The 57,671-nt window shown below is 37.0% G+C and carries 62 protein-coding genes, 1 pseudogene and 2 other annotated features (1 of these 65 cut by a window edge); of the genes and pseudogenes, 44 read left to right on the top strand and 19 right to left on the bottom strand.

Annotated elements, in window-relative coordinates:
- Positions 1-503 (top strand): annotated as a pseudogene (locus tag PLX19_RS00360) (peptidase M28); the annotation flags it as partial.
- 38 nt (positions 504-541) lie between these two features.
- Here PLX19_RS00360 and PLX19_RS00365 read toward each other — a convergent pair.
- On the bottom strand, positions 542-1,162 hold the full coding sequence (locus tag PLX19_RS00365) for a TetR/AcrR family transcriptional regulator (protein ID WP_272186542.1): 621 nt from the start codon (positions 1,160-1,162) through the stop codon (positions 542-544).
- A 297-nt stretch (positions 1,163-1,459) separates the two neighbouring features.
- Between PLX19_RS00365 and PLX19_RS00370 the strand changes: the two genes are divergently transcribed.
- Positions 1,460-2,113 (top strand): HlyD family secretion protein, encoded by a 654-nt coding sequence (locus PLX19_RS00370; protein WP_272186543.1) that lies wholly within the window; start codon positions 1,460-1,462, stop codon positions 2,111-2,113.
- Positions 2,114-2,127: 14 nt separating this feature from the next.
- Entirely contained in the window at positions 2,128-3,915 is a 1,788-nt protein-coding gene (locus PLX19_RS00375; RefSeq protein ID WP_272186544.1) for a DHA2 family efflux MFS transporter permease subunit, read from the top strand.
- 227 nt (positions 3,916-4,142) lie between these two features.
- Here PLX19_RS00375 and PLX19_RS00380 read toward each other — a convergent pair whose 3' ends face one another.
- The 3 genes from PLX19_RS00380 to PLX19_RS00390 all read right to left on the bottom strand — a co-directional run bounded on the left by PLX19_RS00380 (position 4,143) and on the right by PLX19_RS00390 (position 6,283).
- Positions 4,143-4,511 carry an ammonia permease gene (locus PLX19_RS00380; RefSeq protein ID WP_272186545.1) on the bottom strand — a complete coding sequence of 123 codons (369 nt, stop codon included), beginning with the start codon at positions 4,509-4,511 and terminating at the stop codon, positions 4,143-4,145.
- Positions 4,512-4,843: 332 nt separating this feature from the next.
- Positions 4,844-5,560, bottom strand: a complete 717-nt coding sequence (locus tag PLX19_RS00385; RefSeq protein ID WP_272186546.1) for a CPBP family intramembrane glutamic endopeptidase — start codon at positions 5,558-5,560, stop codon at positions 4,844-4,846.
- Between the two features lie 150 nt (positions 5,561-5,710).
- Positions 5,711-6,283 (bottom strand): HD domain-containing protein, encoded by a 573-nt coding sequence (locus PLX19_RS00390; protein WP_272186988.1) that lies wholly within the window; start codon positions 6,281-6,283, stop codon positions 5,711-5,713.
- Positions 6,284-6,474: 191 nt separating this feature from the next.
- On the opposite strand from PLX19_RS00390, the gene PLX19_RS00395 reads away from it, so the two are divergent.
- On the top strand, positions 6,475-6,717 hold the full coding sequence (locus tag PLX19_RS00395; RefSeq protein WP_272186547.1) for a hypothetical protein: 243 nt from the start codon (positions 6,475-6,477) through the stop codon (positions 6,715-6,717).
- 110 nt (positions 6,718-6,827) lie between these two features.
- Here the strand turns inward: PLX19_RS00395 and sspI are convergent, their stop codons facing one another.
- Positions 6,828-7,037, bottom strand: a complete 210-nt coding sequence (gene sspI, locus PLX19_RS00400) for a small acid-soluble spore protein SspI (RefSeq protein WP_272186548.1) — start codon at positions 7,035-7,037, stop codon at positions 6,828-6,830.
- An 82-nt stretch (positions 7,038-7,119) separates the two neighbouring features.
- Here sspI and PLX19_RS00405 point away from each other — a divergent pair, with 82 nt between their 5' ends.
- The 3 genes from PLX19_RS00405 to pheT all read left to right on the top strand — a co-directional run bounded on the left by PLX19_RS00405 (position 7,120) and on the right by pheT (position 11,697).
- The gene (locus PLX19_RS00405; protein WP_272186989.1) at positions 7,120-7,917 is read left to right on the top strand and encodes a TrmH family RNA methyltransferase; all 798 of its coding nucleotides are present in this window, start codon (positions 7,120-7,122) and stop codon (positions 7,915-7,917) included.
- 32 nt (positions 7,918-7,949) lie between these two features.
- Positions 7,950-8,178 (top strand) — a binding site (T-box leader).
- Positions 8,179-8,223: 45 nt separating this feature from the next.
- Positions 8,224-9,258: a phenylalanine--tRNA ligase subunit alpha gene (gene pheS, locus PLX19_RS00410; protein WP_272186549.1), complete on the top strand. Its 1,035-nt coding sequence runs from the start codon at positions 8,224-8,226 to the stop codon at positions 9,256-9,258.
- An 18-nt stretch (positions 9,259-9,276) separates the two neighbouring features.
- The gene (pheT, locus tag PLX19_RS00415; RefSeq protein WP_272186550.1) at positions 9,277-11,697 is read left to right on the top strand and encodes a phenylalanine--tRNA ligase subunit beta; all 2,421 of its coding nucleotides are present in this window, start codon (positions 9,277-9,279) and stop codon (positions 11,695-11,697) included.
- Between the two features lie 67 nt (positions 11,698-11,764).
- Here the strand turns inward: pheT and PLX19_RS00420 are convergent, their stop codons facing one another.
- Both PLX19_RS00420 and PLX19_RS00425 read right to left on the bottom strand, forming a co-directional pair.
- Entirely contained in the window at positions 11,765-12,478 is a 714-nt protein-coding gene (locus PLX19_RS00420; protein ID WP_272186551.1) for a hypothetical protein, read from the bottom strand.
- A gap of 401 nt (positions 12,479-12,879) precedes the next feature.
- A complete protein-coding gene (locus PLX19_RS00425) occupies positions 12,880-13,437 on the bottom strand; it encodes a hypothetical protein (protein WP_272186552.1) in 558 nt (185 codons plus the stop codon).
- 280 nt (positions 13,438-13,717) lie between these two features.
- Here PLX19_RS00425 and PLX19_RS00430 point away from each other — a divergent pair, with 280 nt between their 5' ends.
- The 4 genes from PLX19_RS00430 (at position 13,718) to PLX19_RS00445 (ending at position 17,744) form a co-directional block, all read left to right on the top strand.
- Positions 13,718-13,933 carry a hypothetical protein gene (locus tag PLX19_RS00430; RefSeq protein WP_272186553.1) on the top strand — a complete coding sequence of 72 codons (216 nt, stop codon included), beginning with the start codon at positions 13,718-13,720 and terminating at the stop codon, positions 13,931-13,933.
- Between the two features lie 93 nt (positions 13,934-14,026).
- On the top strand, positions 14,027-15,394 hold the full coding sequence (locus PLX19_RS00435; RefSeq protein ID WP_272186554.1) for a YcdB/YcdC domain-containing protein: 1,368 nt from the start codon (positions 14,027-14,029) through the stop codon (positions 15,392-15,394).
- A 63-nt stretch (positions 15,395-15,457) separates the two neighbouring features.
- Positions 15,458-15,710 (top strand) — a binding site (T-box leader).
- 50 nt (positions 15,711-15,760) lie between these two features.
- Complete coding sequence (gene asnS, locus PLX19_RS00440) at positions 15,761-17,152, top strand: asparagine--tRNA ligase (protein ID WP_272186555.1); 1,392 nt, start codon at positions 15,761-15,763, stop codon at positions 17,150-17,152.
- A gap of 121 nt (positions 17,153-17,273) precedes the next feature.
- On the top strand, positions 17,274-17,744 hold the full coding sequence (locus tag PLX19_RS00445; RefSeq protein WP_272186556.1) for a hypothetical protein: 471 nt from the start codon (positions 17,274-17,276) through the stop codon (positions 17,742-17,744).
- Between the two features lie 212 nt (positions 17,745-17,956).
- On the opposite strand, the gene rnhC is transcribed toward PLX19_RS00445, so the two are convergent.
- Complete coding sequence (gene rnhC, locus PLX19_RS00450) at positions 17,957-18,895, bottom strand: ribonuclease HIII (protein ID WP_272186990.1); 939 nt, start codon at positions 18,893-18,895, stop codon at positions 17,957-17,959.
- Between the two features lie 124 nt (positions 18,896-19,019).
- Here rnhC and zapA point away from each other — a divergent pair, with 124 nt between their 5' ends.
- The 8 genes from zapA (at position 19,020) to PLX19_RS00490 (ending at position 27,708) form a co-directional block, all read left to right on the top strand.
- Positions 19,020-19,289: a cell division protein ZapA gene (zapA, locus tag PLX19_RS00455; protein WP_154713278.1), complete on the top strand. Its 270-nt coding sequence runs from the start codon at positions 19,020-19,022 to the stop codon at positions 19,287-19,289.
- 1 nt (position 19,290) lies between these two features.
- Positions 19,291-19,830, top strand: coding sequence for a CvpA family protein (locus tag PLX19_RS00460; protein WP_272186557.1), 540 nt, complete (start codon positions 19,291-19,293; stop codon positions 19,828-19,830).
- Positions 19,831-19,884: 54 nt separating this feature from the next.
- On the top strand, positions 19,885-21,603 hold the full coding sequence (gene polX / locus PLX19_RS00465; protein WP_272186558.1) for a DNA polymerase/3'-5' exonuclease PolX: 1,719 nt from the start codon (positions 19,885-19,887) through the stop codon (positions 21,601-21,603).
- Positions 21,604-21,621: 18 nt separating this feature from the next.
- Positions 21,622-23,982: an endonuclease MutS2 gene (locus PLX19_RS00470; RefSeq protein ID WP_272186559.1), complete on the top strand. Its 2,361-nt coding sequence runs from the start codon at positions 21,622-21,624 to the stop codon at positions 23,980-23,982.
- A gap of 226 nt (positions 23,983-24,208) precedes the next feature.
- Entirely contained in the window at positions 24,209-25,285 is a 1,077-nt protein-coding gene (locus PLX19_RS00475) for a nitric oxide synthase oxygenase (protein WP_272186560.1), read from the top strand.
- A 261-nt stretch (positions 25,286-25,546) separates the two neighbouring features.
- Complete coding sequence (locus PLX19_RS00480; RefSeq protein WP_272186561.1) at positions 25,547-26,743, top strand: class I SAM-dependent rRNA methyltransferase; 1,197 nt, start codon at positions 25,547-25,549, stop codon at positions 26,741-26,743.
- A 250-nt stretch (positions 26,744-26,993) separates the two neighbouring features.
- Complete coding sequence (locus PLX19_RS00485; protein WP_272186562.1) at positions 26,994-27,479, top strand: DUF2975 domain-containing protein; 486 nt, start codon at positions 26,994-26,996, stop codon at positions 27,477-27,479.
- A gap of 10 nt (positions 27,480-27,489) precedes the next feature.
- Positions 27,490-27,708, top strand: coding sequence for a helix-turn-helix domain-containing protein (locus tag PLX19_RS00490; RefSeq protein WP_091175162.1), 219 nt, complete (start codon positions 27,490-27,492; stop codon positions 27,706-27,708).
- A 144-nt stretch (positions 27,709-27,852) separates the two neighbouring features.
- Here PLX19_RS00490 and PLX19_RS00495 read toward each other — a convergent pair whose 3' ends face one another.
- The 3 genes from PLX19_RS00495 to PLX19_RS00505 all read right to left on the bottom strand — a co-directional run bounded on the left by PLX19_RS00495 (position 27,853) and on the right by PLX19_RS00505 (position 29,340).
- Entirely contained in the window at positions 27,853-28,047 is a 195-nt protein-coding gene (locus tag PLX19_RS00495) for a YwbE family protein (protein WP_035431676.1), read from the bottom strand.
- Positions 28,048-28,221, bottom strand: coding sequence for a hypothetical protein (locus PLX19_RS00500; protein ID WP_090996626.1), 174 nt, complete (start codon positions 28,219-28,221; stop codon positions 28,048-28,050).
- 519 nt (positions 28,222-28,740) lie between these two features.
- Positions 28,741-29,340, bottom strand: a complete 600-nt coding sequence (locus PLX19_RS00505; RefSeq protein ID WP_272186563.1) for a hypothetical protein — start codon at positions 29,338-29,340, stop codon at positions 28,741-28,743.
- Positions 29,341-29,650: 310 nt separating this feature from the next.
- Here PLX19_RS00505 and PLX19_RS00510 point away from each other — a divergent pair, with 310 nt between their 5' ends.
- The 6 genes from PLX19_RS00510 (at position 29,651) to PLX19_RS00535 (ending at position 34,074) form a co-directional block, all read left to right on the top strand.
- Complete coding sequence (locus tag PLX19_RS00510; protein ID WP_272186564.1) at positions 29,651-30,346, top strand: response regulator transcription factor; 696 nt, start codon at positions 29,651-29,653, stop codon at positions 30,344-30,346.
- A gap of 1 nt (position 30,347) precedes the next feature.
- Complete coding sequence (locus PLX19_RS00515; protein WP_272186565.1) at positions 30,348-31,283, top strand: HAMP domain-containing histidine kinase; 936 nt, start codon at positions 30,348-30,350, stop codon at positions 31,281-31,283.
- Between the two features lie 124 nt (positions 31,284-31,407).
- Positions 31,408-32,331, top strand: a complete 924-nt coding sequence (locus PLX19_RS00520) for an ABC transporter ATP-binding protein (RefSeq protein WP_272186566.1) — start codon at positions 31,408-31,410, stop codon at positions 32,329-32,331.
- Positions 32,324-33,004 (top strand): ABC transporter permease, encoded by a 681-nt coding sequence (locus PLX19_RS00525; protein ID WP_272186567.1) that lies wholly within the window; start codon positions 32,324-32,326, stop codon positions 33,002-33,004. Before PLX19_RS00520 ends, PLX19_RS00525 begins: the two co-directional genes overlap by 8 nt.
- Positions 33,005-33,032: 28 nt before the next feature.
- Positions 33,033-33,725, top strand: coding sequence for an ABC transporter permease (locus PLX19_RS00530; RefSeq protein WP_272186568.1), 693 nt, complete (start codon positions 33,033-33,035; stop codon positions 33,723-33,725).
- Between the two features lie 190 nt (positions 33,726-33,915).
- Positions 33,916-34,074: a hypothetical protein gene (locus PLX19_RS00535; RefSeq protein WP_272186569.1), complete on the top strand. Its 159-nt coding sequence runs from the start codon at positions 33,916-33,918 to the stop codon at positions 34,072-34,074.
- 110 nt (positions 34,075-34,184) lie between these two features.
- On the opposite strand, the gene PLX19_RS00540 is transcribed toward PLX19_RS00535, so the two are convergent.
- Together PLX19_RS00540 and PLX19_RS00545 are read right to left on the bottom strand one after the other, a co-directional pair.
- On the bottom strand, positions 34,185-34,643 hold the full coding sequence (locus tag PLX19_RS00540; protein WP_272186570.1) for an NUDIX hydrolase: 459 nt from the start codon (positions 34,641-34,643) through the stop codon (positions 34,185-34,187).
- 127 nt (positions 34,644-34,770) lie between these two features.
- On the bottom strand, positions 34,771-35,274 hold the full coding sequence (locus tag PLX19_RS00545) for a DinB family protein (protein WP_272186571.1): 504 nt from the start codon (positions 35,272-35,274) through the stop codon (positions 34,771-34,773).
- A gap of 343 nt (positions 35,275-35,617) precedes the next feature.
- Between PLX19_RS00545 and PLX19_RS00550 the strand changes: the two genes are divergently transcribed.
- From PLX19_RS00550 to uvrC, 7 genes are all read left to right on the top strand, one after another.
- Positions 35,618-37,303, top strand: a complete 1,686-nt coding sequence (locus tag PLX19_RS00550) for a long-chain-fatty-acid--CoA ligase (RefSeq protein WP_272186572.1) — start codon at positions 35,618-35,620, stop codon at positions 37,301-37,303.
- Between the two features lie 108 nt (positions 37,304-37,411).
- Positions 37,412-37,999: a TetR/AcrR family transcriptional regulator gene (locus tag PLX19_RS00555; RefSeq protein WP_429757153.1), complete on the top strand. Its 588-nt coding sequence runs from the start codon at positions 37,412-37,414 to the stop codon at positions 37,997-37,999.
- A gap of 16 nt (positions 38,000-38,015) precedes the next feature.
- On the top strand, positions 38,016-38,789 hold the full coding sequence (locus PLX19_RS00560) for an enoyl-CoA hydratase (RefSeq protein ID WP_272186574.1): 774 nt from the start codon (positions 38,016-38,018) through the stop codon (positions 38,787-38,789).
- Between the two features lie 79 nt (positions 38,790-38,868).
- Positions 38,869-39,642 carry an electron transfer flavoprotein subunit beta gene (gene etfB / locus PLX19_RS00565; RefSeq protein WP_272186575.1) on the top strand — a complete coding sequence of 258 codons (774 nt, stop codon included), beginning with the start codon at positions 38,869-38,871 and terminating at the stop codon, positions 39,640-39,642.
- 31 nt (positions 39,643-39,673) lie between these two features.
- Positions 39,674-40,651, top strand: a complete 978-nt coding sequence (locus tag PLX19_RS00570) for an electron transfer flavoprotein subunit alpha/FixB family protein (protein ID WP_272186576.1) — start codon at positions 39,674-39,676, stop codon at positions 40,649-40,651.
- Between the two features lie 209 nt (positions 40,652-40,860).
- Complete coding sequence (gene trxA, locus PLX19_RS00575) at positions 40,861-41,175, top strand: thioredoxin (protein ID WP_098914164.1); 315 nt, start codon at positions 40,861-40,863, stop codon at positions 41,173-41,175.
- Positions 41,176-41,356: 181 nt separating this feature from the next.
- Positions 41,357-43,138 (top strand): excinuclease ABC subunit UvrC, encoded by a 1,782-nt coding sequence (gene uvrC, locus PLX19_RS00580; RefSeq protein ID WP_272186577.1) that lies wholly within the window; start codon positions 41,357-41,359, stop codon positions 43,136-43,138.
- 153 nt (positions 43,139-43,291) lie between these two features.
- Here uvrC and PLX19_RS00585 read toward each other — a convergent pair whose 3' ends face one another.
- Positions 43,292-43,741, bottom strand: a complete 450-nt coding sequence (locus PLX19_RS00585; RefSeq protein WP_272186578.1) for a YslB family protein — start codon at positions 43,739-43,741, stop codon at positions 43,292-43,294.
- Positions 43,742-44,043: 302 nt separating this feature from the next.
- Between PLX19_RS00585 and PLX19_RS00590 the strand changes: the two genes are divergently transcribed.
- From PLX19_RS00590 to PLX19_RS00605, 4 genes are all read left to right on the top strand, one after another.
- A complete protein-coding gene (locus tag PLX19_RS00590) occupies positions 44,044-44,670 on the top strand; it encodes a succinate dehydrogenase cytochrome b558 subunit (RefSeq protein WP_272186579.1) in 627 nt (208 codons plus the stop codon).
- A gap of 13 nt (positions 44,671-44,683) precedes the next feature.
- A complete protein-coding gene (sdhA, locus tag PLX19_RS00595; protein ID WP_272186580.1) occupies positions 44,684-46,477 on the top strand; it encodes a succinate dehydrogenase flavoprotein subunit in 1,794 nt (597 codons plus the stop codon).
- A complete protein-coding gene (gene sdhB / locus PLX19_RS00600) occupies positions 46,470-47,231 on the top strand; it encodes a succinate dehydrogenase iron-sulfur subunit (RefSeq protein ID WP_272186581.1) in 762 nt (253 codons plus the stop codon). Before sdhA ends, sdhB begins: the two co-directional genes overlap by 8 nt.
- Positions 47,232-47,637: 406 nt before the next feature.
- Positions 47,638-48,084, top strand: coding sequence for an acyl-CoA thioesterase (locus PLX19_RS00605; protein ID WP_272186582.1), 447 nt, complete (start codon positions 47,638-47,640; stop codon positions 48,082-48,084).
- Between the two features lie 25 nt (positions 48,085-48,109).
- On the opposite strand, the gene PLX19_RS00610 is transcribed toward PLX19_RS00605, so the two are convergent.
- A complete protein-coding gene (locus tag PLX19_RS00610) occupies positions 48,110-48,904 on the bottom strand; it encodes a M15 family metallopeptidase (protein ID WP_442869011.1) in 795 nt (264 codons plus the stop codon).
- A gap of 276 nt (positions 48,905-49,180) precedes the next feature.
- Between PLX19_RS00610 and motA the strand changes: the two genes are divergently transcribed.
- Both motA and motB read left to right on the top strand, forming a co-directional pair.
- The gene (gene motA, locus PLX19_RS00615) at positions 49,181-49,972 is read left to right on the top strand and encodes a flagellar motor stator protein MotA (protein ID WP_272186583.1); all 792 of its coding nucleotides are present in this window, start codon (positions 49,181-49,183) and stop codon (positions 49,970-49,972) included.
- On the top strand, positions 49,965-50,741 hold the full coding sequence (gene motB, locus PLX19_RS00620; protein ID WP_272186584.1) for a flagellar motor protein MotB: 777 nt from the start codon (positions 49,965-49,967) through the stop codon (positions 50,739-50,741). The genes motA and motB overlap by 8 nt, the downstream gene beginning before the upstream one ends.
- A gap of 21 nt (positions 50,742-50,762) precedes the next feature.
- Here the strand turns inward: motB and PLX19_RS00625 are convergent, their stop codons facing one another.
- Positions 50,763-51,596 (bottom strand): 5'-nucleotidase, lipoprotein e(P4) family, encoded by an 834-nt coding sequence (locus PLX19_RS00625; protein ID WP_272186585.1) that lies wholly within the window; start codon positions 51,594-51,596, stop codon positions 50,763-50,765.
- A gap of 190 nt (positions 51,597-51,786) precedes the next feature.
- Here PLX19_RS00625 and PLX19_RS00630 point away from each other — a divergent pair, with 190 nt between their 5' ends.
- The 3 genes from PLX19_RS00630 to PLX19_RS00640 all read left to right on the top strand — a co-directional run bounded on the left by PLX19_RS00630 (position 51,787) and on the right by PLX19_RS00640 (position 54,507).
- Positions 51,787-52,671, top strand: a complete 885-nt coding sequence (locus tag PLX19_RS00630; protein WP_272186586.1) for an ABC transporter ATP-binding protein — start codon at positions 51,787-51,789, stop codon at positions 52,669-52,671.
- A gap of 2 nt (positions 52,672-52,673) precedes the next feature.
- A complete protein-coding gene (locus PLX19_RS00635; RefSeq protein WP_272186587.1) occupies positions 52,674-53,900 on the top strand; it encodes an ABC transporter permease in 1,227 nt (408 codons plus the stop codon).
- Positions 53,901-54,075: 175 nt separating this feature from the next.
- Entirely contained in the window at positions 54,076-54,507 is a 432-nt protein-coding gene (locus tag PLX19_RS00640) for an Rrf2 family transcriptional regulator (protein WP_272186588.1), read from the top strand.
- Positions 54,508-54,549: 42 nt separating this feature from the next.
- On the opposite strand, the gene PLX19_RS00645 is transcribed toward PLX19_RS00640, so the two are convergent.
- Both PLX19_RS00645 and PLX19_RS00650 read right to left on the bottom strand, forming a co-directional pair.
- Entirely contained in the window at positions 54,550-55,185 is a 636-nt protein-coding gene (locus PLX19_RS00645) for an NAD(P)-dependent oxidoreductase (RefSeq protein WP_272186589.1), read from the bottom strand.
- Positions 55,186-55,400: 215 nt separating this feature from the next.
- Positions 55,401-55,592: a PspC domain-containing protein gene (locus tag PLX19_RS00650; RefSeq protein ID WP_272186590.1), complete on the bottom strand. Its 192-nt coding sequence runs from the start codon at positions 55,590-55,592 to the stop codon at positions 55,401-55,403.
- Positions 55,593-55,863: 271 nt separating this feature from the next.
- Here PLX19_RS00650 and PLX19_RS00655 point away from each other — a divergent pair, with 271 nt between their 5' ends.
- Positions 55,864-56,100 carry a helix-turn-helix domain-containing protein gene (locus PLX19_RS00655; protein ID WP_272186591.1) on the top strand — a complete coding sequence of 79 codons (237 nt, stop codon included), beginning with the start codon at positions 55,864-55,866 and terminating at the stop codon, positions 56,098-56,100.
- On the opposite strand, the gene PLX19_RS00660 is transcribed toward PLX19_RS00655, so the two are convergent.
- Positions 56,062-56,400 (bottom strand): MerR family transcriptional regulator, encoded by a 339-nt coding sequence (locus PLX19_RS00660; RefSeq protein ID WP_272186592.1) that lies wholly within the window; start codon positions 56,398-56,400, stop codon positions 56,062-56,064. The two genes, PLX19_RS00655 and PLX19_RS00660, sit on opposite strands and share 39 nt — an antisense overlap.
- 148 nt (positions 56,401-56,548) lie before the next feature.
- On the opposite strand from PLX19_RS00660, the gene PLX19_RS00665 reads away from it, so the two are divergent.
- A complete protein-coding gene (locus PLX19_RS00665; protein ID WP_272186593.1) occupies positions 56,549-56,881 on the top strand; it encodes a carboxymuconolactone decarboxylase family protein in 333 nt (110 codons plus the stop codon).
- A protein-coding gene (locus PLX19_RS00670) for an MFS transporter (protein WP_272186594.1) crosses the window boundary here: on the top strand, positions 56,874-57,671 show its 5' portion. It continues 390 nt past the right edge of the window; 798 of the gene's 1,188 nt are visible here — the first part of the coding sequence; its start codon is at positions 56,874-56,876; its stop codon lies beyond the right edge, outside the window. Before PLX19_RS00665 ends, PLX19_RS00670 begins: the two co-directional genes overlap by 8 nt.

Below are 57,671 nucleotides of genomic sequence, written 5' to 3' on the forward strand. Positions count from 1 at the left end.
AACAATTAAAAGATGAAAAACATCCAAACATTGTATACGGTGTTGGAACTGTACAAGAAGAGGTAGGTCTTCGCGGAGCGAAAACATCTGCACATTATATTCAACCTGATATCGCATTTGCAGTAGATGTTGGAATCGCTGGTGATACACCAGGAGTAAGCGAAAAAGAAGCGCAAGGAAAAATGGGTGATGGCCCGCAAATTATTTTATATGATGCATCTATCGTTGGACATAAAGGTCTTCGTGACTTCGTTGTTAACGTAGCAGATGAATTAAATATTCCGTATCAATACGATGCACTTCCTGGCGGCGGAACAGATGCAGGAGCAATTCATATTTCCGTGGACGGTATTCCAGCGATGGCAATTACAATTGCAACTCGCTATATTCATTCTCATGCGGCAATGTTGCATCGTGACGACTATGAAAACACAGTGAAGTTAATTGGAGAAGTTGTGAAACGTCTTGATAATGAGGCTGTACATAACATTACATTTGATTAATAGAAAAAAGAGCGAGAGGATATGCCTTTCGCTCTTTTTTATTTAAGTGGCTCCTCTAATCCAGCTGCTGTATAGGGACCTAAAATGATTAAACGAGCTAGCTGTAAGGCCATATAATGAGGTGTATATGGCATATTTTGTTTAAGCCATGAAATGATCATTCCTAAATGTGCACCTGATACATAACTAATGAGGATATCACGTGGTACAACTAATTTATCATCATTAGGTTGTGAAACCGAAAGGCTAAGAAGTAAGTTCGTTTGAATTGCTTTCATCATTCGAGAGGAAAACTTCGGAATTCCATTTTCCCCAAGCATCACTTGATAAAAGAAAGCATTCTCAGCAATATGACTAAACAAAGATAGAAAGACAGGATGAGGAGTATCAAGGGTAAGTTTAAACTCACTCTTATCTAATTTTTTCGGCTTGAGAATGTCTGATAATGTTGTTAACTTTTCTTCAATGCTTTTGTCTAGTAGATCATATTTGTCATAATAATGACTATAAAAGGTTGCACGGTTAACAGTTGCCTTTTCAGCAATATCCTGAACGGTAATGCTATTGAAACTTTTTTCATGTATTAAAGATATAAGGGCATCACGTATTGCTTGTCTCGTTCGTTTTACGCGTGGATCGTTTGAGTTTTTAATAGACATTTTCGTTCTCCTTGCTGAATTTTATTCACTTAACCAACATATGTTTAGTAAAGTGTTGGTTAAACAACATACATAATCAAATTGTCGGTTGTAGATTCAAAATAATTATTTATAATTATAAACGATATTCCTTTAGAAAACAGCACCACTTGCATGCAGACGAAAAACTGTTTTGTCATGCAAAAGGTGTGATTTTTTTGGTTAATTGTTAATATAATTAACAATTAAAGAGTATAAACAAAAAGGGGTATTAATAGTTTAGAAAAAAATTATATGCGATATAAGGAGAGGAAAGCAATGAATCAGTTTCGAAGAATGATAATTATCAATATTATCACATTGATTGTATTAGTTGGCGGCGGAATTGGCGGTTATTACTACTACAATCAATCTCAAAATTATTTAAAAACGGATAATGCAAAAATCGATGGGAAAATAATTCCAATCGCATCACCAGTAGCAGGGAAGTTAACTGAATGGAAAGCTGAAGCAGGTAAGAATTACAATGAAAACGATAAATTAGGTACTGTTTCTACAGTAGGACCAAATGGTGAGCAAACGGTGGATGTAACAATTCCGAAAAGTGCAACAGTTGTTCAATCAAATGCAACAACAAATGCTTTTGTTGGAGCAGGTAGTCCAATTGCGTATGCATATGATATGAATGATTTATGGGTAACAGCAAATATTGAAGAAACAGATATTGATAGTGTACACAAAAGTCAAGAAGTAGACGTGTATGTAGATGCATATCCTGATACAACGTTAACAGGCAAAGTAGAACAAGTTGGTTTAACAACAGCAAACACGTTCTCTATGCTACCATCAAGCAATGCAACAGCAAACTATACAAAAGTAACACAAGTTGTACCAGTTAAAGTTTCTTTAGATCATAGCAAATCAGTAAATATTGTTCCTGGAATGAATGTGACAGTTCGTATTCATAAGTAAGGGGGGAAGATAAAATGTCCTCAGGTTTAATTGTAGGATATGCATTATTTTGTATTATCGTCTTCTTCCTTGTAAATCGTCTTTTAAGAAAGAAAAAAACGAACGTGGGAGAAGAACAAGTCCCAGCCGTAAGTAAGATAGAAGCAAAGCAACCAAGGCAAGAAGCTTCAAATGTCGTGGAATTAGAAACACCAAAAAAAGAAGTAGCAGAACAAGAAATACCGAAAATTACAAAAGAAGAACAAAAAAAAGAATCAAAAAAGCAATTGCCAGTAGAAAATGTAAATGTAAAGGCAGTTGTAGCAGTATTAATTCTCGGTATGTTCGTGTCGATTTTAAACCAAACAGTCATTAATGTTGCTTTGCCGGCATTAATGAATGAATTTAACGTATCTACTTCAACGGCACAATGGTTAACAACAGGATTTATGCTTGTAAATGGCATTTTAGTGCCAATTAGTGCGTTTTTAGTTTCTCGGTTTACGTATCGTAAACTATTTGTAGCAGCGATGTTGTTCTTCACAGTAGGTTCTATTATTTGTGCTGTATCTGGAAGCTTCACGATGATGATGACAGGACGAGTGACTCAAGCAGTTGGTGCAGGGATTCTAATGCCAGTTGGTATGAATATTTTCATGACTTTATTCCCGCCTCATAAGCGCGGAGCCGCGATGGGGTTACTTGGGGTAGCAATGATTTTAGCGCCAGCTATTGGACCAACTATAACAGGTTGGGTTATTCAAAATTACAATTGGAACTTAATTTTCTATGCGATGTTTTTCATTGGTTTATTTGTCACATTGCTATCTGTAAAATTCTTTACACTTGCTCAGCCAGTTTCTAACACAAATTTAGATATATTTGGCGTTATTAGTTCAAGTATTGGGCTTGGTAGCTTACTGTATGGATTTAGTGAAGCGGGAAATAAGGGCTGGAGCAGTGCAGAAGTTGTGATTTCACTTATTATTGGTGTAATTGGTATAGCGTTATTTATTTGGAGAGAGATGACGACGGATAATAAGATGCTTGATTTACAAGTATTTAAATATCCAACGTTTACTTTCACATTATTAATTAACGCAATTGTAACGATGGCACTCTTTGGAGGTATGTTATTACTTCCTGTCTATCTGCAAAATATTCGCGGCTTTACGCCAATTGAATCTGGTTTGTTGCTTCTTCCAGGATCATTAATTATGGGGATCATGGGACCAATTGCAGGTAAGCTATTTGATAAACATGGTATTCGTCCATTAGCGATATTTGGATTAGCTATTACGACATTTGCAACATATGAATTTACTAAGTTAACAATGGATACACCATATAGCGTCATTATGACGGATTATATTATACGTTCATTTGGTATGGCATTCATTATGATGCCAATTATGACAGCGGGTATGAACGCATTGCCGATGAAATTAATTTCTCACGGTACAGCAACGCAAAATACATCAAGACAAGTAGCAGGTTCAATTGGTACAGCGATCTTAATTACAATTATGACGCAGCAAACAACAGCACACGTAGCAGATTACGGAAATATGCTAACAAAAACAAACCCAATTTTAGTTGATAAAGTACATGGAATGGGGCAAAACTTAGCAGCGATTGCCGGATCAGCACAAGCTGGAGATGTGATGAGCTCGCAATTATTATTCGGACAAATTTCGAAACTGTCTGCGATTAACGGTATTAATGATGCTTTCTTAATTGCAACAATATTAGCGGGCATTGCCTGGGTATTATCATTCTTCTTACCATCAGGCAATAAGCCAAATCGAAAAGCAGAGAATTGATTTCTCTGTTTTTTTATGTTTTGATATCAAATTAGAGGTTTAATCATAGGGATTATTATTGGTTCGCTTCTCGGAAAGCTGTTAACGGGAATTATTTATTTCATAGTATTTGGCATTTGTTTTTATGAAATATTTAGAAGAAAAAAGATGAATTAAGGCTAATGCAAAATAAAAAGTCACGTATGATAAGATGGCATACATGACTTTTTTCTTATTTGAGATTCAGCTTAATGAGGATTAGACATGATTTGGTAGAAAGTTACCCCAAGGACACCAACAGAAATCATGATAATCCCCATAAGAAGGATACTCATAATTTTATTGCGTATGCCACTTATGCTAGCTAACGCGCCAGCTAAAGGAAAGATGCTCCAGTACATAGTAGTTGGGATAGGAATAAGTCGTTCCATATCAATCCCTATTCCCCAGAGAATAAAAGGTGTAGTTACAAGTGAGAAACAAACCAGTCCTGCGATAATAACAATTACTTTGCGATGCTTCACTCCTGCGGTTATTAAAAATATGCCTCCAATAATTCCCGATAATACTAGGACTGGCATGAATAAAATCCAAAGAAAGACTCCCGCATTTTCCATATAAACATATCTCCTATATTTAGTGTTTTTTTATAATAATAGTTACATTTTACACCAAATATCTTATTGTGGATATGTTTTGTGTAAAAAAATCCATTTATAGAGGTTTTCAACTAGAACATGTTCTAAAAGTTAAAACGCCATTATGCAATCATAATGGCGTTTTATTCAGTACAAGAAGGAACATGTATTAATTGTGATGTGAAGTAGGGTAGCTGGAATAATAGAATTCGTTTGTTGTTCTATATGTATATGTGTTTGCAAAGTTATACTCCTTTTTAATAATAGTTAGTTGATTTAGTGTACTCGGTATATACTCCCTACTCCCTTGTTTATGATAAAAACGCGAGCGTATTATTCATCATATGAAATAACATAGCAGGAATAATAGAGTTCGTTTTTTTATATAATACAGCCATAAACATGCCCATCATAAAAGCACTAACCATAACACCTAGAGAATATGTATGGGCAATTCCGAAGATGAAGCTTGAGCTAAGTGCGGCTATCCAAAATGGAAAACGTTGCTGGAAAAATTGAAGAATGATTCCGCGGAAAATAAGTTCTTCAAAAATAGGGACGAAAATCGCACTTCCTAAAATTAGTAGAATTTTATATTGATTTAAAGTTTCTAAGTTTAAAGCTAAATCTTGTTCTTGCGTTGCATGGGGAAATATCTTAGAAATTACAAATACATTTATAGCAATGCTAAGCGCGAAGAAAAGAAATAAGTATACATATGTACAAACTTTTTGGAGCGCTTGAAAATTGAAAACAGGTAATAATAGTTTTTTTAAGGGTTCGTATTTAAAAATAAACAATAATAAAATGAGCAGTTGTAATAAAGCACTTCCGGTTGTTCCAAGTGAGCTATAAAGGGCACTCGTTTTTTTGTTCGAAATACTTTCGCTGTAAATCATAAACGGAAGAGCTATAAATAAGCCGCTTATGATATTCGTCCCCAAAAAAGCAAATAAAACAGAACCAATAAATTTTCCCCATGATAAAGAATGTTTTTGATCGTATGTGAGTTGTACAGAATGCTGCATATATCGAATCCTTTCTATTGTTTATATATAAAATTATACATATTTGGATAAAATGTTCCAGGAGATAATGTTACATAATAGTTCGAAATTTCGCAATCAAAGTAAAAATCACCTTAGCCTTTACTAAGGTGATCTGTGTATAGTTATTGATTAACAGATTTGCTCTGCTTTTTTATTGGTAGAAATATGAGCATGGGACACTGATTGTTGAACTTGTAATTCACGATCTACCATCTCATCTAATCGCTGGATTGCTTGCAATGCTTTTTCATAAGAAATTGTTCGATAGTGATGTGCCCCGCCCGGTTCTTCATCGGCTTCATCTGCCCATTTAATAATATTTTGGAGAGGTGTTCTCTCAAGAGTTTGTTCTAGTAGAAAAGAATCAGTGTGCAGGAGAATGGCAACGGAAATTTCCTTTGCTTGTTTTGGGTGTTCTCCTAATCGAATTAGCAATTTATGAGCTCTTTCCGCTCCTTTAATCGCATGTATATCATTTTTCTTGTACAATTCATAGTCCCATTGTCCGTTTTGATACCATGTGTGGTGTCCTATATCATGAAGAAAACCAGCCTTTGTTGCCGCATCGACTGAGGCGTGATGCTTTTTGGCTAAGTGAAACGCATGGTAAGCGACGGCAATCGCGTGAACCATTCCAGCACGGTTTACATACTTTTGTGTAATATGATGTTTGAAAATTTGTTCAAGTGTAACACGGCGCATAAAGTATCCACTCCTTTTATTCATTGCTGTATATGGTAGAAAAAATAATAGCTATAAAGATATTTTGAATATTTTACTCTATCATATTGTGTTAGTAAAGAAATTTATGAAAGGTTGTTCAATTGTCTATTTCAAAGAGAGTTACTCTATCATATAAATATAGTAACTCTATAAAGAAAGGAGTTAAATGTATGGCCCTTCTAACTAACTGTACTACATGTACGCCTCCTGCGGGTTCAACACCTATTCTCACTGTAGATATTCCTGGTGGACTTGCTATTAATCTATTGGGTATTCATATTGAAGCTTGCCCAATCTGTCTTACAGTATTCACTGGTGGCGGAACATTAACTGCTGAACAGCAAGCTATTGCAAACAACCTTGTGCAAGCTGTTAATAATTTGATTCCGAATATCCCGAATGTTCAAAAGTGAATAGGTGTATAATTATTTTGAAAAACCTTCCATTTTTCTCCAGAAGGCTTTTTTGGTGAATAGCATTAGAGACGAGGCAGTATGTATTGCCCCGTCTCTAAGGAAATTCCCTATCGTTTTAACCCTTGCTCTAGCGTCGCTAACATTTCATGTTTTTCTTGTTCATCAGCAGTTTTCCAAATGACTTCGAATAACACGCCAAGGCCTGGAAGCATTTTTTCTTCTCCACTTTGAATCGCATCGACAATTGTTTCTTGTAATTGGTCTTGTGTATTTCCTGATACGTTGGCTAATACAGCACCGCGTAAATTAAAGTTCATCATGCTCACCTCTTTTTAGGAATGGAAACTGACGTTAGTTTTTGTTCTTTTTTATGTAAATATGTATGAAAAATGGGCTATAATGAGAAGACAAGAAGAGAGGGAAATACATATTATGAAAAACATTGATTCAGTACAAAATCCACGCGTAAAGCAGTGGAAGAAGCTGCAAACGAAAAAAGAGCGCGATAAAAAAGGATTATTTTTTGTAGAGGGATTCCATTTAGTAGAGGAAGCTTTAAAAGCAGGTGTTGCAACAGAGCTAATCGTCTCAGACCAGACAGACCTTCCGAAAGATTGGACGGTTGCTGAGGTAGAAATGTATATCGTGTCTGAAGCGGTTGTGAAAATGTTATGTGAAACAGAAACGACGCAAGGAGTATTTGCTGTTTGTGAGAAACATGAAAAAGAAATCGCTCTTACAAATGGGAAGTTTCTACTATTAGACGGCTTGCAAGACCCAGGGAATTTAGGGACAATTATTCGTACCGCAGATGCCGCTGGACTTGACGCTGTTATTCTTGGAGAAGGGTGCGTCGATGTATATAACAGTAAAGTATTACGTTCTACGCAAGGATCTGTATTCCATTTACCAATTGTAAAAGGAAACTTAGAAGAATGGGTAGACAAGTTAACTGAAAAGAACGTTCCTGTATACGGAACAGCTCTTGAAAACGGGGTTCCATACAGTGAAGTAGCGCCGTCAGGAAGCTTTGCATTAATTGTAGGTAACGAAGGAAACGGCGTTCGCCAAGAGCTTCTTGCGAAATGTAATCAAAACTTATACATTCCGATTTACGGAGGAGCAGAATCATTAAATGTTGCGGTTGCAGCAGGTATTTTAACGTATTATTTACAAACTCCGGTTGCGAATCGCTAAAAAACTTCTTATAATAGGTGGAAGTGAAATATTAAAAAACGATGATAGAGAAGAGTAGCTTGCAAAATCGCCATTTAGGGAGAGAATGTCATAGACTGAAAGCATTCTTATGGTAGACGGAAGTGAATTCACCTCTGGAGTTGACGCCAGGACCATTGTTATGTAAAGGCGTTCCGGTTTAACAAACCGTTATAACGAATTAAGTGGGCAGACTCGTTCTGTCAATTTAGGGTGGTACCGCGAATTTACCTCGTCCCTTTTTAGGGAGCGAGGTTTTTTTTATTTTTAAAATTAGGAGGGTTCCAAATGGAAGCACGTTTAAAAGAGCTAAAGCAAGAAGCGTTAGAGCTTATTGAAAAAGCGAAAGAGCTAAAGGGCTTAAACGATGTACGCGTTGCGTATTTAGGAAAAAAAGGCCCAATTACAGAAGTACTGCGCGGCATGGGGAAATTATCTCCAGAAGAGCGCCCGCGTATGGGAGCTTTAGTAAATGAAGTGCGCGAAGCAATTCAAACGCGTTTAGAAGAAAAAGTTAATCATTTAGAAAAAGCAGTAATTGAAGCAAAATTAGCATCTGAAACAATTGATGTAACATTACCAGGACGTCCTGTAAATACAGGTTGCCACCATCCGTTAACAGCAGTTGTAGAGCAAATTGAAGATTTATTTATCGGTATGGGATATGAAGTTGCTGAAGGCCCTGAAGTAGAAAAGGACTACTACAACTTCGAAGCGTTAAACTTACCGAAAGATCACCCAGCACGCGATATGCAAGATTCTTTCTACATTACAGAAGAAATGTTACTTCGTACACATACATCTTCTGTACAAGCGAGAACGATGGAGAAGAATACAGAAAAAGGTCCAATCAAAATTATTTGTCCTGGTAAAGTATATCGCCGCGATGATGATGATGCGACGCACTCTCACCAGTTCATGCAAATTGAAGGTCTTGTAATCGATAAAAACATTCGTATGAGTGACTTAAAAGGAACATTACAAGCATTCGCGAAGAAGATGTTCGGTGAAGATCGTGAAATTCGCCTTCGTCCAAGTTTCTTCCCATTCACAGAGCCATCTGTTGAGATGGATATTTCTTGTATGATGTGTCATGGCAAAGGTTGCGGCACTTGTAAGGGAACTGGTTGGATCGAAATTTTAGGTGCAGGTATGGTTCATCCAAACGTTCTTGAAATGGCTGGCTATGATTCAAAAGAATATCAAGGCTTCGCATTCGGTATGGGTGCAGAGCGTATTGCGATGTTAAAGTACGGCATTGATGACATTCGTCATTTCTATACAAACGATGTACGTTTCTTACAACAATTCAAACGAGCGTAAGGGAAGGAGAGAGAAAGAATGTTCGTATCATATCGTTGGTTACAAGAGTATGTAGATATTAAAGACGTAACAGCACAAGAATTAGCTGATAAAATTACGAAAAGCGGTATTGAAGTAGAAGGCGTTGAAGTATTAAATAAAGGCGTAAAAGGTGTTGTAGTTGGTCATGTATTAGAGTGTGAAAAACACCCGGAAGCTGATAAGTTAAGCAAATGTTTAATTGACATCGGCGAAGAAGAGCCAGTTCAAATCATTTGCGGTGCTCCTAACATTGCAAAAGGTTTAAAAGTACCAGTTGCAAAAGTTGGTGCTGTTCTTCCTGGTAACTTCAAAATTAAAAAAGCGAAACTACGCGGCGAAGCTTCTCACGGTATGGTTTGTTCCTTACAAGAGCTTGGCATTGATGCAAAATTAGTATCAAAAGACTATGCAGAAGGTATTTTCATTTTCTCAAGTGATGTAGAAGTTGGTGCAGATGCACTTGAAATCTTAAACTTACATGATGAAGTACTTGAACTTGGTTTAACGCCAAACCGTGCGGATTGCTTAAACATGTTAGGTGTTGCATATGAAGTAGCAGCAATTTACGGCCGTGAAGTGAAACTTCCAGCAGCAGACTTACAAGAAGTTGCAGAAAAAACTTCTGATTATATTTCTGTAAGTGTAGAAGCAACAGAACAAAATCCATTATACATTGCGAAAATGGTGAAAGACGTAAAGGTTGGTCCATCACCAATCTGGATGCAAACGCGCCTAATGGCAGCGGGCATACGTCCAATTAGCAACGTAGTTGATATTACAAACTATATTTTAATTGAATACGGTCAACCGTTACATGCATTTGACTATGATAAATTAGGTTCAAAAGAAATCGTTGTTCGTCTTGCACAGGAAGGCGAGAAAATGACAACATTAGACGATCAAGAGCGTACATTGCAAGCGCATCACCTTGTGATCACAAACGGTACAAAACCATTAGCGGTTGCCGGTGTAATGGGCGGAGCAAACTCTGAAGTAGATAACGATACAGTAAACGTATTAATTGAGTCTGCATATTTCGCAGGTCAAACAGTGCGCCGCACATCAAAAGACTTAGGTCTTCGTAGCGAATCAAGTGCTCGTTTTGAAAAAGGAATCGATCCAACACGTACATTCGAAGCGATTCAACATGCAGCAGCGTTAATGGCAAAATATGCTGGCGGCGAAGCGTTAGAAGGCGTTGTAGAAGTTGATCACTTACAAGTAGAAGAGCGCACAGTATCTGTTACAGTTGAAAAAATTAACCGTGTATTAGGTACAGAGATCTCCGCTGGTCAAGTGAATACAATTTTCACAAATTTAAAGTTTCCGTTCACAGAAGTAGAAGGAACATTCCATGTGAGTGTACCAGCACGTCGTCCTGATATTACAATTCCAGAGGATTTAGTAGAAGAGGTAGGTCGTTTATACGGATACGACCATATTCCTTCAACATTACCAACTGGTACAATTACACGTGGTAAATTAACAGCAGCGCAAACAAAGCGTCGTAAAGTACGACGTTATTTAGAAGGCGCTGGTTTATATGAAGCAATTACGTATTCATTAACTAGTGCTGAAAAAGCAAAACAATATATGGTGGAGTCAAACGAAAAAACACCTGTGAACCTTGCACTTCCAATGAGTGAAGAGCGTAGCCAGCTTCGTTTAAGTTTAGTACCACAATTATTAGAAGCGGTAACATATAACAACGCTCGTAAAGTAGATAACGTTGCGTTATACGAAGTAGGATCTGTATTCTTACCAACAGTTGAAGGCGAACTTCCAAAAGAAGAACAACATCTTGCGGGTGTAATGACAGGGCTTGCTCTTCATCATCAATGGCAAGGTGAGAAGAAGGTTGTTGACTTCTTCGTGATGAAAGGTGTATTAGAAGGATTATTTGACGTACTTGGCGTTGCGAAGAATATCACGTATGTACCAACAAAACGTGAAGGTATGCACCCAGGCCGTACGGCTGACATTGTACTCGACGGCGAAGTCATTGGGTTCATCGGTCAAATACACCCAGAAGCACAAAAACAATTAGATGTAAAAGAAACGTATGTATTCGAATTATCTCTTGCGAAAGTATTCGCAGCAGATGCAGAAGAAATATACTACACAACAATTCCGCGCTTCCCATCTATGACGCGTGATATGGCTGTTGTTGTAGCAAAAGAAGTAAAAGCAGGCGAAATGAAGCAAGTAATTGCTAAAGCAGGCGGAGAACTTCTAAAAGAAGTAACATTATTCGACTTATACGAAGGCGAAAAAATGGAAGAAGGCAAAAAATCACTTGCATTCTCTATGAATTACTTCGACCCAGAACGTACATTGACAGATGAAGAAGTAACAGAAGCACATAGCCGTGTATTAGCAGCGGTAGAAGAGAAATTTGGTGCGGAGTTACGTAAATAATAAAAAAGCAGCCTTGCGGCTGCTTTTTTTGTTGCGTTTTATAGTTGAAATTCCGCTGAAAACTTGATTATGCATACGGTGAAGGGGCGGTTGCATTTTTGGAAAAAGGAACGCCATTTACAGTGCCTGAAGCTGTAAGAGTTATATCCCCAGGTCCAAAAGCAGTGACAGTAGTGTTAAAAAACCCGTCTGCATCTGTAAAAACAATGGTTGGAGAAACATTTGCTGAACCAGATACCGTGAGAAAAACTGGGATGCCTGCAAATCCGGTACCATTGACTAATAACCGATCTGGTACAGGTGCTCTATCATCTTCACTTGGAAAACTGAATTCAAGATCTACTTCTATACTAGTAATTGTTAGTCTTTTCACACAAACTTTGATGATTTCTTTTTCTTTGAATGTAAACGCAACCCGCTGTTCATTTATAACACCAAAGTTTTGTTCTTGAGCAGAAACTTCGCTAAAAATAGCCACGCCAGTCACTTCAAAAATATCACCTTCATTTGCATCTTCGCGGTCAATGACACATTGAAATGGCATATCGTCTACAATTTGAAAATGGGGAACTAGAGTGCCGTTATCTAAAACAGCTGTATAGGTGAGAGTTGTATGAATGGCTCCGGAAATAACAAGCCTTTCCGGGAGTACCTTTTCAACATGCGCTTCAACTGTTCTCGTAAAAGTAACGGTATTTTTAAGTGCTGGGGGGACAAGTTGTGTAGTGTGTTCGACGAAAACTTGGCAACAAGTTGTTGGGTTAGCGAAGGGACAAACCATTACATATTCCTCCTTGTTTTTTAGGATATACTCTGTTCATCTATTATAAAATAGCTACTTGAACAGGGGACCACCTTCTCTAGTATAGATTATGAAATATATACGAATTTTGTATAGGAATGTATCTTAGACAAGGTTCCCATTTTATGTTTTTTCATTTAATCCATAAGGAGTTTCATGCTGAGAAATTTATAACTTGGAATTTAGAGGCTAACGTGAGCTATATATTTTAAATTTTTGACGCGGAGCACAACATGACTACTACTTACTTTCTCCTTATTTTTTAAACTTTGCATGTGGCAGGAAAAGGATCTAACCACCTCTATGCATGGCCAGATGCTCTCGCCTGCCTAAAAAAAGAGGGTTTTTATGTCAACTTTTAATTTGTATTTATAGGTTTGCTAGGTAATCATTTGTACGGAAATTTTTATAATATCTTTCTCTATTAAATTGAAAGCAAGGGTGTGCATATACAATTCAGGATTATTTGATTGTCCTAAATTAACTTCTTGGGAGAAAACCTCACTGAGTATTTTCTGTTCGGTGATGTCAAATTGGTTGTTTTCTTTAATAGCTGTAGATTCTATAAGACATTGGAAGGGAACATCATCTTGAATACTATAATTCGGGACTTCTTCGTTATGAATGACAGCTGTATAAGTAATCGTTTTACGGATAAAGCCAATGATGACAACAACTTCGGAACAAACCTTTTCAATATTAGCAAGTATTTGTTTATCTACTGTTATGGTTCCTTGTTTCGCAGGGGGAACTAACTGAATTTTATGTTCGACAATTTGTCTGCAACACATAATTTGGGGTTCGGGTGATTGTATTGGTTTTTGAATTTTAGTGTTTTTTGATAAAGCTGTTGTTTGCATCCTAGAAAGTTTTGATGAACCGATACAAGGAAAAAAGGGCGTGTTTGTATCAGATTCTTTTTTATGATAGCGATACATGTATGTTTCCTCACTTTTTTGTTGGTGTATAGTGTAGAATATGTTTTCTGAATTGTAGATGTTTGTTTTTAATAATGGATTGAAAAAAATGAGTGATTGTCATGTGGATGTGAAGTTAAGAATAGTTTTAAGTACGAAAGAGAGGTTTGTCACTCATGATCAGAGTGATAGGCCTCTTTTTTATAAAAAAGAAAAATGAATGCAACCAAATGCTAATTTTTGCTATCTAATAGAATGTAAAGAAGAGTATATTGAAATAAGTTAGCAAGGGGGTTCTATAATGGGGAAGCTGGAAGCCTTAGTGAAAAAGGAAAAAAGGGAGATGGAAGAAGCTTTTGTTTCTCTTGCGCAGCGCTATGAAGATGTGCTGTACAAAGTTGCAAGTAGATTGTTGCAGAAAGATGAAGATGTAGCTGATGCGATGCACGAAGCAATCACAGTGGCTTATGAGAAAATACATACGCTGAAAAATGAAGAGTACTTTAACAGATGGTGAGGGCTTTCCATCAGTGGGAGATGAAAAAACTCTCCACTGATGGAAGTTTCACTTTATAATAGTTATAAGAGAAAGGGTGTGTGGGGATTTCAAATGACGAATATAGTTGAACAAATAAAATTATTTTTAAAAATTAATGAGAACATACAATTATTTGCGGTCACCTCAGAAGAAGGTGAGAATGAGTTTAATGTGTTTGAGCAGCGAACAGGAGAATTAGTAGCATGTTATGAAATGGATGGAGAAGGTAGATTAAAGCATTTTCAAACGTGCAGAGATTTAGAGAACGTACAATGCGTACCATTATCCCATGATGAGGTTTATGAGATTGCACAATCCTTTTTACAAGTATTTGCTCATAATATCGTTAAATTTATCTATTTGATAAAATCGATAGAAATGGATAACGTGTTCCAACTTTCCTATGAATTGCGAGATGAACGCTACGGTTTATCCTTTCCGCATTCTAGTGTTATGCTTGAGATTGCAAAGGATGGACGCTTCCAATATTTCCTTTTTGAAGGAGAAGTGTGTGAAGTGCGGTATCCGAAAGAGCTTATTACAAAAGAAGAAGCGAAAGAAAAATACATTGAAGCGCTTCAATTTGAATTATTGTTTGCAAATAGAGATGATGCATATCATCTCGTTTATGCACCAAAAGATCACGTTATGGGTATAGGAACAAACGGAGACCTACATACATATGAGAATAATAGTGGGTTCATTCAGCAGTTTTATAACTTAGAGAACCGCACTGTACCAAATGGAGAGATTTTAAAATTAATTGGGTTAGATGATACATATGTAAAGATTTATACGAACTATAGAGAGGATACAGTAACGGAACTTTGGACGAAGCAAGAGAATGTTAATGATATAGAAGTGGAAGAAGGAACGCCGTTTCATACCATCCAAGTACGTTTTCAACAAGAAACATTTCAGTGTATAAGTGTAATCAATAACGAACGAAAAGATGGGAAGAAAGAAGTCATAACAGAAGAGGAAGCAAGAGAACGTGCACTTCAATTTTTATTTGCGTGTTATCCTAAAGCTGACGAACTATTCTTAATAGAGAGAAGCCATCCGCCGCATCATTGTGTATGGGAAGATGAAAATTGTGAGTCGCAATACGGATTTTGGTTCCATCCGCTGTACAGCGGGAAAAGAGTAGATACATATAATATGGTGATTCAAGTCGGTCAGCAATCTGGGAAGATTTTAGAGTTTCAAGTATTGGATGGCTTTGATAAAGAACTAGATGACCTAAACGATGAGCCGACAATTTCTGAAAAAGAAGCAAAATCTATTTACGTTCGTGATTTGGAGATGGAACTTGTGTGGATGAAAGAGCAAAATCCATTACATTACGAGCTTTGCTACGCACCGTCGTTCTCAAAAACAGATGGACATGTTCGGATGATTGAAGCGCATACGGGGACGGCATTTTCTTTGAAAGTGTAAGTCTTTTAAAGACAGCTTGCATCTTTCAAAGGAATGTAGTACATTAATTTTAGTTTAACAAAAGAAAAGACGATGATAAGGAAAAGTAGTATATACTATAATCCAAAGCGAGTCAGGGACGGTGCGAGCCTGATGAGGCGGTATATGTGAAGAACACCTTGGAGTTGCTAACCGAAATTGAATTGTGTATTCAAGAGTAGACTTAGACGGGAATCCGGCCTGTTACAAACCGGGAAGTATGTATATACATACGAGTTAGAGTTGGTCTTTATGACAAATTGGGTGGTACCGCGAAGTTTAACCTTTCGTCCCTTTATGGATGGAAGGTTTTTTTGTATTTAAATATAAGTAAAGGAGAATTTTACTATGGAAAACACATTAGTAAAAAGTCTATATAGAGAAACTGATAAATATGTAGACCAAAAAGTACAAGTATCAGGTTGGATCCGTAACTTACGTGATTCAAAAGTATTTGGTTTTATCGAATTAAACGATGGTAGCTTCTTTAAAGGCGTTCAAATCGTTTTCGATACAGAATTAGATAACTTTACTGAAATTACGAAACTTCCATTGAGCTCTTCTATTAAAGTAGAGGGCACATTAATCGCAACACCAACTGCAAAGCAGCCGTTTGAAATTAAAGCGGATAAAATCGAAATTGAAGGATTATCAGATTCTGATTATCCGTTACAAAAGAAACGTCATACGTTTGAATATTTACGTACAATCGCTCATTTACGCCCAAGAACGAATGCATTCTCAGCAACGTTCCGCGTACGTTCTGTTGCAGCTTATGCGCTTCATAAGTTCTTCCAAGAGCGCAATTTTGTACACGTTCATACACCAATTATTACAGGAAGTGATACGGAAGGTGCAGGCGAAATGTTCCGCGTAACAACGCATGACATGAACAACGTGCCAAAAGGTGAAGATGGACAAGTAGACGATTCAAAAGACTTCTTCGGCAGAGAAACAAACTTAACAGTAAGTGGACAATTGAATGCTGAAGCATATGCATTAGCATTCCGCGATGTATACACATTTGGTCCAACATTCCGTGCTGAAAATTCTAACACAACTCGCCACGCTGCTGAGTTCTGGATGCTTGAGCCTGAGATTGCATTTGCTGAATTAGAAGATGTAATGCAGTTGACTGAAGATATGCTGAAATATGCAATGAAATACGTATTAGAGCATGCACCAGAAGAAATGGAGTTCTTCAACAGCTTCGTTGATAAAACAGTTCTTGAGCGCATGAATAACGTAATCAACTCTGATTTCGGACGTATCACATACACAGAAGCAATTGAAGTGCTTCAAAAATCAGGTGCTGACTTCAAATACCCAGTAGAATGGGGGATTGATTTACAAACAGAGCACGAAAGATATTTATCAGAAGAAATATTCAAACGTCCTGTATTCGTAACAGACTATCCAAAAGAAATTAAAGCATTCTACATGCGCTTAAATGATGACGGAAAAACAGTAGCTGCAACAGACTTACTTGTTCCTGGCATCGGCGAATTAATCGGCGGAAGTCAACGTGAAGAAAGAATGGATGTTTTAGTAGATAGAATTAAAGAACTAGGCATGAACGAAGAAGACTACTGGTGGTACTTAGAGCTTAGAAAATACGGCGGTACAAAACATGCTGGATTTGGTCTAGGTTTCGAACGTTTCTTAATGTACATCACTGGTATGGCAAACATTCGTGACGTAATTCCATTCCCAAGAACACCAGGTTCTGCGGAGTTTTAAGATTGAAAAAAGGTATATCAACAGCAATTCAGCTGATTGATATGCCTTTTTATTTTTTTTTGAGCAGGGAGAGATACGGAATAAGGAGAAACATTACGTAGAAGGGAAAGGAGCTGAATTTGTGAAAAAAAGAATGATGTGTTTCTTAGCAATCATGCTAATTGGTTTAAGTGCATGTGGAAATGAAAAGCAAGAACAAGTAGTTCCAACATCACAAGAGGCAGAGGTTGTTACGTTTCAAGGAAAAGGGATAAAGGAAATTCAGCTGACATCTACGAAAACGAAAGGCACGAAAGTATTGAAAAAAGCGAAAGATATAAAACAGCTTGTATCTGCGATGGAGCAGGTAGGATTGGAGGGGAACGGAGATGAGCCGAAAACATTGTCATTAGATGAAGAGGCTAAATCTACCGTTCACTACAATATGTCTATCTATTATGATAACGGGTCAACTGAAAATTATTTTGTTTGGATAGAAGATGATGGGGACGTTGTGATTGGACATAAAGATAAGCCAGAGAAGAATCGTATTGAGTTTTATGATTTAAAAGAAGTCTCAAAAAAAGTTACAGAGACGTTTAAAACAGAGTAGTACAAACAAATGAGCTGACTAAAGTCCATTTTTTAGTCAGCTCATTTCACTTTTCGGCATGATTCAGGTGAGTAGCTCGATTACTCGCATGTCGAATGTCGTTGGAAGGGCTTTAAAATGTCTCGAAGCGCCGATATATTTTAAAGGACGGTCGATATATTGAATGAGCCCTTTGTTTAGCCTATACGTATCCTGTCCATAATGAAAAATAACTATTTCTTCAACAATCGAAACGCCTTTTCTGTATTTGCAAAATGTAATTTCACAAACTCAGGTAATCTTTCTTTCCCAAGCTTTTGAATCAATTTCGCTGCGGCAATATCGACTTGTTTCCCAGCGCCTTTTGGAAGCGGCATGCCTGCTTTTTTGCTTAGTTCATCAAACTGTTTTACGAATGAATAGCGAGCCAAAATAGAAGCTGCTGCAACGGCGATATGTACACTTTCGCCTTTTGTAGCAAAATAGACATTTTCGCGCTGAACGTTTTTTTGTTTGGCTAAATATTTATAATATGTAGTCGGTTGTGTGAACTGATCAATTAAGATGCCTTCTGGTTTCGTCGGTGCAATTTTAGCCAATAAGTTTGTGATAGCTTTATTATGAAGCAATGCTTTTAGGTGTCCTTGATTGTAGCCTTTCTCAAACATTTCGTTATATTTTTCGTTATGCAGAACGAGAGAGCTGTAAGGGACAACTGCTAGTAGTTGCTTTGCGATTTCACAAATTTGGGTATCATTTAAGCCTTTGGAGTCTTTCACGCCAAGTTCTTTTAATAATGGAATTTGCGTCGCATCTACGTATACAGCAACAACTGTCATCGGTCCAAAATAGTCTCCTGTTCCAACTTCGTCTGAACCGAGAATAGACATGGTAGCGATAGAAGCTGGTGGTGCATAGGCATGGTTGTCTACACTCTTCTTGACAGAAGGTTTTGGCGGCGCGGCATTTGCTTGCCACTGGCTCGCTTCTTCTGTTGCACGTCCACCTTGAAACATCACTTTTCCTGATTTATAGGCTGTAATTGTGCAAGATGGAACCTTTGCCATGAAGACGCCGCCTTGAGGTACTTTTGGCTGCACGGCTTGTGCGTACTTTGATTTCATGTCTTCTATAACCGCAGAGTTTACTTGAATAACAATAGAATTTGACAAAATGGTTGCTCCTTTTTCATTATTTATATTTTTATCATATCGAATAGTTGTTTCTGTTTCCATATGATGTTTTTTCATGGTATGATAATCTTTAGGATTCTGTACGGGATTGGAGGACAGTAAGTTGTCACAACAAAAGGGAAATCGAAGTCGAATTAATGTAGAAATTTACGGTCAACAATATTCAGTTGTTGGCGATGAAAGTACAAGTCATATACGCATTGTCGCGGCGATTGTGGATGATAAAATGCGCGAACTGAATGCTAAGAATCCTTCGCTTGACACAAATCGATTGGCGGTGTTGACAGCAGTCAATGTCGTACATGATTATATAAAATTAAAAGAAGAAAATGAAAAGTTGAAAGAAAGAATGAGACAAAAAGGAATGGAATAACATGGTTGATATTATAATCATTTTACTGCTTGTTATGGGTTTTCTTCTTGGTTTAAGAAGAGGACTAGTACTGCAGCTTGTAAAGTTAGTAAGCTTTATTATTGCTTATCTTGTAGCATATTGGTATTGCAAAGATTTAGCACCTGCATTGCAAAAAATTATTCCGTATCCATTTAAGCAAGAAATAAATGTGCCGAATTGGATCGATGCAAATAGCATGGAAACAGTCTTTTACCAAGCTATTTCGTTTATTGCGTTATTTATCACTACAAAAATCGCACTAACATTGCTTGGACAGCTTTTGAACATGTTTACAGAAATCCCTGTTGTGAAACAGGTTAACGCATTAGGCGGGGCGGTTTTAGGTTTTTTAGAAGTGTATATTATATTGTTTGTATTAATTGTGATCGGTACGGTACTTCCTGTTCAACAAGTACAAACGTCGCTTAATACGTCAACAATAAGCAAAGTAATTGTAAATGATACACCGATTCTTTCTGAAAAAGTTAAGGAATTATGGCAGACAAGCAGCAAGGTATAACTTCTCTTCTTTAGAAAGAGAAGTTTTTTTCTATGATGGGAAGGCGGGAGAAGAATGAAAATAAATAAAAAACAAGTGATTAAACTACTTGAAACAATTGCACTTTTCATGGAACTAAAAGGGGAAAATCCTTTTAAAATATCAGCATTTCGTAAAGCGGCAGCAGCGTTAGAAAGTGATGATCGCAGCCTTTCAGAAATTGAAGATTTCACAAAAATACCAGGAATCGGAAAAGGAACAGCGGCCGTTATCGCAGAATATATTGAAGTTGGAACATCAGAAGTGCTTACAGAGCTTGAAAAAGAAGTACCAAGCAGCTTATTACCGCTTTTAAAATTACCAGGTCTTGGCGGGAAAAAAGTCGCGAAGTTATATAAAGAACTTGGCGTTGTAGATATGGAAACGTTAAAGAAAGCTTGCGAGGAAAAGCAAGTGCAAGCTCTTGCTGGGTTTGGTAAGAAAACGGAAGAGAAAATACTAGAGGCAATCGAGCAGGTTGGTTCCAGGCCAGAACGTCTTCCGATCGCAATGGTACTTCCTATTGCCGGGGAAATAGAGCGGAAATTGTCGAATATACCAGAAATTATTCGCTATTCTCGTGCTGGTAGTTTGCGCCGCGTTCGTGAAACAGTGAAAGATTTAGATTTTATTATTGCGACAACAGAACCAGAAAAAGTGCGTGAGCATTTACTGCAGTTTGATAATATGATTGAAGTGATCGCAAGCGGTGATACAAAGGTTTCTGTACGCCTTCAGTATGAGTATGATATTTCGATTGATTTCCGTCTGGTGAAACCGGAAGAGTTTATTACTACTTTGCATCACTTCACAGGTTCAAAAGACCATAATGTAAGAATGCGCCAAATTGCCAAAGATAAGGGCGAGAAAATTAGTGAATACGGCGTTGAAAACTTAGAAACGGGAGAAGTGCAGACATTCGAGACAGAAGCAGCGTTTTTTGCACACTTTGGACTTCCATTCATCCCGCCAGAAGTGCGTGAAGATGGAAAAGAGATTGATCTAATTGAGCAGTACCCAAATTTCGTTCAGTTCTCTCATATTCAAGGTGATTTACATATGCATACAACATGGAGTGACGGTGCTTTTTCTATTGAAGAAATGGTACAAGCATGTCGTGCTCGTGGATATAAGTATATGGCGATTACGGATCATTCTCAGTACTTAAAGGTGGCGAATGGATTAACGAAAGAGCGCCTTCGTGAACAAGGAAAAGAAATTGAACGTCTGAATGAAAAGTATCCGGATATCACTATTTTACGCGGTATTGAAATGGACATTTTACCAGATGCAACACTTGATTTTGATGATGACGTATTAGCAGAACTTGATTATGTAATCGGAGCTATTCATTCTAGTTTCTCACAAGATCGTGAAACAATTATGAAGCGCCTACGCGCTGCAATTGAAAATCATCATGTAACAATGATTGCGCATCCAACAGGCCGCTTAATTGGTCGCCGCGAAGGCTATGATGTCGATACAGATTTATTAATTGAGCTTGCGAAAGAAACAAATACTGTACTTGAATTAAATGCAAATCCAAACCGTTTAGACTTAAGTGCGAAGCTGTTAAAGCAAGCGCAAGATGCGGGTGTGAAAATCGCCATTAATACAGATGCTCATACGCTTGAAATGCTAGAGGATATGGAAATTGGTACTGCAGCTGCGCGCAAAGGTTGGATTCAAAAAGATACAGTTATTAACACGTGGGATATTGAACGTTTATTAGATTATATTAAGCGTAATAAGTAACACAAGGGGGCAGCAACTATGTTAGAACGAACGTTGCGTGTATTAGAATATGAAAAAGTAAAAGAACAATTGCTGGAACACGTTGCTTCTTCACTTGGACGAGATAAAGTAAAAGGGCTTGTGCCAAGCACAGATTACGAAGAAGTGGTAAAAATGCAGGAAACAACAGATGAGGCTGCGAAGGTCATCCGTTTAAAAGGGCATGTGCCGCTTGGTGGGATTTTTGATATTCGTCCAAATGTAAAGCGGGCGAAAATTGGTAGTATGCTAAGCCCGCATGAACTTTTAGATATTGCAAGTACGATGTATGGCAGCCGCCAGATGAAACGATTTATTGAAGATATGATTGAAAATGGTGTGGAACTGCCGATTTTAGATACATATGTAGCGCGCATTGTATCCTTATATGATTTAGAAAAGAAAATTACAAATTGTATTAGTGATGGCGGAGAAGTAGTTGATAGTGCGAGTGAAAAATTACGTGGTATCCGCCAGCAAATTCGCACTGCGGAAAGTCGAATTCGCGAAAAACTGGAAAATATGACGCGTTCTTCTAACGCACAGAAGATGTTGTCAGATGCAATTGTAACGATTCGTAACGATCGCTATGTAATTCCAGTTAAACAAGAATACCGCGGTGTATATGGTGGTATCGTTCATGACCAATCTGCTTCTGGCCAAACGTTATTTATCGAACCGCAAGTTATTGTAGAACTGAATAACGCACTACAAGAAGCGCGCGTGAAAGAAAAGCAAGAAGTAGAACGTATTTTAATGATGCTAACAGAAGAAGTAGCTATCGAGGCTGATATCATTTTAGAAAACGTTGATGTTGTGGCAGAACTTGATTTCATTTTCGCAAAAGCTTTCTATGCAAAACGATTAAAAGCAACGAAACCAATTTTGAACAATGAGCGTTATATGAACTTACGCCAAGCACGTCATCCGCTTATTGATCCGAAAGTTGTTGTGCCAAACGATATTGTGCTTGGAAAAGACTTTACAACAATCGTTATTACTGGACCGAATACAGGTGGTAAAACAGTTACATTAAAAACGGTAGGGATTTGTATTTTAATGGCACAATCTGGTTTGCACATTCCTGTTTTAGATGAGTCCGAAATTTGTGTGTTTAAAAATGTGTTTGCTGATATCGGTGATGAGCAATCAATTGAGCAAAGCTTAAGTACATTCTCCTCTCATATGGTAAACATTGTTGATATTTTAGAACAGGCTGACTTTGAAAGCTTAGTATTGTTTGATGAATTAGGAGCAGGGACAGACCCGCAAGAAGGGGCTGCACTTGCGATTTCCATTTTAGATGAAGTGTATAATCGCGGCGCGCGCGTTGTGGCAACGACGCATTACCCTGAGCTAAAAGCGTACGGCTATAATCGTGAACAAGTTGTTAATGCAAGTGTTGAGTTTGATGTAAACACATTAAGCCCAACGTATAAATTGTTAATTGGTGTACCAGGGAGAAGTAACGCTTTTGAAATTTCAAAACGTCTTGGGTTATCTGACCGTGTAATTGATCGTGCCCGTGGTCATATTAGTACGGAATCAAATAAAGTAGAAAATATGATAGCTAAGCTGGAAGAAAGTCGAAAGAACGCTGAGCGTGAATGGAATGAAGCAGAAGAGCTTCGCAAGCAATCTGAAAAACTTCATAAAGAACTGCAGCGTCAAATTATTGAATTTAACGAAGAGCGTGATGAAAGATTACTAAAAGCACAAAAAGAAGGCGAAGAAAAAGTCGAATTGGCGAAGAAGGAAGCAGAAGAAATTATTCGTGAACTTCGTCAATTGCGAAAAGCAAAGCTTGCTGATATTAAAGATCATGAGCTAATTGAGGCGAAAAGCCGTTTAGCAGGGGCAGCGCCGGAGCTTGTGAAAAAACAACAAACAAAAGTGAAAAACACAGCACCAAAACAAGTGTTAAGACCAGGCGACGAAGTAAAAGTATTAACGTTCGGTCAAAAAGGTCAGCTTCTGAAAAAAGTAAGCGACAACGAATGGAACGTCCAAATCGGAATTTTGAAGATGAAGGTGAAAGAGTCTGATATGGAATATATTAACACACCAAATCCTGTTGAGAAAAAAGCAGTGACAGCGGTAAAAGGAAGAGACTATCAAGTTTCGTTAGAACTTGATCTTCGTGGTGAACGTTTTGAAGATGCGCTAGCACGTGTAGAAAAATATTTGGATGATGCGCAGCTTGCAAGCTATCCGCGCGTTTCGATTATTCACGGAAAAGGAACCGGGGCACTGCGTCAAGGTGTACAAGATTATTTGAAAAAACATCGTGGTGTGAAAAGCTTCCGTTATGGTGATATGGGTGAAGGTGGCCTTGGTGTTACAGTTGTAGAACTGAAATAGGAAACGAAGCAAAGGGGAAACGGCTATGTTTATGGACAAACTTGCAAAAGTATTGTTAGCTTGTTGCGGAACGTTTTTTATCATTGGGGTTATATATTTGCTGTTTTTTGCGAAATAAGGGAGAGGACACCGTTTTTGGTGTTCTTTTTCATTGTCTGTTTTCTAGGCATGAGTAGAAGATGTTTTGTATAATAGAGAATGTTACACAGGAATAGAAGGAGACACTATGATTACAACAAAAAAACTGTTAGAGGAAGCAACTAATTTTATTACAGATTGCTACAACGAGCTAGAAAAGTCTCATGAAATGCAAGATAGATTATCACAAATTGAATCTGAAATACAAATGACAGGAACGTATGAGCATACTTTTGAAGAGCTTGTTCACGGGGCACGAATGGCATGGAGAAATAGTAATCGCTGTATCGGTCGTCTGTTTTGGAATAAGCTTCATGTATTAGATGCGCGTGATGTAAATGATGGGGAAGGGATATATGAGGCACTGCTTCATCACATTCAATATGCGACAAATGACGGGAAAATTCTACCTACGATTACTATTTTTAAACAACATCAAAACGAGAAAAATCATATTCGAATTTATAACCACCAATTAATTCGCTATGCGGGTTATGAAACCGAGCAAGGCATTATCGGTGATTCTCATTCCTTATCCTTCTCATCATTTTGTCAAGAACTTGGCTGGAGAGGGAAGGGAACACATTTTGATGTGCTGCCACTTGTATTTTCAATAGATGGAAACGAACCGGTATATATGCCAATCCCAGAGGGATCTGTAAAAGAAGTGCCGTTAGAACATCCGGAATATCCATTTTTCACTTTGGAAGCAAAATGGTATGGTGTTCCAATCATTTCAGATATGCGCTTAGAAATTGGCGGTATCTCTTATACAGCTGCTCCTTTTAACGGCTGGTATATGGGAACAGAAATTGGTGCACGCAACTTAGCTGATCATGATCGTTATAATCTACTTCCAGCTATTGCGGAGATGATGGGATTAGATACGTCAAGAAACAGTACACTTTGGAAAGACAAGGCATTAATAGAATTAAATATAGCCGTTTTACACTCTTTCAAAAAACAAGGTGTAACGATTGTAGATCACCATACAGCTGCGCAGCAGTTTGGTCAATTTGAGAAGCAAGAAGCAGCATGCGGTCGTTTAGTCACAGGGAATTGGGTATGGTTAATTCCACCTGTTTCTCCTGCAGCGACGCACATTTATCATAAGCCTTATCCGAATCAAGTACTTACACCTAATTTTTTTCATAAAAAAGGGTGAAGGCTTGTCGGGCAGATAAAAAAATAACGTGTATAGATAAAAGGGACCGTTAATGCCCGATTAGTTCAACTAACCATCAGTGAGAAAAGCATCACTGATGGAAGTTTCACTTTATTGGCGATACTAAATAAACGGCCCTATTTCTGTGCTTCTAACATAGAGTGGTTTCATACATAAAAAAAGTTGTTACAAAACTTCTGACTTCGTGTAGGGCCTTTCTTAACAGCTAGAAAGCATTGAAATGGAAAGGTAGGATAGGTAATGAAAACAGAAGTCATTTTAAAGGTTAAAACAAAATATACAAACGAATTAAAAAGTGGCTATCCACTTATTTCAAAAGAAGCGATTATAAATTTACATGATGTAAATGTAGAAGGTACAATCGTAAAACTTGTAGATGACAAAAATAAGTTTATTGGTACAGGATATTATGGAAAGCAAAATAAAGGATATGGCTGGATTTTAACAAGAAAAGAACAAGCACAAATCGATCAAGCCCTCTTTGAAAAGAAGATTAAATCTGCTTTAAGTAAACGTAAAAATTTCTATGAAGACACAGATACAACAGCATTTCGCGTGTTCAATGGTGAAGGTGATGGAATTGGTGGCTTAATCATCGATTACTATGATGGGTATTACGTGATTAGCTGGTATAGCGAAGGCATTTATCAATTTAGTAAAGAGATTATCGAGTCCTTACAGAATGTGGCTACATATAAAGCGATCTATCAGAAAAAACGCTTTGATACGAAAGGACAATATATTGAAGAAGACGATTTCGTAACAGGAGAACGCGGAGAATTTCCGATTATCGTCAAAGAGAATGGTGTTAACTTTGCCGTATATTTAAATGACGGAGCAATGGTCGGTGTCTTTTTAGATCAACGTAATGTAAGAAAGCAAATTCGTGACAAATATGCAGATGGCAAAACAGTCTTGAATATGTTCTCCTACACAGGTGCATTTTCTGTCTTTGCAGCACTTGGCGGGGCGACAAAAACAACAAGTGTGGATCTTGCAAACCGCAGTTTAAGTAAAACAATTGAGCAATTTAGCGTGAACGACGTTGATTATGAAGCGCAAGATATTATCGTAGAAGACGTATTTCACTATTTTAAATATGCAGTAAAGAAAGCACTGAAGTTTGATATGGTCATTCTAGATCCACCAAGCTTTGCACGCTCAAAAAAATATACATTTAGCGCGGCTAAAGATTATAAAAACTTATTAAAAGAAGCAATTGCGATTACAGAAAATAACGGTATCATTGTCGCTTCTACAAATTGCAGTACTTTCGGTATGAAAAAGTTCAAAGGCTTCATTGATACAGCATTTAAAGAAATGAACGGCAAGTATAAAGTATTAGAAGAACATTCATTACCAGAGGACTTCCGGACGATTTCACAGTTTCCAGAAGGTGATTATTTAAAAGTAGTGTTTATTAAAAAAATAAAGTAAAAACCTTTTTTAGATAGGCGAGAGCATGTCATGGCTGGTCTTGCATACTAGTAACTTATAGGTTGAAAAATTAAAATAGGTTTATTTAACCTTTTAAAGTAAGAGCGTTTCTTTGTAATGAGAAATGCTTTTTATTTTTGTTAAAATTGATATTTCAATAACGGTATAATGAAAAACAATATTAATTTATTGTAAAACGATAAATTAAGTGCTAAAATCATGTTGTTATGAAATAAGTGAGGTGTTTTAAATGAATGTTAAACGAGGTTCAACCACTTTCTTAAAGGTAATTATTTTTCTGGCTGGAATTGCAGTTCTTGCTTTATGTATATTTTTAGTGCCCCATATGGCGAATTTCGCAGCGAAACTGTATCCAAATATTGCCCCAATGAAATATCTCGTTTTCATCGTGATGTATGGAGCGGCTGTGCCCTTTTACTTTGCTCTCTATCAGGCTTTCAATCTTTTACGATACATTGACGAGAACACAGCGTTCTCGGAATTATCTGTAAAGGCGTTAAAGAACGTAAAGTGCTGTGCGATTACAATCAGTGGTTTGTATGTATTAGGCTTGCCACTCTTTCATTTTATAGCGAAGAAAGTTGACCCTCCTATTGGATTAATGGGACTCACCATCATTTTTGCTTCGTTGGTTATCGCCGTTTTTGCTGCTATCCTCCAACGGCTTCTACAAGAAGCGATTAACATAAAATCAGAAAATGATTTGACGGTCTGAGGTGGAGGATATGACAATTATTATTAACATTGATGTGATGTTAGCAAAACGAAAAATGAGCGTAACGGAGCTTTCGGAGAGGGTTGGAATTACTATGGCGAATCTTTCTATTCTGAAAAATGGGAAAGCAAAAGCGGTTCGTTTTTCAACATTAGAAGCGATATGTAAGACTTTGGATTGTCAGCCAGGTGATATTTTGGAGTACAAAAGCGATGAAGATACTCAATAAAAATAGATAACATATTTATTTAACGGGAGTCGATAGAGAATTTAAGGGATAGCCATTAAGCTATCCCTTCTTTGCGTTTATTGATGTTATTTGTAATGTTTGCACCTCAAAAGGGAACCCATTAGTATAAAATGAGTTCCTTTTTTATTGTACAATGTGCTGTACTCTGCCAACTTGTCCGTCTTGTAAACGTACTTTTATGCCATGTGGATGAGAAGGTGAGTTTGTCAAAATGTCTTTCACAATCCCTCTCGTTAACTTTCCAGTACGCTGATCTTGCTTTAGTACAATATCAACTTCGAGACCAGGCGATATATTTGCGCGTTTCTGTCCGTTCATTTATACACCTGTGCGTCTGCGTTGATTGTTTGGTTTTTTCGTTTGTTGATTTTGTAGCTTCTTCGTTGCTTGATTTTGATTTTTCGCATTAGCTCCATTTCCATTTCCTTGCTTTTTCTTCGCAAGTTGCTCACGCATTACATCGGCTAAGCTTACTTTTTTATTTTCTGACATATGAAATCTCCTTTTATATACAGTGAATTGTAAACATTTGTAGTGAACTCCATCATATCATTGTTGGGAGAAGAAATGAAGCTACACGTAAATAAGAAGTTCTATAGGGATTTTCGACGGGGAAATGGGTCGTGGGTCTCTAATAGCGTAATAAACATGGGAGAGCGACGAGAAGATAGTCCCTGAAGAACCCGCCACATTCTTTTAATAGTTTTTTGTATTCATAAAAATTTTTTTGAACCTTTTTATTCAAAATAGCGAATATAAGGGTGAAGAATATTTTAGGGGAAAAGGGAGTATTTACAAAAGTTTTGTATTTAATGACAATGGAGGTTACAGAGATTTTGGACACGACCATGAATATGGTAACAGTTGTCGTAAAGGACTTCTTTGGAAATACGTTAAAACGAATGGGTAGTCCATGTATCGAGCTAATTAACGAAAAGCCCCTCCAGTGTATGAACTGAAGGGGCTTTTCACTTGTATCTCTAAATTGTGGATCTGTAATAATTTGTTCTCTTATGGAGCAACAGGGCTAAGGGGAGCGTAAGGATAATGTGGGAGACCATGTGAGATGGCCGGAGTAGATGAAAATTGATGGTGCAAGGCTGTATTTCCTTCTTGCGGAACACCGGCAGCATTGATTCCAAATGTGTTCGTGATGACACACTTGGCAGGTCCATGTTGAGAAGTCACAAGTACTTCGTAGCAAGGACTTGGCATCTGGAAGGAATTTGGAAGGGATGCGTGAATCACGAGAAGATTGCGCGGAGGAATTGTAAACGTAAACGGTGTGAGAATTGGTTGAATGTTGCCGGGCGGAACGATGCTGTTTTGTTGAGGTTGAATCGTTTGTGCGGTGTTTACAGGTGGATTGACGACTTGTCCATATAAAAATGCAGACTTGGAAACTTCAGCCGGATTATACGTATTTTGCCAATCTAACACGGATACAGTGACGGTTTGGGGGATATTGTAATCCTCATTTAATAGCGTGACGATCACGATCTCGGTATTGGGATTTCTCCATACAGGTCCTGTCGTAAATACAGCGGATTCCCTTGGATAGTTTGGAGGCGGAGCAGGATGCCCATAAGAATTAAAGTGTTTTGCTGACAAGAATAATAAAACTCCTTTCTTTTAGAATATAATTTATTTATATGTCATTGTATTCCTTTTGCTTGTATGCTTGTCTGATTCATAATATTATTGAATATTGCTTTTTTTGTGGGGAATAAAAGTTGTTTGAAGGTAATTGTATTCATATATGAGAAATTAAAACGAGGAATGAGGCTACATGATAGTTAGGATAAAAGAATGATAGGAATATGGTTATATTTATATGTGATCCACTCCGTATATTGTATTTACCAAATTCAACCACCATATTACAATATAATTATAAATTTTCAAGAAAACGGGTGATGGTGTGCAACATAAAATTTTATTAGTAGAAGATGATATATCGATTCAAGAAATGGTGAATGGGTATTTAACGAAAGATGGATTTATTGTGGCGGTAGCTTCGGATGGAGAGGAAGGGTTTTCTAAGTTTTTAGAAGATCAGTTTGATTTAGTTATTCTTGATATTATGATGCCTAAAATAGATGGCTTAGAAGTGATGAATATGATTCGGAAAAAGAGTTCTGTTCCGATTTTAATTATGTCCGCAAAGGATACGGATCTTGATAAGGCGTTAGGACTTGGACTTGGCGCAGATGATTATATTTGTAAGCCGTTTTCTATGATTGAGCTATCGGCACGGGTGAAGGCGGGAATTCGCCGGTCAACTACGTATTCCGCTCCGCAGCAAAAGCAAGAGGACATAATTGTGATTGGAAATTTGAAAGTTGATACGGCTAATTTTACTGTTCAAAAAAACAACGAAACTATTAAACTTACATCGAAAGAGTTTGAGCTATTAAAACTATTTGCGACCAATCAAAATCGCGTGTTTACGAAGGCACAAATTTATAGCTTAATTTGGAATGAAGAATATTACGGTGATGAGAATGTCATAAATGTGCATATGAGAAGACTGCGGGAAAAAATTGAGGACGATCCTTCTCAGCCGCAGTACATTAAGACATTATGGGGCATCGGTTATAAACTGGAAGTGATATAGAATGGTTTTATTTTTAACGGCAATTATTTTTTTATTAATTGGTATCATTTATTTACAATATCGCAAGGGAAAAAATCGAAGTGCGAATTTACGTTATACATATGAAAAGCTTCATATGATTTTAGAAAAGAAAACGAATGAAAACTTATTAGTTGTGACAGATGATAAAGAGTTGAAGGCATTATTAGTGGCGATTAATTATTTATTAGATGAAAAGAAAAAAACAATTGCGAAGCATTCAAAACTGGAAATCTCCATGAGAAAAATGCTTTCTAACATTTCGCATGATTTAAAGACGCCGCTTACAGTTATTCTTGGTTATATAGAAATTTTAAATGTAGATAAAACGATAAGTAAAGAAGATCGGAAGGTATTACTAGAAAAAGTTCATACGAAAACGTTAGAAGTGCTGGATCTTATACATAAATTTTTCGACCTTGCTAAACTAGAATCCGGAGATAAAGATATTGAAATGACACGGATTTATATGAATGAAATTTGTCAGGAACATATGCTGTCATTTTATGATTTATTAACAACGCAAGGATTTGACGTTCATATCGATATACCGGAAACACCGATATATGCGCATGGAAACACAGAAGTGCTTGGAAGAATTATGAATAATTTAATTTCAAACGCAATTGCCTACGGGGGAGACGGAAAAACATTAGGGATTACATTGCGAAGTGATGAGCAATTTGTGTACGTGGACATATGGGATAAAGGAAAAGGAATCTCTGAATCTCATATCGATAAAGTGTTTGAACGGATGTACACATTAGAAGATTCACGCAATCGTTTGTATCAAGGAAGTGGACTTGGACTGACGATTACGAAGCGTCTTGTAGAAGCATTAGGGGGAGAAATTCATCTATCTAGTACGCCTTATGAGAAAACGGTATTTACGGTTATGTTAAGAAGAATCAATTATTAGCTTGTAGAAAGAGCAATTCTACAAGCTTTTTTAACTTAAGAAATTTGTAAGGAACAGGTAAGAAAAAAGAGAATTTCATTGCTTATTATATAAATATAGAACGGGAGCGAAAGGGGAATGGAAAATGACGTACGTATTGAGAACGAATCAATTAACGAAAGTGTTTCAAGGTAAAGAAGTTATTTCTAACGTAAATATGCATGTGAAACAGGGTGAAATATATGGATTTCTTGGACCAAACGGTGCTGGTAAAACAACGATTATGAAAATGATCACGAATTTAATTAAACCGACGAGCGGTGAGATTGAGATTTTCGGTGAGAAATTAACAGATACATCATATGAAGTACTAAAGCGAATGGGGACAATTATTGAATATCCAATTTTTTATGAAAAACTAACAGCTAAAGAGAATTTGAATTTACACTGCGAATATATGGGGTTCTATGACAAGAAAGCAATTGATAGGGCGTTAGACCTTGTGAATTTACACAATGTTGATGATAAGCAAGTAAAAGATTTTTCACTTGGGATGAAGCAGCGACTAGGAATTGCAAGGGCAATTACAACAAAACCAGAGTTGTTAATTTTAGATGAACCAATTAACGGTTTGGATCCAATCGGCATTAAAGAGTTACGAGAATTATTTAAAATACTTTGTAAAGAATATGGAATTACGCTGTTAGTGTCTAGCCACATTTTAGGTGAAATGGAACAAATGGCAGATACAATTGGTGTCATTCAAAACGGAAAGCTAATAAAAGAAGTTTCCATGAAAAGTATTAATGGGCAACAAACGGAGTATATTGAAGTTACTGTTCAAGATGTGAAACAAGCAGCTTATATGTTAGAAAATAGACTGCACCTGACAAATTATAAAATTATGAGTGAAAATATAATTCGCATTTATGACACATCAGCAACGCAGCAAGCTATTTCAAAAACATTGATTATGAATGATATAGAAATTGAGAGTATTAATAAAAAGAATAGTTCATTGGAAGAGTACTTCTTAAATCTTATGAATGGAGAGGGAATCCATGCTTAATTTAATAAGATTAGAACTTGTTAAATTTAAATTATGGCCAGTCATTAAAGGAGCCTTCATAGCGCTACTTGTTATGTTAGGGTTCATTACATTAATTATGCTTGATGGGGAATTTAAAAGTTACGATGATGCTTTTCGGTTTATTGATATTTTTGTGAAGGCAACCTTTATGATATTTGGAGCAAGTTTAATTGCTAAATTTATTATTCAAGAATTTAAAGAAAAGACGATGACCGTTATGTTTATGTATCCGATTAATCGTAAAAAAATGATGATTGCAAAATTGTTCATAATTATGATCTTTACATTTCTTTCGATTGTTATTTGTGACATTGTAATTTTTAGTTTCTTTTATGGATTAAATGTATATTATTCAGTCATAACAGAGCCGTTAACGATGACAATTCTTTTGCCAAATGCATCTAAATTATTAATGAATGCCATCGCAGCAACTGGAATTAGCTTAATTCCTTTGTATTTTGGTATGAAAAAGTATTCAGTGCGAACAACGATTGTATCGGCGGTTATTATTATGTCCCTGCTAACATCAAGCTTATCTGGTCATTATTCCTTATATGATATTATTTTGGTCCCTATTACATTAGCTTGTGTTGGACTATTGATTGCATATATGACCGTAAGGAAAATAGAGCAAGTGGATTTGTTTAAATAAATTAGGTGAACTAGGAGGAGAGGCCATTATGCTACACCTCATGAAGCTAGAAATAAAGAAGTTTAAATTTGGTTGGTATGTAAAAGGAGCAATGCTTGCTAACATCATTATTACGGCTTTGTTCATTTCCATGAACTATATACAGGAAGTAGAAAAAGATGTCATTATGACGAATGCTGAGGATGCTTTTTTATTGATAGGGACAATGGTAAGGGCGACGTTTATTGTGTTTGCAGCAGTATTACTTGCGCAATTAGTTATTGAAGAATATAAAAATAAGACAATCATGCTCATGTTCTCTTATCCGATTAAGCGGAAGAAAATCATTGCTAGTAAATTAGCAATTATAGCGATATTGACATTTATAACAATTTGGTTATCTAGTACGATTGTTACAGGTGCTGTCTTTCTTTTACATGGATATTTTTCATTTATATCATACTCGATTACATTTACGGACTGGATGCAGCAAGCGATCACAATGATTCCCTTTGCAGTTGCTGCTGCAGGTACAAGTTTAATTCCGCTATATTTCGGAATGCGTAAATATTCTGTTCCGGTCACAATTGTATCATCATTGTTTGTCGTTTCATTCGCTTGTTCTACTAATCCAGGATTCTCGGTGGCCGTGATTATTCCCATTCAGTTTGTCCTTGCAGCTGTTGGAATGATGATTGCCTACTTAGCAATTCGAGACATTGAGAAAAAGGATGCGATTTAGAAAGGTATAAAAGGGCGACAACCCCCTTTTATAGAGGAGGGCGAGAGCATTTGGCCGCGTATAGAAGCGGTCAGGGCCTTTTTATGCCACATGTGAGATTTAAAACAAAGGGAGAAAGCAAGTTGCGATTATGTTGTATTTTGCATAGCAAAGACTTATATGTCGAAGATCTATTTAGGGAGGAACGATTATGGATTTACTTGTACTTAATTTAGTAGGTGGGCTTATAGCGCTTTTAATAGGGGGAGTTTTGTATTACAGAAATCCAGGGCAGAAGTTTTATCTACTTATAGTGGGGATAGGGATGGCAAGTATAGTTATAACTGGAATTAGAATGCTTTTAAAATAGGTGATGATTCAGAACGATTGCAAGAAAAACGCACTCACCTGAGTCTGATAGAATATCGAACACAGATGAGTGCGTACCATATGGCTATTTTGTTTACTTAATAGAAAACATTAGTTTTTTATTTTCATAAACTCCAACAAATCGTCAAAAACTTCTTGTTGATTCTGCCATAGTTCAGGTAAGTTATCTAAGGGGAAAAATTTTAGCTGTAAGCTTTCTTTGTTATCAGTATGTAATGTTCCGTGAAAATCCTTGCAAATATAAGTCAATTTCACTAAGGCAACTTGATCGCCGTTAGCAAGTGTTCTTTCGTATTTCTTTCCAGAATACACATTAAAGAATGCAAGCTTACCTAATTTTAAACCAGTCTCTTCAAACACTTCTCTCCTTGCTGTATCTTCGACTGTCTCGCCAAATTCCATAAATCCGCCAGGCTGTCCCCACTTGCCGTTATCAGATCGTAATTGCAGAAGCACTTCGTTTTTTTCATTCAAGACAAAACAACCTGCGACCACCATAATTACTTTTTCGTGTCCAACCATATTTCGTAGATAGCTTATATAATCCATACGTTTCAGCTCCAATATTCATTTGTATCCATTATAAGTGATTTCAGGGAAATTTGTTTTGTTCTCATAGAATGAAAATGAGGTTCCTCCAAAAAAAGGAACCTCATTTTCATTTAGTAAGCAAATATTATCTCTTTGGCTCTTCCATTCCAGCTGCAGCCCACTCTTCTTTTGCTGGACCGTAAATGCCAGGAACTTTCAATCCTGCTTGACGCATAAGGACTGTCATTTGTCCGCGGTGATGGTTTTGGTGATTGATGATCGTCATAAGAAAGATTGAATTGGGCATTTGCTGTCCGAAGAAGTCATTTAAAATAGCTAAGTCTTTGTCTGTCCATTGTGTTTGAATTGCTTTAACAAATGCACTAGCAGTTTGACGATAGCTGTCTGCAATAAACTGAGCTGAAGTTGGAACAGGGAAGTCATTCGCTGGTGCGTCAAACTGGAGTCCTGTACGTGATGCGATAACAGAAATAGTGGTAACAATGTGCCATGCAATGCGTCCTAACGTCCAGTTGTCTGGTGTAACTTCTTGTGTCAGTGACTCATCAGTTAGCATATCTAATACTCTTTGTGTTGAATCTGCTTCGTATTTCCATGCTTTTAAAAAACCTTCTACAGTTTGGAACATAGAAAAAACCTCCTATGATTAGATTCAAATGGTAAATTCGTGAAAGTTTTGTCGTTTCCTTCTAGTATTTTAATTTAGAAGAGATTTTGTTTTAGTAGATGGATTTATTGTTGAAGAAGGCTCTTACGAAGAACTAAACAGAAAATCGCAGTCTTATGCTCATGTGCTGGAGAATATTTGTAGGGTGGTAATAGGATTGTAATAGTCTGAATATTATGATTGTAACGAGGCAATCCCTATACTATAATGAAAATAAGCAACATGAATACACATTCATTTATGTTAGAACGGGCGTACCGCAGAGAAGTTATGTTTTTATAATGTAGAGAAGGGGGAGTTAGAAGTGGAAAAACCATGGCTGCAAAATTATCCAAAGGAAATTCCGCACACGATTTCCTTTGATATGAAGCCTCTTCACGTGTATTTGCAGGAAGCTGCTTTACAATATCCAGAAAAGAAAGCGCTTCATTTCCTAGGGAAAGATATTACGTTTGCAGAGCTAGATCGTAAGGTTAGGCAATTTGCCAATTATCTTCAGAGGCTTGGGTTAGAAAAAGGGGACCGAGTTGCGATTATGCTGCCAAACTGTCCGCAAGGTGTGATCGGTTATTACGGAACACTATTAGCTGGTGGTGTTGTCGTGCAAACGAATCCACTTTATACAGAAAGAGAGCTTGAATACCAGCTTCATGATTCAGGTGCGAAAGTTATTCTTTGTCTCGATATTGTATTTCCGAAAGTCAGCAATGTGCAGTCTAGAGCGAATATCGAGCATGTCATTGTGACACGCATCGCCGATTATTTACCATTCCCAAAAAATTTATTGTATCCATTTGTACAGAAGAAACAAACAAATCTTGTTGTTCATGTAAAAGAAAGTGAGAATATTCACGTTTGGAAGTCTATTGAACATGCAGAGGATATAGCGGTGGATGTGCCGTGTGATCCCGAAGAAGACTTAGCTCTCTTGCAATATACAGGCGGGACGACAGGATTTCCAAAAGGTGTTATGCTTACTCATAAAAATCTTGTATCTAATACAAGGATGGGAATGCATTGGCTTTATAATTGCCGGGCAGGTGAAGAGGTTATTCTCGGAGTATTGCCGTTTTTTCATGTATATGGGATGACAGCTGTTATGAATCTGTCAATTATGGAAGCGTATAAAATGGTCCTCATTCCAAAATTTGATATTAAAATGGTATTAGAGGCAATTAAAAAACATCGCGTTACATTATTTCCTGGAGCCCCGACTATTTATATTGCGCTATTAAACTACCCTGAACTCCACAAATATGATGTTTCTTCTATTAGCGCATGTATTAGCGGATCAGCTGCTCTTCCGGTTGAAGTGCAAGAACAATTTGAACGTGTAACAGGTGGCAAGCTTGTAGAAGGATATGGTTTAACAGAATCGTCTCCAGTTACACATGGTAATTTTTTATGGACAAAGCGAGTGCCCGGAAGTATTGGTGTGCCGTGGCCAAGTACAGATGCGCGTATTCTTTCACTAGAAACAGGTGAACCGCTCTCGGTAGGTGAGGTTGGCGAAATTGCTGTGAAAGGTCCGCAAGTGATGAAAGGTTACTGGAATAAGCCAGAGGAAACAGCGGCGGTATTGAAAGATGGGTGGCTGTATACGGGTGATGTTGGCTATATGGATGAAGACGGATTTTTTTATGTGAAAGATCGGAAGAAAGACATGATAGTGGCAAGTGGGTTTAACGTATATCCGCGTGAAGTAGAAGAAGTATTATATGAACATGAAAAAGTGCAAGAAGTGGTTGTTTTGGGTATGCCTGACCCGTATCGCGGTGAAACGGTAAAAGCGTTCGTTGTTGTGAAAGATGGTGCAACATGTTCAGAAGAAGAATTAAATGCATTTGCTCGTAAATATTTAGCAGCGTATAAGGTTCCGAAAGTATATGAGTTTCGAAAGGAATTACCGAAAACGACTGTTGGGAAGATTTTGCGTCGTGTGCTAGTTGAGGAAGAGTTGCAAAAGGAAGATGATGAGCAAACGGGCTAATGCCCTTTCTTTTTTTGAGGAAATAGCATTGACAATATTTGAAATAGTCAGTATTATTGAAATGTGAATGAATCATCATTCAGTCATCTTCTTGAAGGGGATAGTACTGTGAAAAAGAATCGACCTAAATATAACCAAATTATTGATGCAGCGGTGATTGTCATCGCAGAAAATGGATACCACCAAGCTCAAGTTTCCAAAATAGCAAAGCAAGCTGGTGTTGCCGATGGAACGATATATTTATATTTCAAAAATAAAGAAGATATATTGATATCTTTATTCCAGGAGAAGATGGGAGAATTTATCGAAACAATTCGGCAAAAAACAGCAGGAATTGAAAGCGCTGTAGAGAAGTTATTTATGTTGGTAGAAACACACTTCTCTTTACTTTCGCAAAATGACCCTCTTGCTATCGTTACGCAACTAGAACTTCGCCAATCTAACCAAGACTTACGCCTCAAAATCAATGAAGTGCTGAAAGGGTACTTGCAAGTCATTGACGAAATTTTAGAAACTGGCATTAGGCAAGGAGAATTTCGTACGGATTTAAATGTCCGCGTGGCAAGACAAATGATTTTCGGAACAGTAGATGAAGTTGTCACCAACTGGGTAATGAGCGATCATAAATATGATTTGGTCGCAATTTCGAAAACGGTGCATGAGCTATTAGTAGCAGCTTGTGGTTACCGCAATTAATGGGGAGGGAGTACATTTGAATTTCCTATCTGTAACGGTGGAGGATTATATAGCAATTGTAAAGATTAATCATCCGCCAGCAAATGCGATGTCTTCACAAGTTATTAGTGAAGTTGGTGAACTACTTGATGCAGTGGAAACGGATGAGAATGTACGCGTTGTACTTGTTCATGGAGAAGGCCGATTTTTCTCAGCGGGAGCGGATATTAAAGAGTTCACTGCTGTTGAAGAAGCAAAAGAGGCAACGAAATTATCGCAACATGGACAAGTGATCTTTGAACGCGTTGAAAAATTCTCAAAGCCAATTATTGCGGCAATTCATGGCGCAGCGCTTGGTGGGGGATTAGAACTTGCGATGTCTTGCCATATGCGCTTTGTAAGTGAGACTGCAAAAATTGGTTTACCGGAGCTAACGCTAGGATTGATTCCAGGATTTGCGGGGACGCAGCGTTTACCGCGTTATGTTGGAAAAGCGAAAGCTTGTGAAATGATGTTAACAAGCGATCCGATTTCAGGTGTGGAAGCAGCTGAGATTGGGCTTGCAAACCGAGCATTTCCTGAGGAAGTATTGTTAGAAGAGACGTTAAGAGTAGCGAAAAAGATTGCTGGAAAAAGCACAGCATCTGTCTGTGCTGTATTAGAACTGCTGCAAACTACGAAGTCTTCTCATTACTATGAAGGTGTACAACGTGAGGCACAAATATTTGGTGAAGTGTTCACAAGCGAAGATGGAAGAGAAGGTGTAGCGGCGTTCCTAGAAAAACGTAAACCTTCTTTTAGCGGCAAGTAGTTCTCTATTTTTTTAATATAAATTAACAGAATATTAGGATTAACCAAATTTTCCTTTAAAAAACAAGGGGGTAAATAGAATGAACATCTACGTACTCATGAAACGAACATTTGATACAGAAGAAAAAATCGCAATTAAAAACGGTGCAATTTACGATGGCGAAGCGGAATTCATCATCAACCCTTACGATGAATATGCGATTGAAGAAGCAATTCAAGTAAGAGATGCACAAGGCGGTGAAGTGACAGTCGTTACTGTTGGCGGTGAAGATAGTGAAAAAGAACTTCGCACGGCACTTGCGATGGGCTGCGATAAAGCGGTATTGATCAACATTGAAGATGATGTTGAAAATGGCGATCAATATACAACAGCAAAAGTGCTTGTTGAGTACTTAAAAGAGAAGGATGTTGACTTAATTTTAGCTGGTAACGTAGCGATTGACGGTGCATCTGGACAAGTTGGACCACGTGTAGCGGAAGCGCTGAATATCCCATATGTAACAACAATTACAAAGCTTGAAATTGACGGTACAAACGTAAAAATCGAGCGTGATGTAGAAGGGGATACAGAAGTCATCGAAACATCTTTACCTCTTTTAGCAACAGCGCAGCAAGGTTTAAATGAACCGCGTTATCCATCGCTTCCAGGTATTATGAAAGCGAAGAAAAAGCCGCTAGAAACGTTAGAATTAGATGACTTAGATTTAGATGAAGATGATGTAGAAGCGAAAACAAAAACAATTGAAATCTATTTACCTCCTAAGAAAGATGCTGGAAAAGTGTTACAAGGCGAACTGCAAGATCAAGTAAAAGAACTTGTATCGCTATTGCATACAGAAGCGAAAGTAGTTTAAAAAATACTAGGATATCCAGGAGGGAAAACATATGGCTCGTAAAGTATTAGTAATGGGAGAAGTTCGTGACGGTTCTTTACGTAACGTTTCATTTGAGGCAGTAGCAGCCGCAAAAACAATTGCAGAAGGCGGAGAAGTTGTCAGTCTTTTACTAGGTGAAAGCGTCGCTTCATTCGCACAAGAACTTATTTCTTACGGTGCAGATCGCGTTGTGACAGTTGAAAGCGAGAAATTAGCTTCGTATACTTCTGATGGATATGCGCAAGCATTTCTAGCAGTGTATGAAGAAGAAAAGCCAGAAGGAATTGTGTTTGGACATACAGCATTAGGAAAAGATTTATCACCAAAACTTGCAGCGAAATTAGAGGCAGGTCTTGTTTCTGACGTGACAGCGTTAGAAGTGGCTGGTGGTAATGTTGTGTTCACACGTCCAATTTATTCTGGTAAAGCATTTGAGAAGAAGATTGTAACAGATGGTGTATTATTTGCGACAATTCGTCCAAATAATATTGCACCGCTTGAAAAAGATGAAGCGCGTACAGGCGATGTTTCTTCTATGACAGTCGATGTAAAAGATTTACGTACAATCATTAAAGATGTTGTTCGTAAAACAGCAGAAGGTGTCGATCTTTCTGAAGCAAAAGTAATTATTGCTGGCGGACGCGGTGTGAAAAGTGAAGATGGTTTCAAGCCGTTAAAAGAATTAGCAGATGTGCTTGGCGGAGCAGTTGGTGCGTCTCGTGGAGCTTGTGATGCAGAGTACTGCGATTATTCACTGCAAATTGGGCAAACGGGTAAAGTTGTAACGCCTGATTTATATATTGCATGTGGTATTTCTGGTGCGATTCAACATTTAGCTGGTATGTCTAACTCAAAGATTATTGTAGCAATTAACAAAGATCCAGAAGCGAATATTTTTAAAGTAGCTGACTATGGCATCGTTGGTGACCTATTTGAAGTATTACCGCTTCTAACAGAAGAGTTTAAAAAGTTAAAAGTACATTCTTAAGTTGCGCATAATGAGTTTCTAGTAAGTAATTACCCCTATAAAAATAAAGAAAAGCGAGAGGTCCCCTGCTTCTCGCTTCTTCGTTTGAATGAATTTTTGCTAGTATAAAGGTTGAGTTATTTGTTAAAATATTTAACGATACATATTATTCGCCACGTATATAAGATAATGATATACTTTGGTTAAAGGTTCATAAAGGAGGAAATAAAATGGCAATTGTAAACGCAACTGACCAAACTTTCGCAGCTGAAGCAAGCGAAGGTGTTGTATTAGTAGATTTTTGGGCACCTTGGTGTGGCCCTTGTAAAATGATTGCTCCTGTATTAGAAGAAATTGATGCAGAATTAGGCGATAAAGTAAAAGTAGTAAAAGTAGATGTGGATGAAAATCAAGAAACAGCTCGTAAATTCGAAGTAATGAGCATCCCAGCTCTTTTCGTATTAAAAGATGGTCAAGTGGTTGATCAAGCATTAGGTTACAAACCGAAAGAAGCGTTGGCTGAATTAGTATCTAAACACTTCTAATCCGAGGAAAAGCTGCCAAGTGGCAGCTTTTTTCTTATGCGAAAAAATATGGAAATGTGTATAATGTTTTCAATTTTTCCTGCTTTCTATTACAATAAAAGAACGTATGTTGGGAAAGAGGTTGTTGTATTTCTCTAAGAGAAATACGAATGATAAACATGAAAGGAACGGAGGAATACGAGTGCACGAGCATTTAAAAGAAAAGTTAGCGATTTTACCGGACCAACCGGGCTGTTATTTAATGAAAGATAAGCAAGGAACAGTTATCTATGTCGGGAAGGCCAAGGTGTTAAAAAATCGTGTGCGCTCGTATTTTACTGGTTCACATGATGGAAAAACACTTCGGCTTGTAGGAGAAATTGTTGATTTTGAATATATTGTCACCTCCTCGAATCTGGAGGCTCTTATTTTAGAATTAAATTTAATTAAAAAATATGATCCAAAGTATAATATCCAATTAAAAGATGATAAAACATACCCATTTATTAAAATTACAGCTGAAAAAGAGCCACGTTTGCTTATTACGAGAAATATAAAAAAGGATAAAGGGAAATATTTTGGTCCATATCCAAATTCGCAGTCAGCCCATGAAACGAAAAAGCTGTTAGATCGTATGTATCCGCTTCGGAAATGTACAAATATACCAGATAAAGTTTGTTTATATTATCATATGGGACAATGCTTAGCGCCATGTGTACAAGAGGTAACAGATGAACAAAATAAAGAAATTGTTGATGGAATTATTAAGTTTTTAAATGGTGGACATAAAGAAATTCGTTCGGAATTGGAAGCGAAAATGTTTGAAGCATCAGAGAAATTAGAGTTTGAACGCGCGAAAGAATTGCGTGATCAAATTGCTCATATGGATGCGATTATGGAAAAACAAAAAATGATTATGAACGACTTAGTCGACCGGGATGTATTTGGTTATGCGGTTGATAAAGGATGGATGTGCGTGCAAGTATTTTTCGTTCGAAAAGGAAAGTTAATTGAACGAGATGTTTCGATGTTTCCGATTTATGATGATCCGGAAGAAGGATTTCTAACATTTATCGGGCAATTTTATGAACAAAATAACCACTTTAAACCGAAAGAAATTGTCGTGCCAAGCAGCATTGATCATGAATTGATTGGGAAATTTATGGATGTAGAAGCAACGCAGCCAAAACGGGGCAAGAAAAAAGAACTTGTCGACCTAGCAAGTAAGAATGCTAAAATTGCGCTGCATGAAAAATTTTATTTAATTGAACGCGACGAAGAACGCTCCATTAGGGCGGTAGAAAACTTAGGAGCACAGCTAAGGATTGAAACACCACATAGAATTGAAGCATTTGATAATTCTAACATTCAAGGGACAAATCCGGTTTCCGCGATGATTGTCTTTATCGATGGAAAACCTGCTAAAAAAGAGTATCGCAAATATAAAATTAAAACGGTGCAAGGGCCCGATGATTATGAATCGATGCGTGAAGTTGTGCGCCGCCGTTATACCCGTGTTTTAAAAGAAAGCTTACCACTTCCAGATTTAATTGTAATTGATGGCGGAAAAGGTCATCTTGCCGCAGTAGCTGATGTGTTAGAAAATGAACTCGGTCTTTCTATACCAACAGCAGGGCTCGTGAAAGATGATAAACACCGCACGTCACATTTAATAATTGGTGAACCGCCAGAACCTATTTTATTAGAGCGTAACAGCCAGGAGTTTTACTTATTACAGCGTATTCAAGACGAAGTGCACCGCTTTGCGATTACGTTTCATCGTCAAATTCATGGGAAATCTGTTATTCAATCAGCATTGGATGATATACCAGGAATCGGAGAAAAACGGAAGAAAACACTTTTAAAACATTTTGGTTCTCTAAAGAAAATGAAAGAAGCGTCTGTTGCAGACATTATAGAAGCTGGAATGCCGCAAAAAATAGCCGAAACCATTCATACGTATTTGACAGGGAAGACATTGTAAGTGGCAATGTCTTCTTTTTTTGTAATCCAAGAATGTCACAAATAATAGAAAGTGATGGTTTATACTATAGGGAAAGTGAAGCCCCCATTGCACGCAAATAGAGGAATAAAAAAGTCAACTGGACGTGATGTCTAGTTGACTGATAAATGTGTATTATACTTCGACAGGATCTTTTACATCCCATTGCACAAGAAATGTAACAGAGCTAGAGCGCTTTTTCTTTTCTTCGTAAGATTCAGCAATCACACTGCGTTGCTTTTGGATTTGTTCGGCAATAAAACCAGCTTCTAATTGGTAGGAAGAATGTCTTTTTTGTTGCTCACGTTCTTCAATAAGAGTACCTGTTAGTTTAAATTGCATTTCACGACGTTTATGTTCAATGATTGTTAAGTCGCCCCAACCAGCCATTACGAAAAATTGGATCATTTCATCGATTGTTTCTAACGGGTATTTTCGTGCTAAATTTCTGCCAGCCCAATATAAAATGGCATCTAATTCTTTCCCTATTAAATCAGGGAGTAACTCTTCACGAAGCAATTCATAGGCAAACGCATTGATTGAAATATTTTGTAAAGATTCGCTCTCAATTTTTTTTGTACTCACAATATTCCCCACTTTCTATACTGCCAATATTATATACCATTTTATATATATAAACACAGCTATTTCTTTGGAAAAAATCTGATGTAGAGAATGAAAAAAGGAATATGAAAATTATATACAGATTATGTATACGTTTTCTTGACGCTTCGACAAAAATAGGAGTAAAATGAACATGTTATCAAATTATGCTGAAATATTGCGAATAATTTTTTCAGTTTTTCTTATAACAATAGTGGGAAAATGCTATTGTTATAAAGCAATGCGACAAACAACAGTCAAACATTCGAGGGGGTAATGGGGACATGAAAGGCCGCGAGTATACATTTCGCAAGTGGCACTCGTTACTGGGTGTCATTCCAATTGGCGTCTTTATGACGCAACATTTAGTAATTAACAATTTTGCAACAAGAGGAGCAGAGGCGTTTAATAGTGCTGCTCATTTCATGGAAGTACTTCCATTCCGGTACGCATTAGAAATCTTTGTGATTTTCTTACCGATTTTGTACCATGCTGTATATGGTTTATATATCGCATTTACAGCAAAGAACAATGCAACATCGTATAGCTATTTCCGCAACTGGATGTTCGTTTTGCAACGATTTACTGGAGTAATTACACTTATATTCCTATCTTGGCATATTTGGGAAACTCGCATTCAAGCTGCGCTCGGACAAACGGTAAACTATGATATGATGGCAGATATTTTAAGAAATCCATTTATGTTTGGCTTCTATTTAGTTGGGGTTGTATCAGCTATTTTCCACTTTGCAAATGGATTATGGACATTCTTTATTAGCTGGGGTATCACAGTGTCACCACGTTCACAGCGTATTTCTACGTATGTAACATTAGCAATTTTCTTAGCATTATCATACGTAGGAGTGAGCGCGTTATTTGCGTTCATTAATCCAAATCTAGCAAACTTGTAAGGAGTGGGAGAGCATGAAAGGGAAACTTATCGTAGTTGGCGGTGGATTAGCCGGTTTAATGGCAACGATTAAAGCAGCGGAAGCAGGCGTGAACGTAGAACTATTCTCTTTAGTACCAGTGAAACGTTCTCACTCTGTATGCGCGCAAGGCGGCATTAACGGTGCTGTAAATACAAAAGGTGAAGGGGATTCTCCATGGATCCACTTTGACGATACAATTTATGGAGGAGACTTCTTAGCGAACCAACCTCCTGTAAAGGCGATGTGCGATGCAGCACCTGGTATTATTCACTTAATGGATCGTATGGGTGTTATGTTTAACCGTACGGAAGAAGGATTACTAGACTTCCGTCGCTTCGGTGGAACACAGCATCACCGCACAGCATTCGCTGGTGCAACAACAGGACAGCAATTATTATATGCATTAGATGAGCAAGTACGCCGTCATGAAGTAGCAGGTCTTGTTACGAAATATGAGGGCTGGGATTTCTTACGCGCTGTTGTAGATGACGAAGGCGTATGCCGTGGAATCGTAGCGCAAGATTTACAATCTATGGAGATTAAAAGTTTTCCAGCAGATGCCGTAATTATGGCAACAGGGGGCCCTGGTATCATTTTTGGAAAATCTACTAACTCTATTATTAATACAGGTACAGCAGCATCTGCTGTATATCAACAAGGTGCATATTATGCAAACGGTGAGTTCATCCAAATCCACCCAACAGCAATTCCAGGCGATGATAAATTACGCCTTATGAGTGAATCTGCACGTGGTGAAGGCGGTCGTGTTTGGACGTATAAAGACGGAAAACCATGGTATTTCCTTGAAGAGAAATATCCTGCATACGGAAACCTTGTACCTCGTGATATTGCAACGCGTGAAATTTTCGATGTGTGCGTTGAGCAAAAGCTTGGTATTAACGGCGAAAACATGGTATATCTTGACCTTTCTCATAAAGATCCGAAGGAGCTTGATATTAAACTTGGTGGAATCATTGAAATCTATGAAAAATTCATGGGTGACGATCCACGTAAAGTACCGATGAAAATCTTCCCGGCGGTTCACTACTCAATGGGCGGACTATGGGTTGACTATAAGCAAATGACAAATATTCCAGGATTATTCGCAGCAGGTGAGTGTGATTACTCTATGCACGGTGGTAACCGACTAGGTGCTAACTCATTATTATCAGCGATTTACGGTGGTATGGTAGCGGGACCAAATGCAATTGAGTATATGAAAGGTCTTTCAAAATCATCAGATGCTGTTTCATCTGCTTTATATGAGCAAAATGAATTAATCGAAACTGAGAAGTTCAACAATATTTTAACGTTAGATGGTAATGAAAATGCATATATTCTTCATAAAGAGCTTGGAGAATGGATGACAGATAACGTAACCGTAGTTCGTGAAAATAAAAAATTATTAGAAACAGATGCAAAAATCGTAGAGTTAATCGAGCGTTATAAACGTATTAACATTAACGATACAGCGAAGTGGAGCAACCAAGGTGCTTCGTTTACACGTCAACTGGCAAATATGCTTGAATTAGCTCGTGTTATTACAATTGGTGCATATAACCGTAATGAAAGTCGCGGTGCACATTATAAACCAGAATTCCCAGATCGTGATGATGAGAACTTCTTAAAAACTACAATGGCGAAGTTTGAGGGAGCAGGAAATGCACCAGCATTCCATTACGAAGAGGTTGATATTTCATTAATCCAACCACGTAAGCGCGATTATTCTTCAAAACATGAAGTAGCTGCTAAGGGAGAAGAGAAGGGGGATAAGCAACATGTCTGAGAAAACAATCCGCCTTATTATTACAAGACAGGACGGCCCAAACTCACAGGAGTATGATCAAGAGTTTGAAATTCCATATCGCCCAAATATGAATATTATTTCGGCATTAATGGAAATTCGTCGTAATCCTGTTGATACGAAAGGAAATAAGACAACACCTATCGCTTGGGATATGAACTGTTTAGAAGAAGTGTGTGGTGCATGTTCGATGGTAATCAACGGAAAACCACGTCAATCATGTACAGCGCTTATTGATAAACTAGAGCAACCAATTCGCTTAAAACCGATGAAAACATTCCCGGTTATTCGTGACCTGCAAGTAGACCGTAGTCGTATGTTTAACGCGTTAAAACGTGTAAAAGCATGGATTCCAATTGATGGTACGTATGACTTAGGTCCAGGGCCGAGAATGCCAGAGAAGAAGCGTCAGTGGGCATATGAATTATCAAAATGCATGACTTGCGGTGTATGTTTAGAGTCATGTCCAAACGTAAACAGCAAATCTGATTTTATCGGTCCAGCACCGCTTTCACAAGCACGTTTATTTAATGCACATCCAACGGGTGAAATGCATAAAGCAGATCGTTTGCGTGCAATCATGGGCGATGGGGGACTTGCAAACTGCGGTAACTCACAAAACTGTGTACAATCTTGTCCAAAAGGAATTCCATTAACGACATCGATTGCTGCATTAAACCGTGATACAACGATTCAATCCTTTAAAGATTTCTTTGGTAGTGACAATAACTATTAATTTAAATTGCCTCTTCAGTTTGAAGAGGCAATTTTTGTAGTTATATAAATACAAGTTGAAAGCACACCATAAAGTGAAACTTTAATCAGTGGGAGTTTTCTTCATTCCCCACTGATTATTAGCCCTCACCAATCGGGCGCATGCCAGCAGTTTATCTCCCACCTAACATTCTAGCCGCTAGAACTGGACAATGCTTTCGCCTAATCTTGAGGTGGGAGTATTACTGCCCGCAAATAGCGTGATAAAAAGTAAAAATCCTTTTCTTTTTTGGAATGGGTGAGAGAATCTGACCATGCGTAGAAGTGGTCAGGGTATTCTTTGTTTTGTATGGCAGTGCATTTTGATTTTAAAATTCCGAAAAATCAAATAATATTAAAGAGAGTATACAAGAAGGAGATGGATGGTTATGAAGAAGATTCATTATATTGGAAACTTTGAAGAGTGGGCGAGTGCATTTTCATTTTACATTCCCGTAAAGGTTCGTTTTTGTGAAACAGATATGTTTGGACATATGAATAACGGTGTTGCATTTACTTATTTTGAAGAAGCTCGTATTGAATTTTTTAAAGAACTTGGTTTTATGCAAGAATGGGTGCATGAATCGTCAGAAACGATGGTCGTAGTAGCGGATTTACAATGTAATTTTTTGAAACAGGTGTTCTTTGATGAGAACTTAAAAGTGTATGTGAAAGCAGAACATGTCGGAAACTCATCGTTAGATTTACACTATATGGTGAAGAATGAAGCAGGAGAGATTTGTTTAGTGGGACGCGGGGCGATGGTACAGGCTTCGAAAAAGACGGGAAAAGGAGTACCTTGGTCAGAAGAATGGAAACAAAGGTTATTCGATTAAAAAAATAAGAGAGTGCATAACTCTCTTATTTTTTGTCTTCTTCTGCTTCTTCTAATGTCAGGTGATGCGCATATAAATATGTGGCATACGGATTGCCAACAAAGCGGAGATGCCATGGCTCATAAGCGTATTCTGTAATGTTTGTTTTATCTTGCGGGTAACGGATAATAAATCCAAATTCGTGAGCATGCTCTGCCACCCATTTTCCTTCAGGTGTTTCGCCGAATACAGGTTCCAATTGGAAATCTGCTGAATTAGAGCTAATATCCATAGCAAGTCCTGTTTGATGCTCGCTTGTTCCTGGAACGGCACTTAATGCATCAGCAGCTTCTTTACCTTGACGGTTTACATATGTGTTGTGTAATGACTGTTGTCGTTTATAAGAGCGAAATCCAGATATTGCTGTAAGCTCAATTCCTTGTTTTTTTGCTATTTCAAACATTGTTTCTAGAGCATCCGCTGCGGGCTTACGAAGCAATGTTTTTTCTTTATCTTTTGGATTTGAAAACGGAACATTTGGTTTTGTTAAATCATTTGGTGTATAAGAGTCTGGTAGCTTTCTATGCTTGTTGACTAAAACGAGTAACGAATCAGGATTATCAACAAGACTATATTGATCATCTGTTTTTTTTGCGGTCTCACTTGCTTTTGGGAACGGAGGAATTCCCTCTTTTTGGTGTTGTTCAATATGTTTTTTTGTTTCAACTGCTTCTGCTTGCTTGTTTATCAAAGGTTTGGATAGAAAATTTATTAAAGCAATAACAATGAGAATAATAATCGAAATTAAAAGGGTCCTTTTTATAATTCTTTTTTTAATCATGTTTAACCGATATAGTCCTTTCTAAATTGCTTGTACTTGAATATCTTTTTACATTATAAATCTATCTTATCTAAAAAGGAACAAAGGAGTGGTGACGTAATGAAAATGAAAAAAATTTGTAAAAAAAAGTCGATAATTATTCCTTTTTTTTTAAAATGACACAATTATAACCTTTCACTAACTCTATTTTTTATGTAATATATACTTATAAAACGATTTAACGATTTTCGTGTTATATAGCTTTTTTGTAGTAAACAAATTGGGAGGGAACAACGAATGGATTTGGCATCAATCATTGGAATTATCCTAGGGATAGTTGCTATTGTGGTAGGAATGTTTTTGAAAGGAGCCCCGCTTAACGCCTTATTAAATCCGGCGGCATTTATGATTATTTTTATGGGTACATTTGCAGCGGTCTGTATCGCTTTTCCAATGAACCAATTAAAAAGAATTCCTAAATTATTCAAAATCATTTTCGGGAAAAATAAAAAAGAGATGACTTATGAAGAAATATTGGAATTGTTTGTGCATTGGACATCGGAAAGTAGAAAGTATGGTATTTTATCCTTAGAGCAACAGCTAGATCAAGTAGAAGATGAATTTTTAATGAGGGGTATGAAATTTGTTATCGATGGTGTGTCAGCAGATGACCTTGAGCAAATATTAGAATCAGAAATTGAAGCGATAGAGGAGCGTCATACAAAAGGAGCTAGTCTTTTCACTCAAGCTGGTACATATGCACCGACACTCGGTGTTTTAGGGGCTGTAATTGGACTTGTAGCTGCATTGGGGAACTTAGCGGATATTGATAAGCTAGGTCATGCGATTTCTGGTGCGTTTATTGCGACAATTTTTGGTATTTTTTCTGGTTATGTGCTGTGGCATCCATTTGCAAACAAATTAAAACAAAAGTCTGCACAAGAAATTGAGAAGAAGCGTTTAATGGTTGAATGTTTATTAATGCTTCAAGCTGGTACGTATCCATTTGTTATGAGAAATCGTATTTTATGTGCACTCTCTGAAACTGAGCGTAAAAAGCTAGAACAGGGAGCGAAGAAAGATGAGTAGAAGAAAGAAGAAGAAAAAAAAGCATGAAGATCATATTGATGAGACCTGGCTAATTCCGTATGCGGACATGTTAACTTTGTTATTTGCATTATTTATCGTTTTGTTTGCGATGAGTAGTATTGATGCAGGGAAGTTTAAACAAATGGCAGTTGCTTTTAAGAAAGAGCTTTCAGGTGGGACAGGGAATAAAGAGTTTTTAAGTGAACAAAAGCCAATATCTGACAAAGATTTAAAAGAAACGCGCCCTGAGTCTGAAAAAATTAAGGAAAAAGCAGAGGCAGAAGTGAAGCAGCAGGAAATGAATGAATTAAAAGAATTACAAAAAAATATTGATAAATACATTGCAGAAAAGGGACTTCAATCTTCATTTAATACAGAGCTCACAGAACGTGGATTAATGGTAACAATTCGAGATAACGCACTTTTTGACTCTGGACAAGCTACTGTGAAGTTAGAGTCGCTGAATATGGCGCAGGAGATGTCCTCATTATTAGTTGCAGCATCTCCTCGAGAAATTACTGTATCAGGACATACAGATAATGTTCCAATCTCGAATGCGAATTTTGCTTCTAACTGGGAGTTAAGTACGCAGCGTGCTGTTAACTTTATGCAAGCACTACTCAAAAACAACCAATTACTTCCGCAAAAATTTAGTGCAATTGGCTACGGAGAATATCGTCCTGTTGCATCGAATGACACTCCGGAAGGAAGAACAAAAAATAGACGGGTAGAAGTATTTATTTTACCTCTTATAAAAGATAAAAAATAAAGGATGGCATTGTGCCACCCTTTATTTTTTATCTTCAAATGATTTTAAGTTGTCTCTACGAATTTTATCTTTTTCTGCATCAGATTTTTTAAAGTCATAGTTATATAAAGAACCTTCCCAGTCACCATACATAGGATTTGGGAAAACGATAAATTTTTCGCCAAATTGTGCTTTTAATTCTTCTACTTTCTTATTGCGATCTTGCGTAGATAATCCATCAAAACCAATGAAGTCTGATAAATTATCACCGAATAATAAGACGATATCATGCGTTGATGAAACGAGTTCACGACGCTTTTCTTTTCCCTTTTCTTTCGGCTCTTGTAGTAAGATATGTTCTTTCGTTGCTTGTGGAGCACCGATACGTTCTAAATTTTTAATTGTTGCATCTAACTGATTCGTTTTACGATTTGAAATGTAGTAAATATCTACACCTTTTGATTCTGCATGTTTTAAGAAATCAATTGCACCAGGAAGAGCTTCCGCTTCTGCTTTGTTAATCCATTCATCCCACTTATAAGGATAGCCTTTTCCTGTTTTTACAGTCATTGCTTGGTGTGGACTGTTATCAACAACAGTTTCATCTAAGTCTAGTACTACAGCCGGTTTCTTGCTTGTCCCCTTAGCAAGAACTGCATCTAGCTTTTGTGTACCGATGTTGTAGCCTTGGTAGTATAATGCTTTTGCTTCACCAGATGTTTGATACCATAAGTCAGCCATTAATTGTTGATCTGTTAATTGGACTTTTTCTTCTTTTGCTTTTGCTGATGTCTGTTCTGCCGCCATGTTGCATGCTGTTAAAGTTGTAGATAACAACGCAACAGATAACAGAGTTGTTAATGTTCTCTTTTTCATAGTGTCCTCCCTAAGGTGTGTAATTTAACACTTGATTATATCACGATAAAATAATGGGAAGTAAATGTAATTTTGCATATTTATATACGTATATAATTTATTGTGTGCAATGTTATAATAAAATATGGTAAAAATATACGTATTTTGAATAGTATTAAATGTATAGGACTAATTTTAAGGAGAGAAAAGTATGACATTGCAGATTCAACAATTAACCAAGCAGTTTGGTGAAAACGTTGCAGTGAATCATCTGAATCTTACTCTGCCGAAAGGTGAAGTATTAGGACTGTTAGGACGAAACGGTGCAGGAAAAACAACAACTATTAAAATGCTGTTAAGTTTATTAACACCAAATAAGGGCAGTATTACGTGGGATGGGAAAGAGATTTCGGAGAGTGGTGTGACAATTGGTTATCTTCCCGAAGAGAGAGGCTTGTATACGAAAAGTCGAGTAATTGATCAACTTCGCTATTTTGGTAGATTAGAAGGAATGACAAAAAAAGCAGTAGATGCAGCCATTGATTTTTGGTTAGGAAAATTAGCGATTCCTGAATATAAGCATAAGGTTGCGGGGGAATTATCAAAAGGGAATCAACAAAAAATTCAATTAATCGCAGCGCTTCTACATGACCCTGAGCTACTCATTTTAGATGAACCGTTCAGCGGGCTGGATCCCGTAAATGCTGAAATGCTAGCAAATATTATTGAAGAACAAGTTCAAAGAGGGAAAACAATTATTTTGTCCAGTCATCGTATGGAACAAGTTGAATCGTTTTGTCAGCATGTGTGTATTTTGAAGCAAGGTGAAGCGGTTGTAGAAGGTCACTTAAGTGATATAAAAAAAGAATACGGATTTCGAAACTTAACAATTGAAGATAACGAAGAAAATGAAAAAGCATTGCAGACATTACAGATTGTGTATGAGAAACGTCTTGGTTATCTTTATATTAAAGTTCAGGAAGATACAGAGGCCCTATCAATTTTACAAAAATTACAAGATCAAGGTATGCATTTACGTCAGTTTAAAATGCTAGAACCGACCTTAAATGAAATCTTTGTAGAAAGGGCGAAATAAGAATGCGTAAATTTTTTCATGTGTTTTCGTTTTATTTTAGAGAATCATTTCTTTCTAAAAAATCACTAATTACAAGTGGGATTTTATTTTTAGTAGTATTTGGAGTTTTTGCTTTTAATCACTTTACTGCTGATAAAGATAAAAATAAGGACAAAGACAAGCTGGCAATCGTAATGGATAGTTCGACATATACCGTGCAAGAAGAGATGTTAAATAAAATTCTTCCATCAGCCCAAATACGAGTAGAAAAGAAAGAACAGCTAGAAAAAGTTCATAAGCAAGTTGAAGAAGGGGAGCTAGATGGCCTCTTTTACGTTACAGAAAAAAATGGAGTACCCGAAGTAACGTATATGTATAATGGTTTTCCAAGTAAAGAAACGTCTACTATTATAGCGAACTATTTAAAACAGCAATATACGCAAGTGATTCTTTCGAACCATAAGGTGCCGTCTGATGTAGCGCGGCAATTACAAACAGATATTTCGGTGAAAGAAGAAGCGATTAAAGATCGTGCTTCCTCCTTCGGTATTGCATATGCGTTTATATTTGTACTATATATGTTTATCATGGCGTTTGGAAATACAATTGCGATGAATATCGCATCAGAAAAATCTTCTCGTGTTATGGAGATTATGCTTTCGAAAGTGAAACCATTGTATATGATGTACGCTAAAATTCTTGCTGTTGTTACAACAGCGTTACTTCAAATTGCTATCCTTGCATGTGGTTTTCTCGTTCCAGTTTTAATTGGATGGATAGATTTAGATAATGCGTCTTTATTTGGTCTTCCAATTGATTTTGCAAAGTTAGATGCAAAAGTTATTAGTCTGTTTATTGTATTTTTCATTACGGGCTATTTATTGTATGCGATGATGTATGCGGCAGCTGGAGCTGTTGTATCAAAAACGGAGGACTTACAATCAGTATCATTTCCAGTCGCAATTTTAATTATGGCAGCGTTTTTCATTAGTATTAAATCATTATCAGATCCAAATAGTACAATTGTTGTGATTAGCTCATATATTCCTTTCTTTACGCCAATGGTCACATTCTCACGTGTTGTAGCTGGAGAAGCTGGCGCTTTAGAAATTAGCATTGCCTTATCGTTATTACTTGCGACAATTCTCCTTTTAAACTTTATTACAAGTCGCATTTACGTAAACGGTGTTATGAGCTATTCCGATAAAGTGAAATTTAAAGATCTCACTAAATTTATAAAGCGTCATTAATACAGAAAAATCCTGATTCTTTTAGAAGTAAATCAGGATTTTTTTCTGGATTTACAATGCTATTTATTATATACCACTTTCTTTCGCTTTATATAACGAAAGAAAGTGGTATATAATAAAAGGTACGTTATTTTTTTGTAATTGATAGAGAATGGAATAAAGGAGGGGAATACAAGTGGGGATTAGTAGTCGTTTTACGGTGGCTGTTCATATGTTAACATTGCTAGCAGTGGACAGAACTTCACGTTGTACGTCTGAATGGATTGCTGGTAGTGTCAATACAAACCCAGTCGTTATTCGCCGAATTACAGGAATGCTAAAAAAAGCAGGACTAGTTGATGTGCAAGCTGGAAAAGGTGGCACTTCTTTAGCTCGAGATTTAGACGAAGTGACGTTACTTGATGTATACAAAGCGGTTGAAGTTGTGGAGGAAGGACATTTATTTTCTTTTCACGATAATCCAAACGTACAATGTCCAGTTGGGGCAAATATTCAAAATGTGTTAGAAATTATATTATTGCAAGCGCAAGAAGCGATGGAAAATGTACTTGCAAATGTAAAAGTAAAACAGCTCGTTACGAATTTAGAAGAAAAAATAAAACAATAAAAGAACCTAGCCTTCTATCATGTAAGGCTAGGTTCTTTTTCATTAAGCGTTACGCACTGTGAAGCGTTGACGTAAGAATTGAGGAGTTTCTACTTCATCTAATAAAGCAACAGCGTAGTTTGGAATAGAAACGCGGCTTTCGCCGTTTTCATCCGTTAATAACTGGTCTGTACCTGTTACATATTTGCCTGTGCGTTCCCCAGGTTCGATCATTGCAGCAGGGCTTAAATTTGTCCAGTTAAAGTCCGACTGTTTATATACTTCTAATGCATCGCGGTGTGCTAATGCGATTGGTTTCCAATCGGCAGGAAAGTCTGGTGTATCCACAACTTGTAAGCCAGGTGCTACTTCTAAACTACCTGCGCCCCCAACTGATACTAGACGAGAGATGCTAGCTTGGTTTGCTGCTTGTAATAAAGAATGTGTTGCTTCTACAAGTTTCTCCTCTTCACCATGTTTAGGGCCAAATGCACTAATTAATACGTCATGATTTACTGCTTCTTTTGCAATGCTACTTGTATGAAAGATATCACCTGTTACAACATGTAAATTTTCATGTTTCGTTTCTACGCGAGATGCATCGCGCACAATAGCTGTTACTTCGTGCCCTCGTGTTAAAGCTTCCTCAATGATTTGTTTTCCGATATTACCAGTTGCGCCTACTACTGCAAGTTTCATGTTCATTCTCCTTGTTCATTTTATATAAAAATGTATTTATCTGCACTTAAGTTGTAACTTGTTTGATTACAACTTTATGTAACTATTATAGTTACAACTATAATTCTTTGTCAACAGAAAAAACAAATTGAAGAAAGAGAAAGTTTCTATTTTATTTAAAGCAAACAGAAAACAAGGGGGGAATAAAGAAAAGGGCACCGCAGAAAGCAGCACCCTTATTCATAAGAACTTGGCATAAGCAACATGAGAATGAAATAAGCTAAAAAACCTGTTCCGAAACATAAGATAGCGATTAGCCAAAGAATGCGAATCATACTTGTGCTTATGCCGAAATATTCTCCTAAACCACCGCATACGCCGAGAAACACTTTATCTGTTGAAGATTTACACAATCTTTTTTCTGTCATGAACGTCTCTCCTTTTCATAATTCATCATTTTTTATGTAGCAATGAACAGGAACGATTGAATTATATTGCGATTTTTAGAGAGAAGATGACTGCTTTATCCCGCATTAGCGGACAATGCTTGTGAAAGTGAAAACAATTTTTTATAAATACATGCAATTTCTGCTTATTTGTATTCACCACGCCTTGCTTCTATTCATACAATATCTTGACTAAATAAACACCCAACTTACACACATACAGCTCTGGCTTAAGCAAGGAGGGTTATACCAATTGAAGGAAAAAGAATATCAATCTAAACCGTTGCTCACAAAAAGAGAAAGAGAAGTGTTTGAGTTACTCGTTCAAGATAAAACAACAAAAGAAATTGCAAGTGAACTTTTTATTAGTGAAAAGACCGTACGTAATCATATTTCAAATGTGATGTGTAGTGTTTGCAAAGAAAAGAGGTGCAAATTGCACCTCTTTTCTTTATTCTGCATTATTTGTTTCGGAGGTATGATTTGCTAATTTAAAAAATACCTCATTGATGTTGTGCATTCGAGCTTCGACTTTTTTAGCTGCAGCGTCTAATGTGAATCCTTCTTCGATTAGTTCTTGAATCAAAAGGATTTTTTTAATGTTTAAATAATTATATTTGCGAGTTGTTCCTTCTGTTTCGTTTTCAGATGTAATGATTCCTTTTTCTTCCCAATACCGAATTTTTCTTGTAGGAACTCCAGTAATATCAGCAACTTCCCCAATACCTACTACAAGTTTTTGAAGTAATCCAAAGTCAAGTAATGGATCCAATTCTTGTTTGTTATTCATCTTTCTCCTCCAATATATATTGTAACTATTTTACATCAAAAGTAATTAAATTACAAATATTTGCGTTAATTATTGACTTCTTTTGTAAATAGGTTACAATTGATGTAGTTTTTGTGCATTTGGTTATTTAAAATAAGGGGGAATACAGTTGATTAAAAATCCTGATTTTGAATTATTTAAAAATGAGTTTCCAGAAGTTTACGAGTCTTTTGGTAGTGTGTATCAAAGTGTCAGTTCTAATGCTCTAGATGAAAAAACGAAACAATTGGTTTATCTCGGAGTTTTGCCTGCTAATCGATATGCGCCTGCTATTCGTGTACACATTGCGAAAGCTTTAGAGGTAGGCGCAACACCTGAAGAAATTCAAGGAGCAATTATGTTATCTATTCCAGCTGGAGGGATTTGTGATTTCTTTGCCATTTTGCCAGAAATAATCAATGGACTAAAAAAAGAATGTAAAGGGGAAGAAGTGAATGAGTAATGTAGTCGAGGTGAAAAATGGGTTAACCAAACAAAATTATTCTTTAATGACAATTATTTTGTTTTGGTGTGGTTTGGTAGTTGTGTCAAGCTTATATGTTACGATTCCACTAGTATCAATTTTTGCAAGTGAATTTAAAGTAACGATAGCTAAAGCAACTTTAACAAGTAGTGCGTTCTCTTTTTTCTATGCGGTAGGTTTTTTGTTTTTCGGACCATTATCTGATCGATATGGAAGAAAGTTAATTATTTTATTAGGACTCATTGTTTTGGCATTTGTTTCTCCACTTTTAGCTTTTTTTAATAATTTATCTAGTTTGATTATTTTAAGAAGTATACAAGGAGTTGCAGCTGCAACATTTGCGCCATCAGCTTTAGCATACGTTGTGGAAGTATTTCCACTTCAAAAAAGGGTAACGACTATTGGTTTTGTTAGTACAGGATTTTTGATGGCTGGGATTGTTGGGCAAGTGTTTAGTAGCTTCATGGCTACAGAATTTGGGTGGCAAAGTGTATTTTATTGTCTTGCTGGTATGTATCTTATAACAGCTATTCTCGTTATTATTTTTCTTCCAAGTAACGGTGTGAACCCAGGGAATGGAAATTTGTTGAATGTTTTTAAACAAATAATAGTTGTACTGCGAAATAAGCAATTACTTATGTGCTATGTAATTACTCTCACATTACTACTGACTTTTGTAGGGATGTATACCACTTTAGGAAGCTATTTGGGTATCAATTTTCATTTGACCAACCAGCAAATTTTGTCTATACGGTCTGTAGGTATTATT

This window comes from Bacillus sp. BP-3 (assembly GCF_028401955.1).
In the GTDB taxonomy this organism is placed as follows: Bacteria; Bacillota; Bacilli; order Bacillales; family Bacillaceae_G; genus Bacillus_A.

Excerpts from the sequence above, each read along its gene's own strand:
- PLX19_RS00365 (WP_272186542.1), bottom strand. The coding sequence starts at position 1,162 with ATGTCTATTAAAAACTCAAACGATCCACGCGTAAAACGAACGAGACAA.
- PLX19_RS00370 (WP_272186543.1), top strand. The coding sequence starts at position 1,460 with ATGAATCAGTTTCGAAGAATGATAATTATCAATATTATCACATTGATT.
- PLX19_RS00375 (WP_272186544.1), top strand. The coding sequence starts at position 2,128 with ATGTCCTCAGGTTTAATTGTAGGATATGCATTATTTTGTATTATCGTC.
- PLX19_RS00380 (WP_272186545.1), bottom strand. The coding sequence starts at position 4,511 with ATGGAAAATGCGGGAGTCTTTCTTTGGATTTTATTCATGCCAGTCCTA.
- PLX19_RS00385 (WP_272186546.1), bottom strand. The coding sequence starts at position 5,560 with ATGCAGCATTCTGTACAACTCACATACGATCAAAAACATTCTTTATCA.
- PLX19_RS00390 (WP_272186988.1), bottom strand. The coding sequence starts at position 6,283 with ATGCGCCGTGTTACACTTGAACAAATTTTCAAACATCATATTACACAA.
- PLX19_RS00395 (WP_272186547.1), top strand. The coding sequence starts at position 6,475 with ATGGCCCTTCTAACTAACTGTACTACATGTACGCCTCCTGCGGGTTCA.
- sspI (WP_272186548.1), bottom strand. The coding sequence starts at position 7,037 with ATGAACTTTAATTTACGCGGTGCTGTATTAGCCAACGTATCAGGAAAT.
- PLX19_RS00405 (WP_272186989.1), top strand. The coding sequence starts at position 7,120 with ATGAGAAGACAAGAAGAGAGGGAAATACATATTATGAAAAACATTGAT.
- pheS (WP_272186549.1), top strand. The coding sequence starts at position 8,224 with ATGGAAGCACGTTTAAAAGAGCTAAAGCAAGAAGCGTTAGAGCTTATT.
- pheT (WP_272186550.1), top strand. The coding sequence starts at position 9,277 with ATGTTCGTATCATATCGTTGGTTACAAGAGTATGTAGATATTAAAGAC.
- PLX19_RS00420 (WP_272186551.1), bottom strand. The coding sequence starts at position 12,478 with ATGGTTTGTCCCTTCGCTAACCCAACAACTTGTTGCCAAGTTTTCGTC.
- PLX19_RS00425 (WP_272186552.1), bottom strand. The coding sequence starts at position 13,437 with ATGTATCGCTATCATAAAAAAGAATCTGATACAAACACGCCCTTTTTT.
- PLX19_RS00430 (WP_272186553.1), top strand. The coding sequence starts at position 13,718 with ATGGGGAAGCTGGAAGCCTTAGTGAAAAAGGAAAAAAGGGAGATGGAA.
- PLX19_RS00435 (WP_272186554.1), top strand. The coding sequence starts at position 14,027 with ATGACGAATATAGTTGAACAAATAAAATTATTTTTAAAAATTAATGAG.
- asnS (WP_272186555.1), top strand. The coding sequence starts at position 15,761 with ATGGAAAACACATTAGTAAAAAGTCTATATAGAGAAACTGATAAATAT.
- PLX19_RS00460 (WP_272186557.1), top strand. The coding sequence starts at position 19,291 with ATGGTTGATATTATAATCATTTTACTGCTTGTTATGGGTTTTCTTCTT.
- polX (WP_272186558.1), top strand. The coding sequence starts at position 19,885 with ATGAAAATAAATAAAAAACAAGTGATTAAACTACTTGAAACAATTGCA.
- PLX19_RS00470 (WP_272186559.1), top strand. The coding sequence starts at position 21,622 with ATGTTAGAACGAACGTTGCGTGTATTAGAATATGAAAAAGTAAAAGAA.
- PLX19_RS00475 (WP_272186560.1), top strand. The coding sequence starts at position 24,209 with ATGATTACAACAAAAAAACTGTTAGAGGAAGCAACTAATTTTATTACA.
- PLX19_RS00480 (WP_272186561.1), top strand. The coding sequence starts at position 25,547 with ATGAAAACAGAAGTCATTTTAAAGGTTAAAACAAAATATACAAACGAA.
- PLX19_RS00485 (WP_272186562.1), top strand. The coding sequence starts at position 26,994 with ATGAATGTTAAACGAGGTTCAACCACTTTCTTAAAGGTAATTATTTTT.
- PLX19_RS00490 (WP_091175162.1), top strand. The coding sequence starts at position 27,490 with ATGACAATTATTATTAACATTGATGTGATGTTAGCAAAACGAAAAATG.
- PLX19_RS00495 (WP_035431676.1), bottom strand. The coding sequence starts at position 28,047 with ATGAACGGACAGAAACGCGCAAATATATCGCCTGGTCTCGAAGTTGAT.
- PLX19_RS00500 (WP_090996626.1), bottom strand. The coding sequence starts at position 28,221 with ATGTCAGAAAATAAAAAAGTAAGCTTAGCCGATGTAATGCGTGAGCAA.
- PLX19_RS00515 (WP_272186565.1), top strand. The coding sequence starts at position 30,348 with ATGGTTTTATTTTTAACGGCAATTATTTTTTTATTAATTGGTATCATT.
- PLX19_RS00520 (WP_272186566.1), top strand. The coding sequence starts at position 31,408 with ATGACGTACGTATTGAGAACGAATCAATTAACGAAAGTGTTTCAAGGT.
- PLX19_RS00525 (WP_272186567.1), top strand. The coding sequence starts at position 32,324 with ATGCTTAATTTAATAAGATTAGAACTTGTTAAATTTAAATTATGGCCA.
- PLX19_RS00530 (WP_272186568.1), top strand. The coding sequence starts at position 33,033 with ATGCTACACCTCATGAAGCTAGAAATAAAGAAGTTTAAATTTGGTTGG.
- PLX19_RS00535 (WP_272186569.1), top strand. The coding sequence starts at position 33,916 with ATGGATTTACTTGTACTTAATTTAGTAGGTGGGCTTATAGCGCTTTTA.
- PLX19_RS00540 (WP_272186570.1), bottom strand. The coding sequence starts at position 34,643 with ATGGATTATATAAGCTATCTACGAAATATGGTTGGACACGAAAAAGTA.
- PLX19_RS00545 (WP_272186571.1), bottom strand. The coding sequence starts at position 35,274 with ATGTTCCAAACTGTAGAAGGTTTTTTAAAAGCATGGAAATACGAAGCA.
- etfB (WP_272186575.1), top strand. The coding sequence starts at position 38,869 with ATGAACATCTACGTACTCATGAAACGAACATTTGATACAGAAGAAAAA.
- PLX19_RS00570 (WP_272186576.1), top strand. The coding sequence starts at position 39,674 with ATGGCTCGTAAAGTATTAGTAATGGGAGAAGTTCGTGACGGTTCTTTA.
- trxA (WP_098914164.1), top strand. The coding sequence starts at position 40,861 with ATGGCAATTGTAAACGCAACTGACCAAACTTTCGCAGCTGAAGCAAGC.
- PLX19_RS00590 (WP_272186579.1), top strand. The coding sequence starts at position 44,044 with ATGAAAGGCCGCGAGTATACATTTCGCAAGTGGCACTCGTTACTGGGT.
- sdhA (WP_272186580.1), top strand. The coding sequence starts at position 44,684 with ATGAAAGGGAAACTTATCGTAGTTGGCGGTGGATTAGCCGGTTTAATG.
- sdhB (WP_272186581.1), top strand. The coding sequence starts at position 46,470 with ATGTCTGAGAAAACAATCCGCCTTATTATTACAAGACAGGACGGCCCA.
- PLX19_RS00605 (WP_272186582.1), top strand. The coding sequence starts at position 47,638 with ATGAAGAAGATTCATTATATTGGAAACTTTGAAGAGTGGGCGAGTGCA.
- PLX19_RS00610 (WP_442869011.1), bottom strand. The coding sequence starts at position 48,904 with ATGATTAAAAAAAGAATTATAAAAAGGACCCTTTTAATTTCGATTATT.
- motA (WP_272186583.1), top strand. The coding sequence starts at position 49,181 with ATGGATTTGGCATCAATCATTGGAATTATCCTAGGGATAGTTGCTATT.
- motB (WP_272186584.1), top strand. The coding sequence starts at position 49,965 with ATGAGTAGAAGAAAGAAGAAGAAAAAAAAGCATGAAGATCATATTGAT.
- PLX19_RS00625 (WP_272186585.1), bottom strand. The coding sequence starts at position 51,596 with ATGAAAAAGAGAACATTAACAACTCTGTTATCTGTTGCGTTGTTATCT.
- PLX19_RS00630 (WP_272186586.1), top strand. The coding sequence starts at position 51,787 with ATGACATTGCAGATTCAACAATTAACCAAGCAGTTTGGTGAAAACGTT.
- PLX19_RS00635 (WP_272186587.1), top strand. The coding sequence starts at position 52,674 with ATGCGTAAATTTTTTCATGTGTTTTCGTTTTATTTTAGAGAATCATTT.
- PLX19_RS00645 (WP_272186589.1), bottom strand. The coding sequence starts at position 55,185 with ATGAAACTTGCAGTAGTAGGCGCAACTGGTAATATCGGAAAACAAATC.
- PLX19_RS00650 (WP_272186590.1), bottom strand. The coding sequence starts at position 55,592 with ATGACAGAAAAAAGATTGTGTAAATCTTCAACAGATAAAGTGTTTCTC.
- PLX19_RS00660 (WP_272186592.1), bottom strand. The coding sequence starts at position 56,400 with ATGAATAACAAACAAGAATTGGATCCATTACTTGACTTTGGATTACTT.